Source organism: uncultured Cardiobacterium sp. (genome assembly GCF_938028825.1).
In the GTDB taxonomy this organism is placed as follows: Bacteria; Pseudomonadota; Gammaproteobacteria; order Cardiobacteriales; family Cardiobacteriaceae; genus Cardiobacterium.
Genome location: NZ_CALIZP010000063.1, coordinates 1 through 56,542 on the forward strand (window position 1 = coordinate 1; position 56,542 = coordinate 56,542).

54 protein-coding genes, 1 tRNA gene and 1 pseudogene (1 of these 56 cut by a window edge) are annotated in these 56,542 nt (G+C 62.2%); 37 read left to right on the forward strand and 19 right to left on the reverse strand.

Translation table 11 applies throughout. The features are described 5' to 3' along the window. A partial coding sequence (locus Q0562_RS09380) for an MFS transporter (RefSeq protein WP_298643727.1) occupies window positions 1–1,323 on the reverse strand: 1,323 nt, incomplete at its 3' end. Between the two features lie 164 nt (window positions 1,324–1,487). On the opposite strand from Q0562_RS09380, the gene Q0562_RS09385 reads away from it, so the two are divergent. The 4 genes and pseudogenes from Q0562_RS09385 to Q0562_RS13800 all read left to right on the forward strand — a co-directional run bounded on the left by Q0562_RS09385 (window position 1,488) and on the right by Q0562_RS13800 (window position 4,817). Further along, window positions 1,488–3,014 carry an inorganic phosphate transporter gene (locus tag Q0562_RS09385; protein ID WP_298643729.1) on the forward strand — a complete coding sequence of 509 codons (1,527 nt, stop codon included), beginning with the start codon at window positions 1,488–1,490 and terminating at the stop codon, window positions 3,012–3,014. A 59-nt stretch (window positions 3,015–3,073) separates the two neighbouring features. Then, a complete protein-coding gene (locus Q0562_RS09390) occupies window positions 3,074–3,274 on the forward strand; it encodes a hypothetical protein (protein ID WP_298643730.1) in 201 nt (66 codons plus the stop codon). Window positions 3,275–3,282: 8 nt separating this feature from the next. After that, window positions 3,283–4,059 (forward strand): hypothetical protein, encoded by a 777-nt coding sequence (locus Q0562_RS09395; protein WP_298643732.1) that lies wholly within the window; start codon window positions 3,283–3,285, stop codon window positions 4,057–4,059. Between the two features lie 6 nt (window positions 4,060–4,065). Further along, window positions 4,066–4,817 (forward strand): annotated as a pseudogene (locus Q0562_RS13800) (DUF4336 domain-containing protein). Window positions 4,818–5,157: 340 nt separating this feature from the next. Here the strand turns inward: Q0562_RS13800 and Q0562_RS09410 are convergent. The 3 genes from Q0562_RS09410 to Q0562_RS09420 form a co-directional block, all read right to left on the reverse strand. Further along, window positions 5,158–5,244: transfer RNA gene (locus Q0562_RS09410), tRNA-Leu, on the reverse strand. A gap of 46 nt (window positions 5,245–5,290) precedes the next feature. Continuing rightward, entirely contained in the window at window positions 5,291–6,022 is a 732-nt protein-coding gene (locus Q0562_RS09415; protein ID WP_298643736.1) for a nitroreductase family protein, read from the reverse strand. 8 nt (window positions 6,023–6,030) lie between these two features. Then, the gene (locus Q0562_RS09420) at window positions 6,031–7,260 is read right to left on the reverse strand and encodes a uracil-xanthine permease family protein (RefSeq protein WP_298643738.1); all 1,230 of its coding nucleotides are present in this window, start codon (window positions 7,258–7,260) and stop codon (window positions 6,031–6,033) included. Between the two features lie 580 nt (window positions 7,261–7,840). On the opposite strand from Q0562_RS09420, the gene Q0562_RS09425 reads away from it, so the two are divergent. Further along, window positions 7,841–8,896, forward strand: a complete 1,056-nt coding sequence (locus Q0562_RS09425; protein WP_298643740.1) for an NAD(P)-dependent alcohol dehydrogenase — start codon at window positions 7,841–7,843, stop codon at window positions 8,894–8,896. A 70-nt stretch (window positions 8,897–8,966) separates the two neighbouring features. Further along, entirely contained in the window at window positions 8,967–9,881 is a 915-nt protein-coding gene (locus tag Q0562_RS09430; RefSeq protein WP_298643742.1) for a GTP-binding protein, read from the forward strand. A gap of 47 nt (window positions 9,882–9,928) precedes the next feature. Here Q0562_RS09430 and Q0562_RS09435 read toward each other — a convergent pair whose 3' ends face one another. Together Q0562_RS09435 and Q0562_RS09440 are read right to left on the reverse strand one after the other, a co-directional pair. Then, window positions 9,929–10,498: a DUF2726 domain-containing protein gene (locus Q0562_RS09435; protein ID WP_298643744.1), complete on the reverse strand. Its 570-nt coding sequence runs from the start codon at window positions 10,496–10,498 to the stop codon at window positions 9,929–9,931. 33 nt (window positions 10,499–10,531) lie between these two features. Beyond that, complete coding sequence (locus tag Q0562_RS09440) at window positions 10,532–11,194, reverse strand: heme exporter protein CcmB (RefSeq protein WP_298643746.1); 663 nt, start codon at window positions 11,192–11,194, stop codon at window positions 10,532–10,534. Window positions 11,195–11,383: 189 nt separating this feature from the next. Between Q0562_RS09440 and Q0562_RS09445 the strand changes: the two genes are divergently transcribed. The 7 genes from Q0562_RS09445 (at window position 11,384) to Q0562_RS09475 (ending at window position 16,521) form a co-directional block, all read left to right on the forward strand. After that, window positions 11,384–12,619 carry a PIN domain-containing protein gene (locus Q0562_RS09445; protein ID WP_298643748.1) on the forward strand — a complete coding sequence of 412 codons (1,236 nt, stop codon included), beginning with the start codon at window positions 11,384–11,386 and terminating at the stop codon, window positions 12,617–12,619. A gap of 308 nt (window positions 12,620–12,927) precedes the next feature. Next, window positions 12,928–13,707 carry a transferrin-binding protein-like solute binding protein gene (locus Q0562_RS09450; protein WP_298643750.1) on the forward strand — a complete coding sequence of 260 codons (780 nt, stop codon included), beginning with the start codon at window positions 12,928–12,930 and terminating at the stop codon, window positions 13,705–13,707. 117 nt (window positions 13,708–13,824) lie between these two features. Then, a complete protein-coding gene (locus Q0562_RS09455) occupies window positions 13,825–14,640 on the forward strand; it encodes a Cof-type HAD-IIB family hydrolase (protein ID WP_298643752.1) in 816 nt (271 codons plus the stop codon). Further along, entirely contained in the window at window positions 14,637–15,428 is a 792-nt protein-coding gene (locus Q0562_RS09460) for a Cof-type HAD-IIB family hydrolase (RefSeq protein ID WP_298643754.1), read from the forward strand. The genes Q0562_RS09455 and Q0562_RS09460 overlap by 4 nt, the downstream gene beginning before the upstream one ends. After that, window positions 15,425–15,892: a nitrous oxide reductase accessory protein NosL gene (locus Q0562_RS09465; RefSeq protein WP_298643756.1), complete on the forward strand. Its 468-nt coding sequence runs from the start codon at window positions 15,425–15,427 to the stop codon at window positions 15,890–15,892. The genes Q0562_RS09460 and Q0562_RS09465 overlap by 4 nt, the downstream gene beginning before the upstream one ends. An 8-nt stretch (window positions 15,893–15,900) precedes the next feature. Beyond that, a complete protein-coding gene (locus tag Q0562_RS09470) occupies window positions 15,901–16,074 on the forward strand; it encodes a type II toxin-antitoxin system HicA family toxin (RefSeq protein WP_298643758.1) in 174 nt (57 codons plus the stop codon). Between the two features lie 33 nt (window positions 16,075–16,107). Then, the gene (locus Q0562_RS09475) at window positions 16,108–16,521 is read left to right on the forward strand and encodes a hypothetical protein (protein ID WP_298643759.1); all 414 of its coding nucleotides are present in this window, start codon (window positions 16,108–16,110) and stop codon (window positions 16,519–16,521) included. 35 nt (window positions 16,522–16,556) lie between these two features. Here Q0562_RS09475 and Q0562_RS09480 read toward each other — a convergent pair whose 3' ends face one another. Next, a complete protein-coding gene (locus Q0562_RS09480; RefSeq protein ID WP_298643761.1) occupies window positions 16,557–17,282 on the reverse strand; it encodes a tetratricopeptide repeat protein in 726 nt (241 codons plus the stop codon). A gap of 158 nt (window positions 17,283–17,440) precedes the next feature. Here Q0562_RS09480 and dsbD point away from each other — a divergent pair, with 158 nt between their 5' ends. The 8 genes from dsbD to Q0562_RS09520 all read left to right on the forward strand — a co-directional run bounded on the left by dsbD (window position 17,441) and on the right by Q0562_RS09520 (window position 24,566). Then, the gene (gene dsbD, locus Q0562_RS09485; RefSeq protein WP_298643763.1) at window positions 17,441–19,489 is read left to right on the forward strand and encodes a protein-disulfide reductase DsbD; all 2,049 of its coding nucleotides are present in this window, start codon (window positions 17,441–17,443) and stop codon (window positions 19,487–19,489) included. Between the two features lie 165 nt (window positions 19,490–19,654). After that, window positions 19,655–20,110 carry a type II 3-dehydroquinate dehydratase gene (gene aroQ, locus Q0562_RS09490; RefSeq protein WP_298643765.1) on the forward strand — a complete coding sequence of 152 codons (456 nt, stop codon included), beginning with the start codon at window positions 19,655–19,657 and terminating at the stop codon, window positions 20,108–20,110. 2 nt (window positions 20,111–20,112) lie between these two features. Beyond that, on the forward strand, window positions 20,113–20,574 hold the full coding sequence (gene accB / locus Q0562_RS09495; protein WP_298643767.1) for an acetyl-CoA carboxylase biotin carboxyl carrier protein: 462 nt from the start codon (window positions 20,113–20,115) through the stop codon (window positions 20,572–20,574). Window positions 20,575–20,592: 18 nt separating this feature from the next. Further along, window positions 20,593–21,936 (forward strand): acetyl-CoA carboxylase biotin carboxylase subunit, encoded by a 1,344-nt coding sequence (accC, locus tag Q0562_RS09500; protein WP_298643769.1) that lies wholly within the window; start codon window positions 20,593–20,595, stop codon window positions 21,934–21,936. A gap of 54 nt (window positions 21,937–21,990) precedes the next feature. Further along, entirely contained in the window at window positions 21,991–22,872 is an 882-nt protein-coding gene (gene prmA, locus Q0562_RS09505; protein ID WP_298643771.1) for a 50S ribosomal protein L11 methyltransferase, read from the forward strand. Beyond that, window positions 22,873–23,823 carry a tRNA dihydrouridine synthase DusB gene (dusB, locus tag Q0562_RS09510; RefSeq protein WP_298643773.1) on the forward strand — a complete coding sequence of 317 codons (951 nt, stop codon included), beginning with the start codon at window positions 22,873–22,875 and terminating at the stop codon, window positions 23,821–23,823. 56 nt (window positions 23,824–23,879) lie between these two features. Continuing rightward, entirely contained in the window at window positions 23,880–24,140 is a 261-nt protein-coding gene (locus Q0562_RS09515; protein WP_298643775.1) for a helix-turn-helix domain-containing protein, read from the forward strand. Between the two features lie 12 nt (window positions 24,141–24,152). After that, the gene (locus Q0562_RS09520; RefSeq protein ID WP_298643777.1) at window positions 24,153–24,566 is read left to right on the forward strand and encodes a hypothetical protein; all 414 of its coding nucleotides are present in this window, start codon (window positions 24,153–24,155) and stop codon (window positions 24,564–24,566) included. Between the two features lie 297 nt (window positions 24,567–24,863). On the opposite strand, the gene Q0562_RS09525 is transcribed toward Q0562_RS09520, so the two are convergent. Beyond that, entirely contained in the window at window positions 24,864–26,843 is a 1,980-nt protein-coding gene (locus Q0562_RS09525) for a hypothetical protein (protein WP_298643778.1), read from the reverse strand. Window positions 26,844–26,948: 105 nt separating this feature from the next. Between Q0562_RS09525 and Q0562_RS09530 the strand changes: the two genes are divergently transcribed. The 6 genes from Q0562_RS09530 (at window position 26,949) to Q0562_RS09555 (ending at window position 31,361) form a co-directional block, all read left to right on the forward strand. Beyond that, window positions 26,949–27,413, forward strand: coding sequence for a hypothetical protein (locus Q0562_RS09530; RefSeq protein ID WP_298643780.1), 465 nt, complete (start codon window positions 26,949–26,951; stop codon window positions 27,411–27,413). Then, on the forward strand, window positions 27,410–27,568 hold the full coding sequence (locus Q0562_RS09535) for a hypothetical protein (RefSeq protein ID WP_298643782.1): 159 nt from the start codon (window positions 27,410–27,412) through the stop codon (window positions 27,566–27,568). Before Q0562_RS09530 ends, Q0562_RS09535 begins: the two co-directional genes overlap by 4 nt. Beyond that, entirely contained in the window at window positions 27,565–28,482 is a 918-nt protein-coding gene (gene hemF, locus Q0562_RS09540; protein WP_298643784.1) for an oxygen-dependent coproporphyrinogen oxidase, read from the forward strand. Before Q0562_RS09535 ends, hemF begins: the two co-directional genes overlap by 4 nt. A 32-nt stretch (window positions 28,483–28,514) precedes the next feature. Then, on the forward strand, window positions 28,515–29,480 hold the full coding sequence (locus tag Q0562_RS09545) for a membrane dipeptidase (RefSeq protein WP_298643786.1): 966 nt from the start codon (window positions 28,515–28,517) through the stop codon (window positions 29,478–29,480). A gap of 89 nt (window positions 29,481–29,569) precedes the next feature. Further along, window positions 29,570–30,679 (forward strand): aspartate-semialdehyde dehydrogenase, encoded by a 1,110-nt coding sequence (asd, locus tag Q0562_RS09550; protein ID WP_298643788.1) that lies wholly within the window; start codon window positions 29,570–29,572, stop codon window positions 30,677–30,679. 175 nt (window positions 30,680–30,854) lie between these two features. Further along, window positions 30,855–31,361 carry a dihydrofolate reductase gene (locus Q0562_RS09555; RefSeq protein WP_298643789.1) on the forward strand — a complete coding sequence of 169 codons (507 nt, stop codon included), beginning with the start codon at window positions 30,855–30,857 and terminating at the stop codon, window positions 31,359–31,361. A 64-nt stretch (window positions 31,362–31,425) separates the two neighbouring features. Here the strand turns inward: Q0562_RS09555 and gyrB are convergent, their stop codons facing one another. The 4 genes from gyrB to Q0562_RS09575 form a co-directional block, all read right to left on the reverse strand. Further along, entirely contained in the window at window positions 31,426–33,828 is a 2,403-nt protein-coding gene (gene gyrB, locus Q0562_RS09560; protein WP_298643790.1) for a DNA topoisomerase (ATP-hydrolyzing) subunit B, read from the reverse strand. A gap of 98 nt (window positions 33,829–33,926) precedes the next feature. Continuing rightward, a complete protein-coding gene (locus Q0562_RS09565) occupies window positions 33,927–35,144 on the reverse strand; it encodes an aromatic amino acid transport family protein (RefSeq protein ID WP_298643791.1) in 1,218 nt (405 codons plus the stop codon). Continuing rightward, entirely contained in the window at window positions 35,141–35,419 is a 279-nt protein-coding gene (locus Q0562_RS09570) for a hypothetical protein (protein WP_298643792.1), read from the reverse strand. The genes Q0562_RS09565 and Q0562_RS09570 overlap by 4 nt, the downstream gene beginning before the upstream one ends. After that, a complete protein-coding gene (locus Q0562_RS09575; protein ID WP_298643794.1) occupies window positions 35,383–40,527 on the reverse strand; it encodes a hypothetical protein in 5,145 nt (1,714 codons plus the stop codon). The genes Q0562_RS09570 and Q0562_RS09575 overlap by 37 nt, the downstream gene beginning before the upstream one ends. A 110-nt stretch (window positions 40,528–40,637) precedes the next feature. On the opposite strand from Q0562_RS09575, the gene Q0562_RS09580 reads away from it, so the two are divergent. From Q0562_RS09580 to Q0562_RS09600, 5 genes are all read left to right on the forward strand, one after another. Next, entirely contained in the window at window positions 40,638–41,009 is a 372-nt protein-coding gene (locus tag Q0562_RS09580; protein WP_298643796.1) for a DUF6394 family protein, read from the forward strand. Window positions 41,010–41,015: 6 nt separating this feature from the next. Further along, entirely contained in the window at window positions 41,016–42,716 is a 1,701-nt protein-coding gene (locus Q0562_RS09585) for an NAD-binding protein (RefSeq protein ID WP_298643797.1), read from the forward strand. Further along, window positions 42,713–43,465, forward strand: coding sequence for an alpha/beta fold hydrolase (locus Q0562_RS09590; RefSeq protein WP_298643800.1), 753 nt, complete (start codon window positions 42,713–42,715; stop codon window positions 43,463–43,465). The genes Q0562_RS09585 and Q0562_RS09590 overlap by 4 nt, the downstream gene beginning before the upstream one ends. 18 nt (window positions 43,466–43,483) lie before the next feature. Continuing rightward, window positions 43,484–44,296 carry a DNA ligase gene (locus Q0562_RS09595; RefSeq protein ID WP_298643802.1) on the forward strand — a complete coding sequence of 271 codons (813 nt, stop codon included), beginning with the start codon at window positions 43,484–43,486 and terminating at the stop codon, window positions 44,294–44,296. Window positions 44,297–44,616: 320 nt separating this feature from the next. Beyond that, complete coding sequence (locus Q0562_RS09600; RefSeq protein WP_298643825.1) at window positions 44,617–45,939, forward strand: MFS transporter; 1,323 nt, start codon at window positions 44,617–44,619, stop codon at window positions 45,937–45,939. A gap of 173 nt (window positions 45,940–46,112) precedes the next feature. On the opposite strand, the gene Q0562_RS09605 is transcribed toward Q0562_RS09600, so the two are convergent. The 4 genes from Q0562_RS09605 to Q0562_RS09620 all read right to left on the reverse strand — a co-directional run bounded on the left by Q0562_RS09605 (window position 46,113) and on the right by Q0562_RS09620 (window position 48,907). Continuing rightward, window positions 46,113–46,973 (reverse strand): hypothetical protein, encoded by an 861-nt coding sequence (locus tag Q0562_RS09605; protein ID WP_298643827.1) that lies wholly within the window; start codon window positions 46,971–46,973, stop codon window positions 46,113–46,115. 14 nt (window positions 46,974–46,987) lie between these two features. Continuing rightward, complete coding sequence (locus tag Q0562_RS09610; protein WP_298643829.1) at window positions 46,988–47,716, reverse strand: hypothetical protein; 729 nt, start codon at window positions 47,714–47,716, stop codon at window positions 46,988–46,990. A gap of 41 nt (window positions 47,717–47,757) precedes the next feature. Further along, window positions 47,758–48,270: an O-acetyl-ADP-ribose deacetylase gene (locus tag Q0562_RS09615; RefSeq protein WP_298643831.1), complete on the reverse strand. Its 513-nt coding sequence runs from the start codon at window positions 48,268–48,270 to the stop codon at window positions 47,758–47,760. 295 nt (window positions 48,271–48,565) lie between these two features. After that, window positions 48,566–48,907 carry a cupin domain-containing protein gene (locus Q0562_RS09620; RefSeq protein WP_298643833.1) on the reverse strand — a complete coding sequence of 114 codons (342 nt, stop codon included), beginning with the start codon at window positions 48,905–48,907 and terminating at the stop codon, window positions 48,566–48,568. Window positions 48,908–49,121: 214 nt separating this feature from the next. On the opposite strand from Q0562_RS09620, the gene Q0562_RS09625 reads away from it, so the two are divergent. Genes Q0562_RS09625 through Q0562_RS09635 form a run of 3 tightly spaced genes read left to right on the forward strand, consistent with a single transcriptional unit; the run spans window position 49,122 to window position 52,308 of the window. Continuing rightward, window positions 49,122–50,972 carry a potassium/proton antiporter gene (locus Q0562_RS09625; protein WP_298643835.1) on the forward strand — a complete coding sequence of 617 codons (1,851 nt, stop codon included), beginning with the start codon at window positions 49,122–49,124 and terminating at the stop codon, window positions 50,970–50,972. Continuing rightward, window positions 50,969–51,334: a hypothetical protein gene (locus Q0562_RS09630; protein WP_298643837.1), complete on the forward strand. Its 366-nt coding sequence runs from the start codon at window positions 50,969–50,971 to the stop codon at window positions 51,332–51,334. Before Q0562_RS09625 ends, Q0562_RS09630 begins: the two co-directional genes overlap by 4 nt. Window positions 51,335–51,360: 26 nt before the next feature. Beyond that, window positions 51,361–52,308 (forward strand): DMT family transporter, encoded by a 948-nt coding sequence (locus Q0562_RS09635; RefSeq protein WP_298643839.1) that lies wholly within the window; start codon window positions 51,361–51,363, stop codon window positions 52,306–52,308. Between the two features lie 133 nt (window positions 52,309–52,441). On the opposite strand, the gene lpxK is transcribed toward Q0562_RS09635, so the two are convergent. Both lpxK and Q0562_RS09645 read right to left on the reverse strand, forming a co-directional pair. After that, complete coding sequence (gene lpxK, locus Q0562_RS09640; RefSeq protein ID WP_298643841.1) at window positions 52,442–53,476, reverse strand: tetraacyldisaccharide 4'-kinase; 1,035 nt, start codon at window positions 53,474–53,476, stop codon at window positions 52,442–52,444. Window positions 53,477–53,649: 173 nt separating this feature from the next. Beyond that, on the reverse strand, window positions 53,650–54,132 hold the full coding sequence (locus Q0562_RS09645; RefSeq protein ID WP_298643843.1) for a c-type cytochrome: 483 nt from the start codon (window positions 54,130–54,132) through the stop codon (window positions 53,650–53,652). Between the two features lie 159 nt (window positions 54,133–54,291). On the opposite strand from Q0562_RS09645, the gene Q0562_RS09650 reads away from it, so the two are divergent. Then, the gene (locus tag Q0562_RS09650; protein ID WP_298643845.1) at window positions 54,292–55,230 is read left to right on the forward strand and encodes an RluA family pseudouridine synthase; all 939 of its coding nucleotides are present in this window, start codon (window positions 54,292–54,294) and stop codon (window positions 55,228–55,230) included. Further along, complete coding sequence (sppA, locus tag Q0562_RS09655) at window positions 55,227–56,183, forward strand: signal peptide peptidase SppA (RefSeq protein WP_298643847.1); 957 nt, start codon at window positions 55,227–55,229, stop codon at window positions 56,181–56,183. The genes Q0562_RS09650 and sppA overlap by 4 nt, the downstream gene beginning before the upstream one ends. On the opposite strand, the gene Q0562_RS09660 is transcribed toward sppA, so the two are convergent. Then, window positions 56,121–56,542, reverse strand: the 3' portion of a protein-coding gene (locus tag Q0562_RS09660; RefSeq protein ID WP_298643849.1) for a nucleoside triphosphate pyrophosphatase. Its footprint extends 175 nt past the window's final position; only the last 422 of its 597 coding nucleotides appear in the window; its start codon lies beyond the right edge, outside the window — the gene reads right to left on this strand; its stop codon occupies window positions 56,121–56,123. The two genes, sppA and Q0562_RS09660, sit on opposite strands and share 63 nt — an antisense overlap.

Here is a 56,542-nt window from a genome sequence, read left to right on the forward strand (position 1 = left end):
GGAGGCGAAGGTGATAAGGCCGACGGCGGCGAAGGTGTAGCGGAAGGCGGTGTAGAGGTCGCCGTGGCTGACGGCGGGCAGGCTCGCGGTTTTGAGCAGCAGCGCGCCGATGGCGATGCCGAAGCCGGTCGCCAGTTGCTGGTTGACGGCGAGCAGGCTGTTGCCCGCGCTGTTCTGGTCGGGGCGCAGGTCGGCGATAACGAGGGTGTTCATGGCGGTGAATTGCAGCGAATTGCCGAAGCCGGTAATGAAGAGCAGCACGACCCACACCCAGGCCGGGGTGCCGGGCGGCGGCAGGGCGACCGCCATCATCATCAGGCCGAGCAGTTGCGTGTTGGTAATGGTGATGCGGCGGTAGCCGTAGCGGGCGATAACGGCTTTGGTGAAGGGTTTGGCGATGATGGTGCCGACGACAGTGGGCACCATCATCCAGCCCGCACTGCTGGCATCGTAACCGAGGGCGAGCTGGTAGAAGAGCGGCAGCAGGAAGGGCATGGCGCCGATGCCGAGGCGGCTGACGAGGTTGCCCGCGAGGCCGATGCGGAAGGTGCGGACGAGGATGAGGCTGACGGGGAAGAGCGGGTAGTCGCAGCGGCGGCTGTGGCGCAGATAGGTGAGTCCGCCTGCCAGCGCCAGCAGGATGAGCGCGGCAGCGGCAAGCAGTTCGCCGTGTGGCGCGATTTCCAGCGCCAGGGTCAGGGCGGTCGCCATGCCCGCAATCAGCAGGAAACCAATGGTGTCGAAGCGGGTGGTTTTGCCGTACACGTCGGGCATGATGGGGATGGCAAAGAGGATGGCGAGGATGCCGAAGGGGATGTTGATGAGGAAGATCCAGTGCCAGCTGGCGTATTGCACGAGGTAGCCGCCGACAAGCGGGCCGATGATGGGGCCGATGAGCGCCGGGGTGACGGCGTAGTTGATGGCGGTAATCAGCCGCTCTTTTTCATAGACTTTGAGAATGGCGAGACGCGGCACGGGCATGATGATGGCACCGCCCATGCCCTGGATGATGCGCGCGCCAACGAGCATCGGCAGGCTGGTGGAGACGGCGCAGAGCAGCGAGCCAAGCATGAAGACGACAAGGGCGATGATGAAGGTCTTTTTCGTGCCGAAGCGGTCAGCGAGATAGCCGCTGGCGGGAATGAGCAGGGCGACGGTAAGGGCGTAGGAGATGACCGCCGACTGCATGTTGAGCGGCGACACGCCGAGAGCGGCGGCAATCGTCGGCAGGGCGGTGTTGAGGATGGTGGCATCAAGCATCTGCATGAAGATGGAAATGGCCATCAGGAGCGGCAGCCAGCGGGAGGGGGTGGGAGTGGTCATAAATAGTGTGAATGTGGTGTTTGCCCGCATTGTAGCAGCATGGCATGAGCAGGGCTGGCGGCGCATTTTCCTTTTGCCGTCTGGGCAAATGTTCTAAAATTGCGCCCGCTTACGAGGACGTCATCATTGCGTCATGTGGGCTTTCCTCATTTCCGGACTTCTTTATGCAAAAACCGACAACCGCCGAGAATCCCGCCAAGTGCGGCAGCTTCGGCCTGAGCCAGTTTTTGGTTGCCGTGACCCTCGCCACGGTAGCTTATTTTGTCTATTGGGGGCTGGGTTACACCGGCTTCAACTATCCCTTCCTCTTCCTCCTCGCCTGCGCCTTCGGGCTGTTCATGGCCTTCAATATCGGCGGCAACGATGTTGCCAATTCCTTCGGTACTTCCGTCGGTGCGGGCACTCTCTCCATCACCCAGGCACTGATTGTCGCCATCGTCTTCGAGGTTAGCGGCGCGCTGATTGCCGGGCGCGAAGTCACCGACACCATCAGCGCCGGCATCGTTGACCTCTCCGCCGTGGACATCCAGCCGCTGCAATTCATCTATATCATGATGAGCGCGCTGATTGCCGCCGCGCTGTGGCTGCTGTTCGCCTCCTGCAAGGGGCTGCCCGTCTCCACCACCCACTCCATCATCGGCGGCATCGTCGGCGCTTCCATCGCCCTCGGCATCACCCTGCATAGCGACCACACCTTCTCGCTGGTGTACTGGCACAAAATCTGGCACATCGTCGCCTCCTGGGTCATCTCGCCGGTACTCGGCGGCGTCATGTCGTGGCTCGTGTACGGGCAAATCAAGAAACACGTCCTCATGCACGGCTCGGTCGCCGACCACGTCACCTACTCGCGCCGCATGAAAAGCCTGCGCCCGCGTGTGCACAAGCACCTGACAAAACGCCTGACCCAGTTCCAGAGCATGATGCTGGTCAACCCCGACGACGGCGCGCACGCCCCCGGCACCGAAGCGGAGAAAGTCCTCGCCCGCCGCGCCCTGCGCCTGTGGATACCGCTGATTGCCACCTTTGGCGCGCTGATGGTCTCCGCTATGCTGCTGCTGAAAGGGCTGAAAAACCTCAACCTCGGCCTGAGCGACGGGCAATACAGCCTCATCATCGGCATCATCTGCGCGGCGGTGTGGTTCACCGTGCGCCGCTACGCCCGCCGCTTCCGCAGCGGCGAAGTCAGCCGCGCCACCTACATCCTCTTTAGCTGGATGCAGGTCGTGACCGCTTCCGGCTTCGCCTTCAGCCACGGCTCGAACGACATCGCCAACGCCATCGGCCCCTTTGCCGCCATCATTGACGTCCTGAAAAACCGGGGCATCAACGACGGCGCCGTGCCGGTGCCGACCGTTGCCATGATCGCCTTCGGCGTCGCCCTCGTCGCCGGACTGTGGTTCATCGGCCGCGAAGTCATCGCCACCGTCGGCACCCACCTGGCCGAAATGAGCCCGGCAGCGGGCTTTACCGCCGAACTCGCCGCCGCGATGGTCGTCATGCTCGCCTCCTCGCTCGGCCTGCCCGTCTCCAGCACCCACATCCTCGTCGGTGCCATCCTCGGCATCGGCCTGGTCAACAGAAACGCCAACTGGCGCCTGATGAAACCCATCGCGCTGGCCTGGCTGATTACCGTCCCCGCCGCCGGCATCTGCGCCGCCATCGCCTTCTTCTGCTTCAACAGCTTCTTTTGAACTTTGAACAATGCCCCGCCCAGGCGGGGTTTTCATTTCATTGCCTCCCGCAGAAACCCATGTCAGACCAAACCCGGACAACCCTCCACACCATCCGCAAACTGAAACACACCGCAAACGATCGCGAACGCCTGCAAGGCTGGCGGCAAATCAGCAGCGCGCAAGGACTCAGCGGCGAATACGCCCTCGCCGTACGCTTAAACGGCAAAGCCTACACCGAAGAAGAAGCCGACATGGTCGCGGCACTGTTCGGCCGCTGAAGCCGCCCATGCCGTCTTACCACAACGCACCGCTACCCGCAGCGCCTGCGGACGATGACATGCGCCGGGCGCGGCTCACCGCCTTCCTCACCACTTGGGACAACACCCCCAGCCTGCGCCGGTGGCAGGGGCGATCCCTGCAACACAGCCGCTCGCTGGAATGGTTCGGCGCCGCACAATACCTGCACTACGAACAGCTCCAACCGCTTTTCTGCCCTGACGCCGCCGATACCGTCCGCCTCACTGCGCAACTGCTCGGCGAGGCGCTGGTCGCCCATCTCGATTTCGCCTGGTGCCGCAGCACAGTCTTCCCCGAAGAACCCCTGCAAATCCGCCACCGCGAACGCGACCTCCTACTGCATCTGCCCGCACTCGTCGCCAACGTTCTGAGCCGGCCGCAAGACGCCGCTGACGCACTGGAAACCCAATTCCTGGCGCTGCTCACCGACTGGCTGGTGTGGTATCAGGAATATCACTGGCTGAGCGCGCTCACCCTGCCTGACTGGGAAGAGGCCGCCTATACCGCGCGTTTCGGCGTTTGCCCGCCGCCAACCCTGCGCCGCCGCCTGCGCCTGCTGCTCGAATACGATGAAGAACACATCATCCGCCATTTTGGCAGCAGCATGCTGCTGCCGCCCCTTGCCATCCTCGAACAGCACGACTGGAACACCCTGGCAAGCGCCGTTTTCACGCTCGAACAGCACAACAGCCGAGAGCACGGCAGCGCCTGGCGCGAACAAGCCGCACAAAGCGCACAAGCGCGCGGCGACAACATCAATAGCTGACGCCCCATGACCGCCCCGCTTTACCTCTACCAACCGCTCAACATCCTCAAACCCCGGGGCGACAACATCTGGATTGCCGACGGCGGCATCATCCGCATGGCCTTCCCGCTCGGAATCACCATCCCGTTCAGCACGCGCATGACCATCGTGCGCCTCGCCGACGGCGGCCTGTGGTGTCACTCGCCCATCGCCCCGACCCGGCACTGCTGGCAGAAATCGACGCCCTCGGCCCGGTACGCCACCTCATCTCGCCGAACCGCATCCACTACGCGCACATCCCCGCCTGGCAGCAGCACTACCCGCAGGCAAAAGCCTGGGCCAGCGCCGGCGTGCGCGAGCGGGCGGCGTCGCAGCACATCACCGTCACCTTTGCCGCCAACCTCGGCGAAAACGCCCCGCCGGACTGGACGGACGACATCGCGTAACTGCCCTTCCCCGGCAGCCGCGTGATGACCGAAACCGTCTTCTACCACCATGCCAGCCGCACACTCATCCTCACCGACCTCATCGAAAACTTCGAGACCGGCAAATTCCCCGGCCGCTTTTGGGCGGGCGTGATGAAACTGAGCGGTATCGCCGACCCGGACGGCAAAACCCCGCCCGACTGGCGCGCTACCTTCAAAGACAAAACCGCCGCCCGTGCCGCACTGGCGCGCATCCTCGCCTGGCAGCCGCAGCGCATCATCCTCGCCCACGGCCGCTGCTACGCGGAAAACGGTACCGCCGAACTGCGTCGCGCCTTCCGCTGGCTGGATTGAGGACAACAGGTGATTACCGGCCTGTTTGATAGTCGTTTCAAACAGGAATGAGACGAGGCGGCGGGCCGAAGACCGTACAGATAGTGCGGCGCGGGTTTCCCATAAAAATAGCGCAGCAATCTCTATGGGCGCCCGGTCAGGCGTGCCAACGCCGTATCATTTCTATTTGAAACGACTATGAATGTGACCGTAGCGGGTAGCCTTCCCACTTCTCGGGGAGGCGATGAAAGATGAAAAAAGCGCAAATGCTGGTGGGATTTGAGGCTTACCGCCCAATTTGTCCCATCATCATTTGCGCTTCTAAAAACTTGTTAGAAAACAGCTTGCAATATAACGTTATTGGTGCCCGGAGCCGGGGTCGAACCGGCACGGTATCGCTACCGAGGGATTTTAAGTCCCTTGCGTCTACCAATTTCGCCATCCGGGCAACGCGGGCGGCATCATAGCGGCTGCCTGCGGGATGTCAAGCGGCGTCAGTCGGTGCGTTCGCGGTACACTTCGGCGAACGGCAGGCGCCGGCGGTCGCCCCAAATGCCGTGTCCTTCTTTGCGGATACCGCAGGCGACGATCATGTTGATTTCCGCACCGCGCGGCAGGCCGAGGATTTTCTTGACGCGGCCGCTGTCCAGCCCTTCCAGCGGGCAGGTGTCGTAGCCCGCTTCGCTCATCGCCAGCATGAAGGTCTGCGCGGCGAGACCGCAGCTTTTGTGGACGACCACACGCATATCTGCCCCGCTGCAATCGCGGTACATCGGGCGGAAGAGCGCCACCGTGCCGAACAGCATTTTGCGCAGCAGCCCCAGCAGGCCGAAGCCGCGCGCGTAGAGGAACGGCAGGAATTTGCCGTAGTAACCGGCGCTGGCTTTCAGCCGTTTCTCCAGTTTGTCCGGCGGGCTGTGGCGGCGCAGGTTTTCCGCATCCAGTGCCAGCATCGCCTGGGTACGCTGACGGTACAAATCCTGACGGCAGACGAAAACCACCATCTGCGTCGCCGTCGTTGCTGCCTGCTGGCTGAGGCAGGCGGTGGCAAGCGCTTGCAGCGTCGCCTTGCCGGTGATGTGGTGAAATTCATAGAGTTGCAGATTGGAACTGCTGGGTGCGAGTTGCGCCTGTTCGAGGCAGTGGCGGACGACGGCGCTGTCCGGCGGCTTGTCCACGTCGAAATGGCGCACCGCGCGGCGGTGATGGAGTAAATCCAGCAACATAAAGACTCCTAATTGGTGTTGCCGTCATCTGCCGGTTGCGGCAGGACGAGATTCAGAACAATGGCGATGATGGCCGCAAGGCCGATGCCTTCCAGATGCACCGGGCCGAGATCCACGGACAAATGCCCCAACCCGGCGACCAGCGTGACCGCAATGATGATGACGCTGCGCTCACTGCGGACGTTGGCGTCCGGCGCGAGCAGCGAGCGCGCACCCATCGCCGCAATCGAGCCGAAGAGCAGCAGCATGATGCCGCCCATAATCGGCGTCGGCATATGGCGCAGCAGCGCTTCCAGCTTGCCGGAAAAGGCGAGGACGATGGCGGTGAGCGCCGCATACATCATGATGCGCGGCGACTTCGCGCCGGTGATGGACACCGCACCCGTCACTTCCGAATACGTCGTCACCGGCGGTCCGCCGAGCAGCCCGGCGATGGCGACCGCGATGCCGTCGCCCGCCAGCGTCCTGTGCAGGCCGGGCTTTTGCAAAAACGGCTTGTCGCACACCTGACTGATGACGGCAATATCGCCGATATGCTCAATGGCGGGCGCGAGCGCGACCGGCAGCAGGAACAAAATCGCGTTGATATTGAAAGCAGGCGGCGTGACAGGCGGCAGTTGCAGCCAGGCGGCATCCTGCACGGCGGTGAAATTCGTCAGCCCCAGCGCGGCGGCGCAGATGTACCCGGCCACAATCCCGGCAAGCACCGCCAGCAATTTCGCCAACCCGCGCGCATAAAGCGTCACCACAATCGTCACCAAGAGCGACACCGCCGCAACCGCGAGCGACGCCCCTTTGGCAAACAGCACCGTGCCGCCGTCGCCGGACAGCCCCATCGCCATATTGGCGGCAGCGGGCGCGAGCGACAGGCCGATGACCATAATCACCGGCGCGACCACAATCGGCGGAAACAGGCGGTCAATAAAGTCCGTCCCCAAAAAGCGCACCAGCAGCGCCAGCAGCACATAGACCAGGGCAACCGCCATCACCGCGCCCTGCGTCGCCGCCAGTCCCCACTGCCCGATGGCGAGCGACAGCGGCGCGATAAAGGCAAACGAAGAGCCCAAAAAAATCGGCACCTGCCGACCTGTAAAAAACTGAAAACACAGCGTGCCAATCCCGGCGGACAACAGCGCCACCGCCGGACTGATGCCGGTGAGCAGCGGCACCAGCACCAGCGCGCCGAAGGCGACGAACAGCATTTGCACGCCGACCAGCAGTTCTTTGATATGTTGCATAAAGCCCCCTTAAGAAAAGCGGCGGCATTATACGCCCGCGCTGCCGGCATCGAACCGGTCGCCCTCCCCTACCCCACTGCGGCCTGCCCTGCCCGTCCGCTGACAGTGGCCGTCAATATGCGCGTGCCGACGGTAATGGCCGTTCGTGGTCAATCTGCACGCCTGCCGCAGAGATGCCGGTTGCCGATAGAGAAATGATAGAAAAGCGCCAAGTGCGTGATGGCCACTGCCCGCTTGTAATCGCCCCGGTTTAATATAGATGTTGCTTATTAAAAAGCGGTCAAAAGATTCGTGCTGCCCGAATAAGTCATTATACCCCGTCAAGCGGCAATAAAAAGCCATCCGTTTGCAACGGATTGATAACCCGATAAATTCAGGTATCGCCAATCCCGTTTTCCTTATTGGCAACCGGTCGGAATCCGGCTTGCATATTGATTATGCCGGATATACCATATATCCGGAAACTACCAAAAAGTTAAAATTGTATTTTAGAGGATTTCCGGGAAAAGCACTGATATGCCATCAGTACGACGGAAAAATTTTTGCCGAGCATATTCGGCGTTAGTAATGGGAGACTGACATGAAAGGCTTTGCAATGCTCAAACTGGGTGAAACCGGCTGGATTGAAAAAGAAACGCCGCGCTGTGGACCAATGGACGCGATTTGTAAACCGCTTGCCCTGGCACCGTGCACATCCGATGTCCATACCGTATGGGAAGGCGCATTGGGGGATCGCCACAACATGATATTGGGACATGAAGGCTGCGGCGAAATCGTCGAAGTCGGCTCGCTGGTCAAGGATTTCAAACCCGGCGACAAAGTATTGGTTCCCGCCATTACGCCGGACTGGAATTCCCTGGAAGCACAAGGCGGCTATTCCATGCACTCGGGCGGCATGCTTGCCGGATGGAAATTCTCGAATTTCAAGGACGGCGTATTCGGTGAATATTTCCATGTCAATGACGCGGACGGCAATCTGGCACGCATTCCGGAAGAAGTCAAAATCGAACATGCACCGATGCTCTCCGATATGGTGCCGACCGGTTTCCACGGTGTCGAACTCGCCGATGTGCAATTCGGCGATTCCGTGCTGGTCATCGGCATCGGCCCGGTCGGGCTCATGTCCGTCGCCGGTTGCGCCCTGCGCGGTGCGGCGCGCATCTATGCCGTCGGCACCCGCCCCGCCTGTGTTGATGCGGCCAAATTCTACGGTGCGACCGACATCATCAGCTACAAGGACGGCACCATCCACGACCAGATTCTTGACCTCACCCACGGCCACGGTGTCGATAAAATCGTCATTGCCGGCGGCACTGTCGATACCTTCGACGAAGCCGTGAAAGCGCTCAAACCGGGCGGCAAAATCGGCAACGTCAATTACCTCGGCTCCGGCGTTTCCATCAAGATTCCCCGCGTGGAATGGGGCGTCGGCATGGGGCATAAGCAAATCAACGGCGGTCTGATGCCGGGCGGGCGGCTGCGCATGGAAAAACTGAGCAGCCTTGTTTCTGTCAGCAGACTCGATCTGTCCCGCCTGATTACCCATACCTTCAAGGGATTTGAAAATGTCGAAAAGGCTCTCTATCTGATGAAAGAAAAGCCCGCCGACCTCATCAAGCCGGTCGTCGTAATCTGACCATCCCGCACAGCCCCGGGCGCAATATCCCGGGGCTTGTTGTCATTAGCCGCCATTATTAAAACCCGCCATGCAAATATTCGTCGTCTCCGGTTTCCTCGGCGCAGGCAAAACCACCTTCATCGGCACCCTGGCGCAAAAAACAGGACATGAATTGGTAATTATGGAAAATGAATATGGGGAAACGGGTATTGATGGCAATCTCCTGCAAAAAGACCGGCTGAATATCTGGGAATTGACCGAGGGCTGCATCTGCTGCTCGCTCAAATCCGATTTTGCCTCTTCCATCCTGACTATTGCCAATACACTCAATCCCGCCTGTCTCGTTGTCGAGCCGACCGGGGTGGGACTGCTCAGTGCCGTCATGCGCAATATCGGGAAAATCACTTATGAACGGATTCGACTGCTGGCCCCCCTGACCATCGTGGACGCGCATTCTGTGGATCACTATCTGCGCGTATTCAAGGATATTTATACCGACCAGATAACATTCGCGTCGCGCCTGTTGCTGACGAAAACGGAACACCTGCCGGACAGGGAAATAAAGCGCATCGCCGATACCCTGCGCGCGCTCAATCCGGAGGCGGAAATCCTGACCACGCCCTACCAACACGAGCCGGATGCGTGGTGGCAACGGCTTCTGCAACAACCGCACCATGAAAAAGCCGCTCCCGCCTATCTCGCCATGCCGCATGAACCCGATCTGGAAAACGCGGGGTTTACCGGCATAGAAATCCCCAGCGTGCAGGATCTGCTCGAATTGCTGGTCGCCCTGTTGCGCGGCTATTTCGGCACGGTTTATCGCGCGAAAGGCTATGCCTCCGTCGGCGGCTGCTGGACGCGCTTCGATGTTGTGGACAGGCAGTACAGCGTGACGCAGTGCGCGCCGATGCCCGAGGCCAAAGTCATCGTCATCGGTCGGCATTTGCACAAAGACGCCCTGGCGGCCGCATTCCACGGCCAAAGTCTCCGGGCCGGGAACTGAATTCTTCTCGCGGGCATCTGCACCGCCCGATGCAGCGGGAGCTCAGCTCAGGCGCGCCGCCGCGCAAGACAGGCGGTCAGCCGTTTGTGCACGAGGGCGCGGATAAGCCCGAGGTCGTCATCCGGTGCGGGGATGCGGATGAGCGGAATATCCGCCGCCCGCAGGGCGGTATCCTTGATTTTGTCGTTGATGCGGGCGATTTCGCGGCTGAGGCCGTGGCCGCTGCCGTCGATTTCGATGACGACGAGCGGGCGCAACTCGCGATCGATAACGAGCAGGTCCACCCGTTTGCTGTTCACCGCCCAGTAGGCGCGACGGTCTTTGCTTTGCAGGATTTCGCCGAGACTGACTTGCAGGAGGACGTGCTCGCCTTGCCCGCGTTTTTGCACGATGCCGAGCGCGGTTTGGTAGGCGGTTTTTTCGAGATTGTTGCCAAGCGGTTTGGCCCGGAAGGATGCGCCGCGCATCGCTTTCAGATGTTCGCGGGCGCGTTGCAGGATGGGATTGGCTTTGCCCGCAGCGGCGCGTCCCCGCCCGCCCCGCCGGTACATACGGATCAGGCCGATGATGAGGAAATAGAACAGCGCCAGCAGGATGAGGGGGAGATATTTGTGCATACGGTTTCCGGCGGAGACGGTCAGGCCGCTTGCTTACGGCAGAGGCTGCGCTTTGAGGGCGAGGGTGGCAAAGGGGATGATGGTGATGCAGGCAAAAAGGCCGAAGGCGCCGAGCAGGGCGTAATGACCGCCGATGGCGAGGCCGAGCAGGTCATCGTGCCCGGCGGTAACGCCGATGATGAGCACGGGAATATAAAGCGGCACGACGATGAGGAAGCGCAGGAAGGTGCCGTGCGTGTGCGCCAGCGTCAGCACCGCGCCGAGTGCACCGATGAGCAGGAGCGGCAGGCTGCCGAGCGCCAGCAGCGCGGCTGTGGCAGGCAGATGGGCGGCGGGGATGTGCAGCATCAGCGCGAGCAGCGGCAGGATGGCAAGCAGCGGCAGGGTGAAACGCAGCCAGGCGGCGGCGAGCTTGGCGGGCAGCAGCAGCCACAGGTCGGGCAGGTGGAGGCAATCCTGGCTGAGGGTGCCGTCGGCGTAATCGGCGGCGAAGAGTTGCTCACCGGCGAGCAGCGCCGCGAGCAGCAGCGCGATCCACAGCGCGGCGGGGGCGGTGCGAATGAGAGTGTCGTTGTCCGCGCCGGTCGCGAGCGGGAAGAGGATGATGGTGAGGGTGTAGAAAAGAAGCGGTTGCAGGATGGTCTGCGGGTTGCGCAGGCCGGTGTGCAGTTCGCGGCGGATGAGGATGACAAGCATGGGCGGGCGGTGATGACGGGGCGCGCAAGCATATACCCGCCGCGCGCTGCGTGCATATGCTTTTTGCCGCCGCATGGCACCGTCAAGCGGACGGTATGATGTTTTCTTCCCGATAGCGCAAGCGGCGTCGCCCCGCTTGTGCCGTTACAATAATTCGCCCGTCCGGACTTCCCGCAAATAAGGCCCGCAATGAAGCACATCCTCATCGATTTTGAAAACACCCAGCCCGACGCAGCCCAGCTGCGCGCGCTCAACCCTGACGACAGCCACATCTGGCTCTTCCTCGGCAAAAACCAGCAAAAGACCCTGCCCATCGAACTCTGCGAAGCCCTGTGCCGCTTCGGGCGGCACGTCCACTTCATCCGCATCGCCAAAACCGGCAAAAACGCGCTCGACTTTTACCTCGCCTACTACCTCGGACAAATCACCACCGAGGATAACGACGCCCTCATCTGCATCCTCTCGCGTGACACCGGCTTCGACGTGCTGGTCGAACACCTCGAAAACGAACACCTCTGCCGGGGCATCATCCGCCTCGCCGCACTTGAAGACGCCGCCGAACTGCCCGGCACCGCGCCCACCGCGCAGCTGACCGCCGAAAAAGCGCCACCTGTGGCAAGTGTAACCCCGCCCACCGCCGAAAAAGCATCACCTGCGGCGAGTGCAACCCCGCCCAGCGCCGAAGAAGCACCACCTGCGGCGAGTGTAGCCCTGCATAGCGCCGAAGTCATAACCGCAGCAGAACAGCCGCCTGCCGCCGCTCCGCAAGACGACGCCGCCCGCATCATCCTCGACGTCTGCAAAAAAGCGCAAGCGCACCTGATGCACGCCGACTACCGCCCGCGCCAGCGCAAAAACCTCGAAACCCGCTTGGCCAACCACCTGCGCGACACCCTCTCCGCTTACGACACAGAGACGGCCCGCACTCTCATCAGTCAGGCAGTGGACAAACTCATCCGCAAAACCCTCATCAGCGTTGGCACAGATGGCCTGCTGACCTACCACCTGAGCGAGCGCGAACTGCAACAACGCCTCATCGCCCGCATTCAGGCGGCGAAAACCAAAACCGTGGATGCCCTGAAAAACACCATCCGCCTATATGCGGGCAGCCTCTACCTCGGTCACAGCGACAGCGACATCGAAGCCTGTATCCGCTACTGCGAACAGCACAACATCCTGCGCCGCACGGATAACCACAAAATCCAGTACCCGCCTTACCCTGCCGACAACGGCCAGCTGCAACAACAGGCGTCCTATTTCCTCAGCAAATTCAAACAGAACAAACCCGCCAAGCGCAGCAGTCTTATTTCTACCATTCAGCAAATGCTGAAAACCGACACGGCTCAGACTGACGCCCTCATCCACCACCTCGTGGCGCAGAAAAAACTGCGTATCAACGACAACGGCGCCCTCACCTGGCTGTAAACCGGCCACACCATCCTCCCCTACCCCACCCCTGCGTTTTGCTATCAGGCAGCAGCAGCGCGATCCACAGCGCGGCGGGGGCGGTGCGCAGCAGGGTGTCGTGTTGTCCGCGCCGGTTGCGAGCGGGAAGAGGATGATGGTGAAGGTGTAGATTTGCCGCCGGTTTGTGGTCGCGTCATCGTCGCTGCCAATGAAAAACCAATCCGGTCACCAACACTGTATCCGCCGGCTTTGGAGTGACCCGGTTTCGCGGCATAATGCCGCTGCGGCTTCTGTCGCGCCACCCATCAATATCAAGGAATTAACGAATGAAATTGCAATCCCTCGGACTGAGTATCGCCACCGCCCTCTTGCTGGCAGCTTGCGGCGGCGGCAGCGACAACAACACCCCGGCTGATCCGCAAAAACCGGGCAACAACACGCCCACCAACCCGCAGCAGCCGGGCAACAACAATGTCAGCAGCACCTATAAAGGCAATGCTTTCGTGGTGCCGGTCGGGCAAATGCCTGCCAGCCTCGCCGATGCCAGCGCGATTGGCAGCGACGATCTTGCCGTCCTGAACGTCAATGGCAAACAGATTACCCTGTACTACCCCAACATCCGCCTCGGCGAGATGATTTCCGTGAGAAATACCTGGATGGACGGGCAAAGCTATCGGATCTTCATCTTCAGTGGCTATAAGTACGCCAACAGTAAATTCGGCTATCTCAACGATGGCAACAATCACTACGCCTTCAGCCAGGGTGCTTACACCGGCAATATGCCGACCAGTGGCGTCGTTAGCTATTCCGGCAGAGCCGCCCTTGGGCGCGCAGCCGTTGGCAACACCGCCGTTTCCAACTTCACGGCGGATTTCGGGCAAAAAACGCTCACCGGCAGAATCACGCCGACTGTATACAGCGATGTGGACTTCCAGCCGGTCAATATCAACGCCACCATCAACGGCAACGCATTCAGTACGGCGGATAACGCCACCGTCAGAAGCACCGGGCACTTCTACGGCGACAATGCCCGCGAAGTGGGCGGTATCTTCTACGACAGCGGTCAATCGCTGGTGGGCAGCTTCGGCGCCATCCGCAGCAATTAACCGCTCATCGCACAACGACAAAAAGGGCTGCATTGCAGCCCTTTTTTATTGGCGGCGGCCGCCCTACCCTACCCCCGCGTTTTGCTATGATGACGCGGCTTTTTTGAGGAGATCGATATGTTCAAGCCGCAGATAGTCTTTTTCGACATCGACGATACCCTGTTCCGCAAGTGGAAAAATTTCCTGCCCGATTCCGTCCTGCCCGCCTGGCAGGCCTTGCATGAAGCAGGGGTGATGGTGGCGATTGCGACAGGACGCAGCCCCTGTGCCATTCCCGCCAAGGTGCAGGCGGTGATGGAGACGGTTGGCCTTGACGTGCTGGTGTCGATTAACGGCCAGTTCAACCGTTTCCGTGGCAAGACCATTACCTCGCATCCTATTGACCCCACCGATATCGCCGAGGTCATTCGCGTCTGCCGCGCTCACGACTGGGATTACGGCTGCACCTCGGAAGAGAAAATGGCGCTCTCCTCCGATCGCCAGCGCGTGCACGATTCGCTCTACGGCACGGTGCCGTATGAAACCGATCCCGACTACTGGCAGCGCCACCCCGTTTATCAGATGAACGTCTTCATCACCGCCGAAGAGGAAGCGGCATTTGCCGCGAGCGGCGTGTTGCAGCGCGGCTACCAGATGATCCGCTGGCACCCGCTCGGCGTCGATTTGCTGCATGCGGATGGCAGCAAGGCGCGCGGCATCCGCGAAGCCTGCGCGGTGCTTGATATACCGCTGGCGCAGGTGATGGCCTTCGGCGACGAACTCAACGACCTCGACATGTTCAAAACCGTCGGCTTCGGCGTGGCGATGGGCGACGGGCGCAAAGAATTGAAGGCACTGGCCAAATACGTGACCACCACAGTTGAGGAACACGGCGTTTATAACGCGCTGGTACACCTCGGCGTAATCGACCGCAAACCGTGGGGTAGCGCATGACGCCCAAAATCGTCTTCTTCGACATCGACGAAACCCTCTACCACAAGGCGACCGGCTACCTGCCCGACTCCGCCGCCCGCGCCATCCGCGCCCTGAAAGCGCGCGGCATCATCCCCGCCATCGCCACCGGCCGCTCGCTTGCCGCCCTGCCGGACAAAGTGCGCACGCTGGCAAAGGCCGAAGGCATCGAGCTTTTCGTCACCATCAACGGCCAGTACAACGAATTTCGCGGCGAACCCGTCGCCTGCAACCCAATGAGTCTCGCCGAAATCGAGCGCTTCATCGCCCTCTTCCGCCGCCACGGCTGGGATTACACCTTCGTCGGCGCGGAACAAATGGCGTCATCGAGCAGCAACCCGCGTGTCGCTGAAGCCTTGGCAGGCATCGGACCCTACACCGTTGATCCCGACTACTACCGGCACCGCCCCGTGTACCAGTTCCTGCTCTACATCGACCCCGGCGAAGAAGCCGCGCTGAACGGCAGCGGCGAACTGGGGCGCGACTACCACGCCATGCGCTGGCATCCGTTTTCCGTTGACCTCCTGCACGCCGACGGCAGCAAGGCGCGCGGCATCCGCAGCGTCTGCGCGGCGCTCGGCGTGCCGCTTGCAGAAACCATGGCCTTCGGCGACGGCCTGAACGACGTGGAAATGTTCAAAACCGTCGGCTTCGGCGTGGCAATGGGCGACGCTGTGCCCGAACTGCGCACCCTCGCCCGGATGCAAACCGGCACCGTCGAAGCAGACGGCATCTACAACGCCCTGAAAACCCTGGAAATCATCCCATGAAACAGCTACTCGCCCTCACCCTTGCCGCCTGCCTGCTCACCGCCTGCGGCGACGACAAACCCGCCGTCAAACTCGAAGCGGAGGCGACCATCCCCGCCGACGCACGCGACTACTTCAACCAGATGGGGCTGCACGACACGCGCGGCAGCAAAGGCCAGGTGCGCCTCAACACCAGCGGCGGTACCGTGTGGTTCGACAGCGCCCGCACCCTGCTCACCTACCTGCGCCTGCCGGAAACCGCCAACGAACCGCTCACCGCCTACATCAGCACCTTCGAGCCGCCCGCCCACTGGCTGCCGGTGGAAGACGCCTGGTTCGTGCAGACCCCGCAATCCGCCGAACTCATCGGCAAAGAAGACTACTTCCCCTTCCCCAGCGAAGAAGCGGCACAAGCCTTCGCCAACGTCCACCAGGGCAAAGTGCTGCGCGCAAAAGACATCAGCGACGCGGATTTGGGGCTGTGAATGCGTCCATGAAACAGAGCGAATTTGTGCGCTGGTTGCGTGCACAAGGTGTCCGCATTGAGCCGGGCGGCAAACATTTGAAGCTGTACTACAACGGCAAACGCAGCCATATGCCCAATCACCCCAATCAGGAACTGGCCGGCGGCACCATGCGGGAAATCAAAAAACAGCTTGGCTTATAAACCGCTTACCCACCGGTAAAAATGGAGAAACCCATGCAATACGCCGTTCATATCGAACAAGAAGGTCCGCATTACATCGCCACCTTCCTTGACAGCGCCCTGACGGGCGTCACCCAGGGCGAAAGCCTCGCAGAAGCACTGGACATGGCGGAAGACATGCTGCTCTGCAATATCGAAGACTTTTTCGACATGGATGAAGCCGTGCCGGATGCTGTCGCACGAGGTGATTACTATGTTCGCCTGCCGCTGCTCGTGCGCATGAAAGTGCTGCTGCACAACGAAATGCTCAAACAGCACATCAGCCAGGCCCAACTCGCCCGCCTGCTCGATACCACACCGCAGGAAGTCCGCCGCCTCCTGCGAGTGCGGCACAACACCCAACCGGCGGCACTGGAACAGGCACTGGCAGCACTCAATATCCATGTCGAACTGGCGATAACGGCCTGAACCGGCAAAAACCCCGCTCACGCGGGGGTTTCCTTTTATAAGGCGGGATGCTTCGCCCGCTGCTGACGGATATATTCCAGCTCATGCCGCGCCCGCCCGTCCTGCGGGTTTTCCTGCAACAGGCGCTGGTAAATCGCCTCCGCATCCTGCCAGCGGCCGCGCTCCGTCAGGGTAAACGCCAGCCCGCGCGCTGCGGCGGCGCAGACAGATTGCCGCTCCTGCGGGTCTTCCATCAGCTTGCACACATCCGCCGCCTTCCCGAAATCGGCGGCGGCCGCCTGCCAGTCCTTCTTGCGGTTGAAATAAAAGCCGCGCTCATTGAGCGCCAGGGCATTGGCGGGCGAAAGGCGCAGCAGCGCGTCCAGATCCCGCTTGCCCGCTGCCAGATCGCCCAGTTCGTTATGGGCATAGGCGCGCAGATAAAAAAGCTCGGCCCAGCGGCCGTCCACAACCACCGCTTCCTTCTGCGCATTCGCCGCTTCCAGCACATACAGCAGCGCTTCCGGATTGCCTTTCGCGGCAAACACCTGCCGTTTTTCGCCGGCAAAGCGCTGCTCGAAAAGGCGAACCGCCTCGTCCAGCAGCGGCACGGCCTCGCCCGGCCTGCCTGCAAACAGGGCCTCCGCCGCCTGCGCGTGCAGACGTACCGCATCCGGCGGGAATGCCGGCGCAGACGGCGCGGCGCATACCACCCCCGCCACGAACAGCCAGACAGACAAGAAAAAACGCATAGAACCTCCGTACGCAAAAGCGCGCATCATAGCAGCCGCTGCGCATCGGGACCTGACCGGCGGCGCATCGACAAGCCATCCCGCGTCGCAACCCTTTGCTGCGCCGTCTTTATCCCGCCGTTTTGCCACGGTGCGGGCGGATTTTTCCGCTACAATCGCGCCGTTTTTTGCTGACTGAGGAAGCCCCCATGACCCGATTGCTGTGGTTTTTCACCGCCCTGTTCCCGCTCTTCGCCCATGCTGCCGAGCCGCTGCCTGCCGAAGAAGTCTTCAAGCCGGTCATCCGCCAGCTGGATGACGGCGACGGCTACCTCACCAAAATCACCATCGACTTCCCGCAAGGCTATTACCTCTATGCCGACAAAACCACGCTGCAAGGCGCGGACGGCATGGAAGAGCGCAGCCCGGCGGAGGCGAAGGATGATCCCTATCTGGGGCAGGTGATGGTCTGGCACACGCCGCCGACCATCACCTTGCGCCACCGCGACGCCGCACACACTTTCACCCTGACCACCCAGGGCTGTCAGGAAAACGTCCTCTGCTACCCGCCGACGACATGGACGCTGCACGCCGAACCCGCCGCCACCGCCAGGCCGCAGCTCTTCAAGGCGGCAAACCGCGACGTCTTGCCGGAAGAAGAAGCCTTCACCGTGAGCGCGACGGAAACAGACGGCGAACTCGCCCTGCATTACCGCATGCCGGACGGCTACTATCTCTACCGCCACAGCCTGCGCGCCGCAGTGGACGGCAAACCGCTTGACCTGCCGCTGCCGGCGGGCGAGGTGCATCAGGACGAATTCCTCGGCGAACAGCAGATTTATCGGGGCGCACTCAACCTCAGCCTGCCGCGCCCGGCGGCGGGCGGCACCCTGACCCTGCACCTGCAAGGCTGCGCCGAAGGTCGCATCTGCTACCCGCCGATGACGCGCGATTTCCCGCTCACCGCCGCGCCGCAGGCGGTAAAAACCCCGGCACAAGCGGTTGCCGCCGCACCGCCTGATGCCACGACAAGCACCATTGACCGCCTCATCCGCCGCCTGAACGACAACTTCCTCATCTCCCTGCCGCTCGTCCTCCTCCTCGGCATCGGTGTCAGCTTCACCGCCTGCGTCTATCCGCTGGTGCCCATCGTCACCAGCCTCGTTGTCGGGCCCAACACCGGCAGCGGCCGCGCCTACCGCCTCATCACCGTCTATGTGCTGGCGATGGGCGCAGCGATGGGGCTGCTCGGTGCCGTCTTCGGCATCTTCCAGATCAATCTGCAAGTCATCCTGCAAAAACCGTGGATTACCGCCCTCGTCGCGCTGCTCTTCGCCGGGCTCTCGCTGTCGCTTTTCGACGTCTATACCCTGCAAACCCCGCGCTGGCTGCAAAAACCGGTGGACAAGCTCAACCGCCGCCAACAGGGCGGCTCCTACGGCGGCGCGGCGGTGATGGGCGCGCTGTCCGTGCTCGTCGTCAGCCCCTGCGCTACCCCCGTTTTGACCGCACTCCTGCTCTTCACCACCCAGACCGGCCCGCTCAAAGGCGCGACCGCCCTCTTCGTCTTCGGCCTCGGCACCGGCCTGCCGCTCTTGCTCTTCGCCGGTGCCTTCCGCCGCTTCATGCCAAAGGCGGGCGCATGGATGGACAACGTCAAAAAAGCCTTCGCCTTCGCCCTGCTTGCCATCGGCGTGTGGCTCGTCGCCCGCATCCTGCCGCCCGCCTGGGCGCTCACCGCTTGGGCGCTGTACGCCATGTTCGCCGCTGCCTACCTCTATGGCGACAGCAAAACCCGCCGCTTCCTCGCCGGCAGCGCCTTCATCGCCGCCCTCGCCCTCGGCATGCAGAGTGCCAACCTGCACCTCGGCGCGCCCGCCGCGACTGCGCCGCAAGCGCACAACGCCTTCCGCACCGTGGACAGCGTCGCCGCGCTCGAAGCCGCCATTGCCACCAGCGACCGCCCCGTGCTGCTCGACTTCTACGCCGACTGGTGCGTCGCCTGCAAAAAATGGGAAGCCCAAATCTGGAACAACCCCGACTTCGCCGCGCCGCTTGCGCCCTACACCCTGCTGAAAATCGACGTGACCGACTTCACCGCCGAACACAAGGCGATGTTCAACGCGCTCAACCTCGTCGGCCCGCCCGCCGTGCTCTACTACCTACCGCACGGCAAACTGCACGCCCCCGCCGAAACTCTCATCGGCGAAATGACGCCCGACGCCTTCGCCGCCAAACTGCGAAGCTGGGCGGAATAACCTCCCGGCACCTGCCTGCACGGCCTTGCCGCAGGCAGGCAAAACACTGTACGGGTTTCCCGGTGAAGCCGCTATAATGCGCGCCTCTAACGCCCCCGCGCGGCCTAACCCACAGACCGTACCGCGCGGCACCGCGACCATCCCACCCTGAGAACCCAATACCCTATGGCGCTAATATTTGTCATTAACGGCCCCAACCTGAACCTGCTCGGCAGCCGCGAGCCAAAACACTACGGCAACGACACCCTGGACAGCATCGAAACCCGCCTGAAAAGCATGGCGCAAGACCTCGGTCACCAGCTCGAACACATCCAGCACAACCACGAAGGCACCCTCATCGACCTCATCCACGAAGCGGGCAGACACGAAGTCGATTTCATCATCATCAACCCCGCCGCCTACACCCACACCAGCGTCGCCCTGCGCGACGCGCTGGCTGCCGTCGCCATCCCCTTCATCGAAGTGCACCTCTCGAACATCTACCGGCGCGAAGCCTTCCGCCGCCACTCCTATTTCAGCGACCTCGCCCTCGGCGTCATCAGCGGCCTCGGCGCGACCGGCTACGAACTGGCGCTCACCGCCGCCCACCACTACCTCACCAAACCCAGACAAGAGACCTGACCATGGACATCCGCAAGATCAAGAAACTCATCGAAATGCTCGAAGCGAGCGGCATCGCCGAACTCGAAATCACCGAAGGCGAAGAATCCGTGCGCATCAACCGCTACGGGCAAATGCCGCCGATGATGCCGCCTGCGCCGTATCCCATGCCCTACCCGGCCGCACCGCAGGCGCCCGCCGCCCCCGCACCTGCCGCCGAAGCCGCCCCCGCTGGCAAACCCGCGCCGGACGGCAAACTCATCCGCTCGCCGATGGTCGGCACCTTCTACAACGCCCCCGCGCCCGATGCCGACCCCTTCATCAAACTCGGCGACGACATCAAGGCGGGCGACACCGTCTGCATCATCGAAGCCATGAAAATGTTCAACCGCATCGAAGCCGACTTTGGCGGCAAAGTCGTGGAAATCCTCGTCGAAAACGGGCAACCGGTCGAATACGACGAACCCCTCTTCGTCGTCAAATAAGCTCCGGGGGAAACCGCCATGTTCCAGAAAGTGCTGATTGCCAACCGGGGGGAAATCGCGCTGCGTATCCTGCGCGCCTGCCGCGAAATGGGCATCGAAACCGTCGCCGTGCACTCCAAAGCCGACGCCGACCTCAAACACGTCGTCCTCGCCGACGAATCCGTGTGCATCGGCCCGGCGCCTTCGTCCGAAAGCTACCTCAATATGCCCGCCATCATCGCCGCCGCCGAAGTCACGAACGCCGACGCCATCCACCCCGGCTACGGCTTCCTCTCGGAAAATGCCGACTTCGCTGAGCGTGTCGAACAATCCGGCTTCACCTTCATCGGGCCGCGCGCAGAAACCATCCGCATGATGGGCGACAAAGTCGAAGCCATCAAAGCGATGAAAGCCGCCGGTATCCCCTGTGTGCCCGGCTCGGACGGCCCGCTCGGCACCGATCCGGACGAGATCCGCGCGACCGCCGAACGCATCGGCTACCCCGTCATCATCAAGGCGGCGGGTGGCGGCGGCGGACGCGGCATGCGCGTCGTCAAAAACGCCGCCGAAGTCGTCGATGCCGTGCGCCTCACCAAAACCGAAGCGCGCCAGGCCTTCGGCAACGACATGGTGTACATGGAAAAATTCCTCGAAACCCCGCGCCACATCGAAATCCAGGTGCTGTCCGACAAACACGGCAACGCCATCCATCTCGGCGAACGCGACTGCTCCCTGCAACGCCGCCACCAGAAAGTCATGGAAGAAGCGCCCGCTCCCGGCATCACCGCCGAACAGCGCGCAAAAATCGGCGGCATCTGCGTCGAAGCCTGCAAACGCATCGGCTACCACGGTGCCGGCACCTTCGAATTCCTCTACCAGAACGGCGAGTTCTACTTCATCGAAATGAACACCCGCGTCCAGGTCGAACACCCCGTCACCGAAATGATCACCGGCGTGGACATCGTGCGCGAACAAATCCGCATCGCCGCCGGGCTGCCGCTCTCCTACACCCAGGACGACATCCACATCCGGGGACACGCCATCGAGTGCCGCATCAACGCCGAAAACGCCAAGACCTTCATCCCCTCGCCGGGCAAAGTCAGCGAATTCCACGCACCGGGCGGCCTGGGCGTGCGTGTCGAATCCCACCTCTACGACGGCTACACCGTGCCGCCGCACTACGACTCCATGATCGGCAAACTCATCACTTGGGGCGATGACCGCATGACCGCCATCGCCCGCGCCAAAATGGCCCTGCGCGAACTCGTCATTGAAGGCATCAACACCAACATCGAACTGCATCAGGACCTGCTGGACGACCCCGTCGTCAACCACGGCGGCATGGACATCCACTACCTTGAACACAAACTCGGCCTCGCCTGACAACATAACGCCCCCGCTTGCGGGGGCAAAACATATCCACTCCCGGAAACCCGCATGACCCCCCAAACCTGGCTGGAACTCACCCTCACCGCCCACAGCGACGCCGAAGCCGAGCAGCTCGAAGCCGCGCTGGAAGCAAGCGGCGCCATCGCCGTCACCTACACCGCCTCCGGCGACGAAGAAATCTTCGAACCGCCCGTCGGTACCACCCCGCTGTGGCAGACCACGCGCGTGACCGGCCTCTACCCGCTAGACAGCGACCGTGACGCCATCCTCACCGTTCTGCGCGCCGCCCTCGGCGACGACTACCCCATCGCCGCACACCTCCTGCACGACAACGACTGGGTGCGCGCCTGGCTCGACCACTTCCAGCCCATCCCCTTCGGCAACGGCTTTTGGGTCGCCGCGACCGAACACACCATCCCCGACGCAAACGCCACCGTGCTGCGCCTGGACCCCGGCCTCGCCTTCGGCACCGGCACCCACCCCTCCACCGCCATGTGCCTCAACTGGCTGGTGCATCACGACCTGCGCGGCAAAACCGCCTACGACTACGGCTGCGGCAGCGGCATCCTCGGCATCGCCGCCGCCCTGCTGGGGGCCACACACATCTGGCAGACCGACATCGACCCGCAGGCACTCACCGCCAGCCACGACAACGCCGCCAAAAACGGCGTCGCCAACCGCATCACCCTCTGCACCAACCCCGATGACGCGCCGCAAGTCGATCTCATCATCGCCAACATCCTCCTCGAACCGCTCTGCGCCCTGCGCCCGCAATTCGAAAAACACCTGCACGACGGCAGCCGCCTCATCTTCGCCGGCCTGCTCAAACGCCAGGAAGCGCGCATCCGCGCCGCCTACGCCGACGCCTACCACATCCGCCGCGCCGACGAACGCGACGGCTGGATACTGCTCGCACTGCAACGCAAATAAATGCTCACCCTCGGCCGCTTCACCTACCCCCGCCCCGTCATCACCCTCGCGCCGATGGCGGGCGTCAGCGACCTGCCCTTCCGCCGCCTCTGCCAGGCGAACGGTGCCGATTACAGCACCGCCGAAATGGTCAGCGCCAAGCCCGACCTCTTGCACACCGGCCTCGCGCAGAACCGCCTGCAATTCGACCCCGACCCGCGCTACCCGAAAATCGTCCAGCTCGTCGGCGGCGACCCGGCACTGATGGCGGAAGCGGCGCTCGTCATGCAGGCCAAAGGCGCGGACATCATCGACATCAACCTCGGCTGCCCGGCGAAAACCGTCGCCCGCCAGCAGGCAGGCTCGGCACTGCTCGCTGATCTCGGCCAAGTCGCAAAAATTCTCACCGCTGTCAGCCGCGCCGTATCCATCCCCGTCACCGTCAAAACCCGCCTCGGTTACCACGACGACCAGCCGACCCTGTTTGAACTCGCCGCCATCGCGGAAGACAACGGCATCGCCGCCCTTGCCGTGCATGGCCGCAGCCGCGCGCAGAAATACAACGGCACCGCCGACCATGCCGCCATCGGTGCGCTTAAAAACCGTACCTGCCTGCCCGTCATCGCCAACGGCGACATCACGGACGCCGCGCAAGCAAAAACCCTCATTGACCGCTACGGCTTCGATGGTCTCATGATCGGCCGCGCCGCCCTCGGCGATCCGTGGCTCTTCGCCCGCTGCCAAGCGGCGGTGAACGGCATCCCCGCGCCCGCTGCCGACAAGAATGCGCAAATCCGCACCCACCTGCACGACCTGCACCGGCACTACGGCGCGCAAGCGACGCGCATCGCGCGCAAACACCTGCACGCCTACCTGCGAGATCATCCTGCCTATGCCGCGTTGCGCGACGCCATCAACAGCGCTGCCGACCTCACCGCCCAACTCGCCGTCCTCGCCGGCGCCGCGATATAGCAAGCGCCCAACCCCCGCTATATACTGCGCGCCCAACACGCACCGCGACCCGCCCCATGAAAACAACGACCATCCGTGCCGCCATCGAGCACAGCATCGAGCAGTATTACGCCATGCTCGAAACAGACGAACATCCCCATGCCGCCGCCGGCCTTTATCACCTCATCATCCACGAAGCCGAACACGCCGTCATCAGCCACATCATGCTGCGCTGCGCCCACAACCAGAGTCACGCCGCGAAAATCCTCGGCATCACGCGCAACACCCTGAAAAAAAAGCTCGACGAACACCACATCCCCTATCCCAAACTCAAATAAACAAGGCAACCGATGAACCTCAACACCTACAACCTGCCCGACAGCTACCGCACCTACATGGCAGCGCGCGATCCGGCCGTTGATGCCTACTACACCTTCCGCGAGCGCAAGCGGCCGCTGAAAGACACCAAAACCTACTGCCTGTGGTCGCAGCGCACCCTCGAAGAAAAACAGCCCGTCATCCGCACCCCCTACTACCAGGACTACTGGGCACAAAAACTGATGGCGAGACGCCGCGAAACGCGCGAAGCCTTCGCCTTCGGCCACGCCGCCGACGGCGACGGCGTCCTCTTCTTCCACCCCGAAGACCACGGCATCTGGGAAATTGAGCCGAACGGCAACGCCCGCCTGCTCGCCGCCACTTTTGCCGATTTCCTCGAACGCGCCGCCTTCGACCGCAACATCGATCTGCGCAACTTCTTCTGAAACCGCCTGCGCAGACGGCAAAATGCCCCGCTTGCCGGACGCAAGACGGCTTTAACCCATCAAGCAGGCACACAGCCTGCTTTTTGCGTTTCGGGCACGCGCAACCGCCAACGCGTTTTTGATTTAGAGACGTTGCAGGCAACGTCTCTACAAAAACCGGTGTTTGCCACAGGCCGCCGCAGCGATATTGATGGCAGGCTGAAGCCCGCCCTACGAACCCTGGTTTATTTCTTGGGACAGGCAGTGTCGCTACGGAATCCGGTAACTACGCCGCCTGGCGGGCCCGGCGCGTCGCTGTCAATTTCCTTCTTCTTCCGTCTCCGGCGGCAGGCCGAACAGTTCGCGGTAGTAGTCGTCAGCCGTCGCGCCGCCGTCCAGCACGATACCGCTGCCGTGTTGCAGGTAGTCATCCGCCGCGCGGCGGGTTTGTGCGCCGAAGCGGCCGTCCACGTCGAGCCGGTAGCCCTGTTGTGCCAGGAATTGCTGTATCCGCCGCGCTTTTTCCCGCGCATCCGGTACGGCCGCCGATGCCGTCGCCGTCTGCGGCCGCACTGCCACTGCCGCCTCCGTCCCTGCCGCTTCCTGTTCCGCCGCCGCAGGCGGTTCCGGTGGCAGGCGGAAGAGGTTTTCGCAGATCCGCGTCGGCAGGTAGGGGCAGATGTCTTCGCTCATGGTGCGGCGGATGTGATTCAGCCAGACGCCGCCGCTGCGCGGCACGAGGTCGTGTGCGGCCAGTGCGCCGTAGAGGGCGGCGATGATGGCGAGGTTGCGCGCCGTGCGCAGCAGGCGGCGCATGATGATGCCGTCGCGCAGTTCCTGCCAGTATTCGCGCGGCACTTTGTTGCGCCGCCACAGGGTGAGCAGGGTGCTGCCCAGCCGGGCGATGCCGAGCGGGACGACCACCATCAGGGCGACGCGCACGGCGGTGTCGAAGGGGATAAAGAGGGGGCGGGCGGCAAAATAGCTTTCCATATTGGCTTCGGCGTAGAGGGTCGCGTAGAACAGGGTCGGCGCGGCGATGCCCCACCAGAGGCCTTTGGAATGGGTCGGCGAGACTTTGTCGAGGATGCGGATCAGGTAGGCGGCGAGTTCTTCCGCCATTTCCGTGCTGATGAAGCCCTGGCAGGCTTTTTCTATCGCCGCCGCCAGCGTCGCGGCCGAGTGGCCGGGATTTTTTGCCATGTCGCGCAGGACGCTGTTCAGCACCGGCTGCCCGGCATGGCGGTAGAAGAAGGCGACGGCTTTGCTGCGCCTGACGATGCCGCTTCGCGGCACGGCGTCCGCCAGCCAGTCCAGTTCCAGGGCAAAAAGGTCGTCGAAGAAGGGGGGGCGCACGTAGGGATAGGGCGGGTTGGCGAAGGCGTAGCAGGTGTAGGTCTTGCCTTTCAGCAGGGCGCGGTTCAGCACGAAATCGAGGCGCAGCGCGATGCTTCTGCCCGAGTAGGCGAAGAGGTGGCTGCTGATGCCGTTCGGGCAATGGCTGGTGAGGGACAGCGGGATTTTCCGGCGGCAAAATTCCGGCCCTTCTTCCATGAGCAGCGCATCCAGCGCGTCGCGGGCGAAATGGGTCGTGGTGCCGACGGCATGGCCCGGCGTTGCCCGCGCCGCCACATGCCGCGTCAGCATGAAGAAGCCGTGTCCGCCGCAGTGTTCGCAATGCACCGCGCCCGCGCCGACACAGTCGGCACAGGTTGTCTGCCCGCTGCCGCCACAGGTTTCGCAGACGTGCTGCACCGTGCGGCTGCCGCTGTATTGGCCGTCGCGGTATTCGGACACCTGTTCGCTGTGCTGCCCCGCGCCGCCGCAGGTGGTGCAGGTTTGCCGGCCGACGCCGCCGCAACGGGGGCAGGTCGTCTTGCCCTGCCCCCGGCACAGCGGGCAATCTTCCTGCACGGACAGCGGCGCGAAGCGGTGAAAGACGCTCTCCTGCATCGACTGCGCCAGCCCCTGCCGCCCCGCCTCGCTGAGGCCGTTGATAAACGGCTGGCGCAGCGCGGTGTCCGTCTGCGCCTGGTGCAGCAGCGCCGCCGTTTCCCGCTCGAACAGCGCCGCATCGTTGCCGCAGTGCCGTGCCGCCGCCTCGCCGCCGGCGATGCGCCTGTCTTCACAGAAACCGCCGAACTGCCACACCACGTTCAGCTCGACGGCAAAGGCTTCGGCTTCATGCGCCACCGCCTGCACTTCCTGCGCATCCACCCGGTTGCCGTGCGCCAGATTCCTGAGCTGGCGCAGCAGTGTGGCGGCCAAATCCTCCGAGTCGTAACCCTCAATCAACATGCAGCAAATCCCTGAAAAACAGGGCGGCAAGTATATAGCCGAAGTCCCGCCGCCGGATAACGGCGGCAGGCGTATAATCCCGCGCCATCCCCACCGGCAGACGCCATGCAACACAAACACTTTCTCCTCAATCTCGTCATCGCCGCCGCCGCGCTGACGGGTGCCTCCCTCGGCGGCGAGTTTTACCTCAGCACTCTGCTGCTGCTTTACCCCGTCTATCTCCTTGCCTTCGCCATCTACCTCGCCATCCGCTACCGCCGCGCGCCGTATCCCAAAACCCTGCTGCATTACCCGCTGGTGAGCCTGCTGCTCTACCTGCTGACGCTCGCCTTTGCCTGGCGCACCTATCACGCCATCGACCGTCTCGCCGCCGCGCGCATCGGTGAATTCCCCGTCTGTCCCGTCGGCGAAACCTGCGCGCCGCAGGTCATCCACTACCGCCATTACCTCGACAAGCACTACATCTACGAACGCAACAGCAACTGCGTCACCCTGCGCAGCCCCGCCTACGCCTTTGTGAAAAGTGAAACCCGCCACTGCCGCAACGCGGCAAAAGGAAATACCCCATGAACGGCATCACCGACCTCAGTCAATATCTCACCGGTGCCGGCAGCCACCTGAAACGCCTCGTCACCCGCCACCGCACCCTGCCCGTCGCCGGACTGGGTGCCGCCGGGCTGCTCTTCATCGCCTTCGCCGTCAAACTGTGGATGACCCAACCATGACCCCCACCGCCACCGACATCAGCGCCTTCGCCGCCTATCTTGACGACCTGCAACAGCGCATCACCGCCGCGCTGACCGCGACAGACGGCGGCGCTTTCCGCCGCGACGCCTGGCAGCGCGACGAGCCCCGCCTGCGCGGGAGCGGCCTCACCATGGTGCTGCAAGAGGGCGGCGTCTTCGAGCAGGCGGGCGTCAACGTCTCGCACATCGCGGGCGAACGCCTGCCGCCTGCGGCGAGCGAAAAGCGTCCCGAACTCGCCGCCTGCGCCTATACCGCGCACGGCCTGTCGCTGGTCATCCACCCGCGCAACCCCTACGTGCCGACCAGCCACGCCAACATCCGCCTCTTCACCGCGCACGACGGCGGGCGCATCCGCGCCTGGTGGTTCGGCGGCGGCATCGACCTCACCCCGTACTACCCGTTCGACGACGACTGCCGCGCCTGGCACCGCGCCGCCTTTGCCGCCTGCGCCCCGTTTGGCGCCGAGCTCTACCCGCGTTACAAAGCCTGGTGCGACCGCTACTTCTACCTGCCGCATCGCGGCGAAACGCGCGGCATCGGCGGCCTCTTTTTCGATGACTACCAGCCCGCCGACTTTGCGGCAGGTGCCGCCTTCACCCGCGCCGTCGGCACAAGCTGGCTCGCCGCCTACCTGCCCATCGTCGAAAAACGCAAAAACACCGCCTACGGCGAGCGCGAACGCGCCTTCCAGCTCTACCGGCGCGGCCGCTACATCGAATTCAACCTGCTCTACGACCGGGGCACCCACTTCGGCCTGCAAAGCGGCGGGCGCACCGAATCCATCCTGATGAGCCTGCCGCCGCTGGCGCGCTTCGCCTACGACTACCGCCCGGCAGCCGGCAGCATGGAAGCCCGCCTTGCCGACTACCTCAAGCCGCGCGAATGGCTGTAAATTTGCCACCAGACCCAACCCCGGAGCCCACCATGAACCACGACTGGTACGCCGACGCCCACAGTTGCCTGCCGCTGCACGGCGACACCGACATCAACCAGCTCCGCCTGCACTACGACGCCGGCGTGCGCTACCTCTCCGTCAACGTCGGCATGGACATGAACCCGCTCGCGCAAATCATGACCACCATCGCCGGCTACCGCCGCCAGATTGCCGCCGCCGACTGGCTCGAACTCGCCGACACCGCCGCCGACATCGAACGCATCGCCGCCGGCGGCAAACTCGCCCTCAGCTTCGACCTCGAAGGCGCACTGCCGCTGCTCGAAACCCCCGACATGGTCGCCCTCTACCACCGCCTCGGCGTGCGGCAAATCCACCTCGCCTACAACCGCAGCAACAGCGTCGCGGGCGGCGCGCACGACGAAGGCGGCCTCACCCCGCTCGGCGAGCGCATGGTGGACGCCATCCACGCCGCCGGCATCCTCATGGACCTCAGCCACAGCAACGAACAAACCGCGCTCGAGATCTGCGCGTACAGCGGAGAGCGCCCCGTGCTGTACAGCCACGCCAACCCGCGCGCCCTCGTGCCGCACAGGCGCAACATCACCGACCGCGCCATCCGTGCCGTCGCCGCCACCGGCGGTCTCGTCGCCCTGAACGGCGTCGGCAGTTTCCTCGGTGACCCCGGCCTCCAACCCGCCTCGCTCATCGCGCACATCGACTACATCGCCCAACTCGTCGGCGTGGCACACACCGCCATCGGTCTGGATTACTGCTACGACGACGGTGTGCCGGACATCCCCGCCGACGTGAACCGCCAGTACTGGTGGCCGCCCGCCGCAGGTTACGACCCGCAAAAAGGCCTCAGCGGCAAATACCTCAGCCCCGCCGCGCTCGATGCCGTCCGCGACGGTCTCGCCCAACGCGGCTACCGCGACGACGACATCCGCGCCATCATGCGCGACAACCTGCTCGCCCTCATCAAGCGGGTGTGGTAACGGCGGCGGCAATCCCCGCTTGCCTGCCCACATTAAAAGGTGTTAAATCACCCGCCCCCCATTTACCCATTCATCAAGAGGAACAGCACATGAAAAAACTCGGCATCGTCGGCTGGCGCGGCATGGTCGGCTCCGTACTCGTTGAACGGATGCAGGCAGAAGGTGACTTCGCGCACGTCGAAACCACCCTGTTTTCCACCTCGCAGGCAGGCACCGCCGCCTCCGCCTTTGCCGGCAGCGGCAAAACCCTGCACGACGCGCACGACCTCGACGCACTCGCGGCGATGGACATCATCCTCACCTGCCAGGGCGGCGATTACAGCAAAGCCATCCACCCGCAACTGCGCGCACGCGGCTGGGACGGCTACTGGATTGACGCCGCCTCCGCGCTGCGCATGGATGATCGCGCCGTCATCATCCTTGATCCGGTCAACCGCCGCGTCATTGACGCCGCCATCCGCGACGGCAAAAAAGACTTCATCGGCGGCAACTGCACCGTCTCCCTGATGCTGATGGCACTCGGCGGCCTCTTTGAAAACGACCTCGTCGCATGGGCAACCAGCATGACCTATCAGGCGGCCTCCGGCGCGGGCGCGAAAAACATGCGCGAACTGCTCGAAGGCATGGGCTACCTGCACGCCCAAGTAGCGGACGAACTCGCCGACGCGCACAGCGCCATCCTCGACATCGACCGCAAAGTCAGCGCCGCCCTGCGCAGCGACGACTACCCCAAAGCCAACTTTGGCGTGCCGCTCGCCGGCAGCCTCATTCCCTGGATTGACGCCGACCTCGGCAACGGCCAATCCAAAGAAGAATGGAAAGGCGGGGTGGAAAGCAACAAAATCCTGGGCCGCAGCGCCAACCCCATTCCGGTGGACGGCCTCTGCATCCGCGTCGGCGCGATGCGCTGCCACAGCCAGGCGTTGACCCTGAAACTGAAAAAAGACCTGCCGCTTGCCGAAATCGAACAACTGCTCGCCAAACACAACGACTGGGTGAAAGTCATCCCCAACGAAAAAGAAGCGAGCATGCACGAACTGACGCCTGCCAAAGTCAGCGGCACCCTGAACGTGCCGGTCGGCCGCCTGCGCAAACTGGCGATGGGCGGCGAATACCTGAGCGCCTTCACCGTCGGCGACCAGCTGCTGTGGGGCGCGGCGGAACCGCTGCGCCGCATGCTGCGCATCCTCGTGGACTGATGGCACGCCACAAAAAAACGGCGGACAACCGCCGTTTTTTTATAGCCGTTTCCTTCGTACACGACAAACAGCCCCTCCCCGTCGGGGGCGTTATCATACCAGACCGAAGAATAACCGGCCTGCGGACGCCGTTTTATTTCCGGGGACTGGTATTAACATTCATGAACGCTTTCCCATGCCTGAAATCATCCTGATCGTCGCGCAAAGCACCAACCGCGCTATTGGCCGTAATAATCAAATGCCGTGGCATCTGCCACGCGACCTGCAACATTTCAAGCGGCATACCCTCGGCCACCCCGTCATCATGGGGCGCAAAACCTATGAAAGCATTGGCCGCGCCCTGCCCGGGCGGCAGAATCTCGTCATCAGCCGCAATGCCGCCTATTCCCTGCAAGATGCGACGGTTTGTCCGCATCTTCCCGGTGCCCTTGATGCTGCAAAAGGGGATACGGTTTACATTATCGGCGGCAGCGCGCTTTATCACAGCGCCCTTCCCGTCGCCAATACATTGCTGGTAACGCATGTCCATACCACGATTGCCGATGCGGACCGCTTTTTCCCGCCTATTGATCCCGCTATCTGGCAGGAAACCGCGCGCGAAGAATACCCTGCCGACGCACGCAATCCATATGATCTGACTTTCTGCCGCTATGAGAGGGTCGTGCCGCTGCATTCCGCATAGCACCGGGAATAGCGGGATGGCGGATGGCAAGAGGAATTTTCAGGTAAAGGGCAGAAACTTTGCCTCAGATGTCGATATTGGCGCTGTTGGCGTTGTCTTCGATGAAGGCGCGGCGGGGTTCGACTTCTTCGCCCATCAGGGTGGTGAAGATTTCATCCGCCAGACGCGCGTCTTTGAGCTGGACTTGCAGCATGCGGCGCACGGCGGGGTCGAGCGTGGTTTCCCACAGTTGGTCGGGGTTCATTTCACCGAGGCCTTTGTAGCGCTGGATTTCGTAGGCGCGTTTGCCTTCGGCGAGCAGGGCGGTGATGACCTGGTGGAAGTGTTCGACTTCGATGCGTTCTTTGCTGTTGGTGAAGTAGGCGCCTTCGCCGAGCATGCCGCGCACTTTTTGCCCGAAGCTGTTGATGCGGCGGTACTCGTTGCTGTCGGCAAAGTGCGGGTCGATGTAGTTGTGGTGCTGGTTGGCGTGTTGTTCGATGCGGATGTCAATGCGCGGGTTGTCGCCCGGCAGGTAGTCGGCGGTGAGGGTAACGCCGGCCTCAGCGAAGCGGGCAAGTTGCTGGCGGTAAGCGGCAAGCCATGTCTGCATGGCGTCTGCGTCGGCGAAGGTGGCGCGGCTGAGTTCGGGCGCTTCGACGAGGGCGCGCAGGACGCGGTTGTCGTAGCGGTGTGAGAGGCGTTTGATCAGGCCGTCAATCACGGCGTGTTCGCGCGCGAGTGCTTCGAAGGCGCTTTTGTTGATGGCGGGGGCGTCGGCGGCGAGGTGCAGGCTGGCGTCATCCAGTGCCTGGGTGAGCAGCAGTTCGTTCAGTTCGTGGTCGTCTTTGAGGTATTGTTTGTTGCGGCCTTTGCTGGCGCGGTAGAGCGGCGGCTGGGCGATGTAGATGTGGCCGCGTTCGACGAGTTCGGGCATTTGCCGGTAGAAGAAGGTGAGGAGCAGGGTGCGGATGTGCGCGCCGTCCACGTCGGCATCGGTCATGATGATGATGCGGTGGTAGCGCAGTTTGGCGGCGTCGAAGTCGTCTTTGCCGATGCCGGTGCCGAGCGCGGTGATCAGGGTGCCGATTTCCGCCGAGCCGAGCATTTTGTCGAAGCGGGCTTTTTCGACGTTGAGGATTTTGCCTTTGAGCGGCAGGATAGCCTGGAATTTGCGGTTGCGCCCCTGTTTGGCCGAACCGCCTGCGGAGTCCCCTTCCACGATGAAGATTTCGGAGAGGGCAGGATCTTTTTCCTGGCAGTCGGCGAGTTTGCCGGGCAGGCCTGCGATGTCGAGCACGTCTTTGCGCCGCGTCATTTCGCGGGCTTTGCGCGCGGCTTCGCGGGCGCGGGCGGCATCAACGATTTTGCCGGCGATGATTTTGGCTTCTTGCGGGTTTTCCAGCAGGTATTCTTTGAGTTTTTCGCCGAGGACGCTTTCCACCGCGCTTTTGACTTCGCTCGATACGAGTTTGTCTTTGGTCTGCGAGCTGAATTTGGGGTCGTGCACTTTCACGGAGACGATGGCGGTCAGTCCTTCGCGCGCGTCGTCGCCGCTGGTCGCGATTTTTGCTTTTTTCAGAAGGCCTTCCTCTTCCATGTAGGCGTTCAGGGTGCGGGTCATTGCTGCGCGGAAGCCGGCCAGGTGGGTGCCGCCGTCGCGCTGCGGGATGTTGTTGGTGAAGCAGTAAACGTTTTCCTGGTAGCTGTCGTTCCATTGCAGGGAGATTTCGACGTACACGCCGTCTTTTTCGGCGCTGCAATAGAAGATGGTGGGGTGGATGGGGGTTTTGTTGCGGTTGAGGTATTCGGTGAAGGCGCGCACGCCGCCTTCGTATTCGTAGGTCTGGGTTTTGTTGGTGCGTTCGTCGCTCAGGGTGATGCGCACGCCCGCGTTCAGGAAGGAGAGTTCTTGCAGGCGTTTGGCGAGGGTGTCGTAGTCGTAAACGACGTTGCCGAAGGTGTCGGAGCTCGCAAGGAAGTTGATTTCGGTGCCGCTCTCTGCCGTATCGCCGATGACGGCAAGCGGCGCGTCCGGTTCGCCGTGGTGGTAGTGCTGCTGGTGGATGTGGCCGTCGCGGCGGATGGTCATGGTCAGGCGTTCGGAGAGGGCGTTGACCACGGAGACGCCGACGCCGTGCAGGCCGCCGGAGACTTTGTAGCTGTTGTCATCGAATTTGCCGCCCGCGTGCAGCACGGTCATGATGACTTCGGCGGCGCTGCGGCCTTCTTCGGGGTGGATGTCCACCGGGATGCCGCGCCCGTTGTCGCGCACGGTGATGGATTCGTCCTGGTGGATGATGACGCCGATTTCGGTGCAGTAGCCGGCAAGGGCTTCGTCGATGGCGTTATCGACGACTTCAAAGACCATGTGGTGCAGGCCGCTGCCGTCGTCGGTGTTGCCGATGTACATGCCCGGGCGGGTGCGGACGGCTTCGAGGCCTTTCAAAACGCGGATGTTGGAGGAGTCGTATTTGTTTTCGGTCATGGTCGTTCCCGTGGGCTGTACAAAGGCGCGCATTCTAGCATAAACGGCGGTTTTACCGCCGTTTTCTGTTTGCAAGTAGGGGGATACTGCCCCGCGTTTCAGCCCTGATAAACGGGCAGTTTGTGCAGCATGTTGAGGAAGTGGAAGAGGGCGACGAGGACGCCGTAGAGGAAAACGGCGGCGAGCAGCGCCTGCCCGCCCGGCACGGTGTAGCCTGCCGTGCCGTGGCGCGCGCGCGTCTTCCACACCAGTGCGGCGGGCACCATGCACGTCCAGATGGTCGCCACCGCGCCCGCGTAACCAATCGCCATGACGAAGCCCATCGGCCAGAGCAGCGAGCAGAGAAGCGGCGGCAGGAAGGTGGCGAGCCAGGTTTTGCTGCGCCCTGCGCGGTCATTGCCGAAATGGAAACTGTCGGCGAGATAGTCGAAGACGCCGAGGCCGACGCCGATGAAGGAAGAGACGACCGCACCGAGGGCGAAGGCATCGATGGCGGTTTTCAGATAGCGGCTGTGCAGGATGTCGCCGAGTCTGGCGGTGAGCACATTGACGCTGTCGTCGGCGGCGGCAATCGGCGCCAGCTCGCCGCGCGGCAGGTTGCCGAAAATGGAGAGCGTCCACAGCAGGTAAATGCCCATCGCCAGCAGCGTGCCATACAGAATCGCGCGCGCCGCCTTCTTCTCTTCGCCGTAATAGGCACGCATCGAGGTGACGGAATGGTGGTAGCCGAAGGAAGTCAGGCAGACGGGCAGGAAGGCGAGCACATAGCGGGCATAACCACCGCTGCCGCCGTCGCGGTTAAGCAGCGTATCGAGGCGCACCCCGCTGACCAGGCCGTAAATGCTGAACAAAAACGTCGCGACCATGAAGACGATGAGCAGCACTGAAATGCGGTCCACGGCACGGGTCGAGTGCCAGACAAACGCACCACCGATGACGCAGGCAAGGATGGAGGCGGCGGTAGTACCGAGCGACCCGCCGCTGATGCCGTGCAGCATCAGCCCCATCGTGGTGATGTAGGCATAAAGGAGAATGCCGCCGACGAAATACACGGCGAGGTTGTTGATGACATTGACCGGCGCGCCAAGCACATCGCGGGTGACGGTATTGAACGACGCGCGCAGATCATAGCGCTGGTAGGCTTCGAGCAAGAGCCAGCCGGAGAGCGTCATCATCAGCATGGTGAGGACGATGGCGGCAGTCGCCCACAGCGACCAGGCACCGGCACCGGCAAGCGGCAGAGCGAGCATCCCCGCGCCGACACAGACCCCGGTGATGATGCAGGCCCCGCCGAGGAGGGAAGGTTGTTTGTTCATGAGGTTTCCTGTTGATAAAGAGGGGACGGGGATAATGCCGCGTTGACCGGGGTTGCGCAAGGCGGGGCAGCATTCACGCCGTCACGGACAAAGGTGTTGATGTATTTACCGACGCCGTCCAGCCAGTCCATGAACATTTGCTGGCGCACTTTTTTGTTCGCCTTCATGTTTTGCAGGTCCGGGATGCGCTTTTCCGCTTCTTGGAAGTGCGCGGCCAGCGCTTTGCCCAGGTCCTGGATCATGGTCTGCGGCACGCCTTCGAGGATGTGCTGCACCCTCGCGTTGTACATTTTGAAGGCGTTGCGCACGGCTTTCGCGCCCGGGTCGGCGCGCAGGATGCGGTCGAGTTCGCCCTGCCGGTCACAAACCACAGGTCGCGAATGGTCGGGTCGGTGAAGGCCTGCATGATGCGTTTCGCCAGGCCTTCCTGCGTCGGCGGGTCGCTCACCAGTTGTGGCGGGATGCTGTACATCGCTTCGATTTGCGCCGCTTCGGGGGTGAGCAGGGCATCGTCCCAGATGACGAAGTTGTGGCTGCCTTCACCGGCGCGGCGGCTGTTGCCGTCAAGGTAGCGCAGGCCGGGGATGCCGTTGTCGTTCAGCGCCAGGCTGGCCTCGCGGTCGCTCCCGTAAATGTCGTCCAGGCTGTTGTAGATGTTGCTGCCGGTCGGATCGTCGCCGAGTATTTTGTCGGCCAGTTCCTGCCCGCTTGCCACGCCGTAGTCTTCCAATGCCCGTTGTGGTGCGTTTTCAAGGGTGCGGCGGATTTTTTCCTGCACATCCTGCGGCTGTTTGCTGTACGCGTCATCCCAGTCCAGCAGTTCTTCGTCTTCGGGGATTTCCGCGCTGTACAGCTGCCCCTGCCGCGTGTCCGCTTCGATGTCGCCGTTGGCGATCATCTGCGCGGCTTCGCGCGCGGTGTCGAGGTCAACCTCCATATGGCCGTCCCAGATGACGTCCATCTCGTCCTCTTCGGCTTCCGCGATCAGGGCTGCCAGATCGGTGCCGTCGGTGATGGCGTTGGCCGCCACTTCTTCCGCACCTTCCAGTTGCCAGCCGTGTTCGTCGCTTCGCCAGCCGTCGTTGGTGCGGATGAAGGGTTCGTCGCCGAAGCGGAAGTTTACAATCTCTTCACTGTTGGAAAGCCTGCGCCGGTATTCTTCGGAAACGTCCCGGTCGCCCGCGAAGTAGATACCCCAGCCGTAGGCCTGCGCGCCTTCGCCCGTGCCGATTCTGCCCAGGTCGAAGCCTTCGTTTTCGATGCCCCGATAGGGTGTACCGTGCCAGGCGGTGCTGAAAAGCGCCTGCCCCGTCTTGGTTTCGGCTTCCGTCTGTGCCGCCTGTTGTTGCAGCTTGACAACATCGGCATCGGTGAGTACAGTGTAGCCATAGTCCCTCGCTGACTTTTCATGGGTGTATTGGACACCGTTCGACGTAAGCAGCGGGGGACTTGTCGTATCCACATAACGCAGGCGGCCTTCTTTCGTCCATTTGGCAAAGGCGTGTTCGGCGTTGTTCTTGCCGTAGATACTCGCCACTTTGTTCACCATGTAGTAGCGCATTTTGTGGTTCAGGTGGATGGCGGCAACAACGGGCGCGCCGTCGCTGTCCGTGAGTTCCGTCACTGCCACAAAGCCGCCGCCTTTTTCGGTATCGAACACCATCACCGGTTTTTGCAAGGCCTGCGGAATCTGCGCCAGCAGTTCCGGGGTGAGTTCGTGCGTGTTGTCGCCGCGCTGCCCCTGCTCGCTTTTCGGGCGCAGCAGGGAAAAGAGTTTGCGTGTATCGACAATGCGCAGCGGTAATGCGTACGCCCCCAGTGCCTGATAGACCGGCGGGGTTGTGCCGAAGTCGATGGGTTCGCCGCCGATGTTTTTTGCGCCGTCCCAAATGGCACGCGCAATGTTCAGGATGCGGTTGCTGGCAAGGCGCAGGGTGCGCTGCTGTCTTGCGTCCGGGGTTTGGTCGCCCGTTTCCGGTGCGGTGCTGTGGTAGATGTTGGCGTCCGCCGGATTGAAGGCGCCGCCGTTGCCGGTGGCGGATTTGATTTGCGCAGGGTCGGTGACGATGACTTCATCGTTGATGCTCTGTTTGGCATCGCGGGTGCCGCTGTCCACCACGTTGTCGGCCAGTACGCCGTCGTAGCCGTTTTCCCAGGCATGGTCGGCGAGTTCTTCGATATCGTACAGGGTTGCGCCGTTCACTTCGATTTCGTCGAAAGCACCGCGCCCCGCGTAGTCCACATTCAAGGTGTTGCGCGCGTTGACGAAGAGCGGCATGGCGTCCCGTCCGTATTTCTGCGCAAATGCCCGTGAGCGGGTCAGGAAGATGCGCGGCATGTTGAGCGGGGTGTCGAAGGTGTCAAACTGCGCGTTGGTGCCGTGATAGACCACCTGCGGCTCGCCCGTGCGTGGGTTCACTACCTTTGAGGCATTCTTGGGGTCGTTCTGCCAGTCACCAAACCATGCCTTGAACGACGGGGTGCGCACCTGCACCCATTGGCGGTAGTCGAGTTCCGTCTGCCCCGCTGCCTTGGCCTGTTTGTAGGCTGCTTCGCCGCCGTACTGTTGCGCGGTTGCGGCAAATTCCTGTTGCAGGGTTTGCTTCTCTTGCGTCAGGTCTTCGTTTGTTTTAATATTTGCCCTAGAAAGGTTTGCATCTGAACGCAATTGTGAGGGCAATTGTAGCCGGAAGGCGTTCTTGAATTGCAAACCTTTTTCTTTATCCCAATAGAACACCTTGCGTTTCAGGTCGTTCTCTATCTTGAATGCTTCCCGCCCGTACACACTGGTAACGTCTATCAGTTCCACACCCCGTTTCGTTACATTCAATGCCAGCGTCGCAATGACTGGCATCTGTGTCCCGTCAATAAAATCGGTTTCGATAAGTCCGGTTAGTGCGATATAGCTGTTGGGATTGGTCGAATTGGGTGAGGATTTCACGATGGCGATGGGTCGGTTTAATTGTTCCGGCAAACGCTTCAACGTTTCAGCATCCAGGTTATGCCCGTAATCTAACCCCAAGCGGCGATTCATTACTTTCTTGATAACCCTGCCGGCAATAAACATTCCCGTATCGGGCAAGCCTGCCAGTTGCAGCGCTTCAGGCGTCGTCCCGAGGCGCACGAACCCCGCGATGTTTTCCCCTGCCGCCACACGGTCAACCGCCCGTGCAAAGGCGGAATCTGCCGCTTCGTCAAGGTTGGGTGCGACGGAAAACAGCGGCATCCCTCCGCCCAATGTCTCGCGCATGGTGTCCGTCACGGTGAAGGAAAGCTGTTCCGCGCCCGTCTCTTCCTGCATGGCGTTTTCCAGCCGGATGCCTTTGTCGGCTTTGCGCAAGAGGGCTTTCAGCGCTTTGGGGACGACGCTGTCGTAAAACGCCTTCATCCCTTCGCCGCCCATTTTCAGCTCGTCGCCTTCGAGGCGGCGCACCCCGTCCGTCTCTTTCTGCGCCAGCAGTTTCCGTGCGGTTTCTTCACCGATGATGTCGTCCAGCTCTTGCGGCGCGGCTTCATGCTCGATGGGCGCGCCGTTGCCTTTGGGGTGGGCGGTCAGGTGCTTGCCGTCGTATTCGATGCTGGCAATCTTTGTTTCCAAGCCGTAGCGGTCGGCGCTTTGCTGGCCGTTGATAAAGGCCACCCGCTGGTAGCCGCCATTGACGGCTTCCATCAGTACGCGTTTCAGGGTCAGATCCACCCATTTGCCGGTTTTGTCCACAAACGGTGCGGCGGCATCCGTCTTGCCTTTGCGCCTGTCCTGCGCCCAGTCTGATTGCAGTTCCTCGACAAAAAGGGTTTGCCCGCCGTCAAAGTCGGTCAGGCGGATGTGCGCCAGCACGTTTTCATTGTTGTCCCAGTGCGGCGACTGGTATTGTTCGACTTTGCCACCATCCGTGGTCAGCAACAATTCGCGATAGTTCTGCCCTTTGCCGGCAAAGCTGTAGTCGCGGTAAACGGTGCTGCCCTCCGCCCGTTCCGTCAATTCCGGTTCGCGCAGGACGCTGCGGTAGTAGTCTTTTTCTTCCTCCGCCCGCCTTTCGAGTTCTTCCAGGGCGTCTTCACGGCTCCCGAAAGTTTGTCCGTCTTCGCCGACCCATTGTTCTGCCGTGCCTGTGGTGTAGGTGGCTCTTTCATCGCCGTCTGCATCGTACACGGTGATATTGCCGTCATCATCCTGTTCGTAGTATTCGCCCCATTCTTCATTTACTGCCGTTTCCGGCTCAACGGTGTCCCCGTATTCATCCTGCCAGACTTCCGTCTCTTCCCGTGTGACGGTGTAGGTGTCGCCATTTGCATTCCAGAAGGTCAATTCACCGTCGTCTTCATTCACCCCTGCCGCTTCGTCGTCTATCCAGTTTTCCTCTTCGTTATAGGCATCCCATGCCTCTTCCTCACTGTCATACACACGTTCATCCTCGCTGGTTGAGCGGAAGCTCCATTTTTGCCTGAGGCCTTCTTCTTCGATGACGACTTGCCCGCCGCGCAAGTAATCCTGCACCGCTTCGCGGCTGATTTTGCCGTCCTGTGCGTCCAGCCATTCGCGGATGCCCGTCCAGAAGATTTCGTCTTCTTTGACTTTCCCTTTGGATACCATGCCCGCCAGTTGTTCTTTCCACGCCTGCGCCGTGCCGTTTTTCATCTGCACGGTGTTGATTTCGCGGGCAAGGGCGGAATAGAAGCCTGATCCCGCGCTGGGCGCCGTCGAATACGCCGCAGCGTCCACCGGCGGCATGCGTTCCTGCCGCTGTACTGCGCGCTCTGCCGCCTGCGCGGGCGGGGTTTGTCGTGCCGCCACGCCTGCGCTTGCCCGCGCGTCGGCGAGGTCGTCCGCACCTTGCAAGGCAGTGATGTCGCGCAAGAGACCGATGGCGTCGGCGTCGCTGAGTTCTTCCTGGGTGATTTGCCGTTTCGTGATCCTGCCCAGTACACGGCGGATGACGTCCGCCATTTTCCCCAGTAATGCCTGCAATCTGGTTCTGCCCGTGGTCGGGGCGAAGCGTCCGTAGCGGGCTATCAGCGCGTCCGCGTTGCCTTGCTCGATGGCGGCAGACAGTTCGGCCAGCGCTTCTTCCATCGCCTGTTCCGGCGTAACACGCACGTCCTGCCCGCTGTTGAGATACGCCGCATTGCGCTCTGCCTGTATGGCTTCCGCAAGATGGCGCAGGGCGCTGTTCTGCCGCAGTTTGCTGAGGGTCGTCTGCCATTCTTTGCCACCCCACACCTGGCGGTAGTAGTCCGCGCCACGGTGGACAAATTCGTGCCACGCCATCCAGGCAATGCGCTGCTCGCGCGTCAGTACGGTCACGCCGTCTATCTCGAAGGCACGGATGAGGAAGAGTGAAAATCCCGGCCTGCAAAGCCACCCTCTGTTTGCCTCACGCAAACGGCTTTTCTTTGCCGGTTCAGGCGGTTTGTGCCAAGTATTGCCGCCTTTTGCCAACCACCCCGCCCGCCGCTAGAATACCGCCGCTTTCTTTATATTACGGAGTTCTCATGCGTAGCGAACGCGTCTGGTTCGGCTTTTTCGTCCTGCTGGCGCTGACCCTCAATTTCGGGTTCGTCTATGGCGACATCGCCAACCCCGAACACCACGACAAGCTCGAACTGTTCTTTGCCTTCATCATCAGCCTGGTTTGCACCATCATGAAATTCGGCGACCGCTCGCATCTCGGTTCGCTCATGCTCGCCGCCAGCCTTGTCGCCGATGTCCAGCTCTTCTGCGCCGTCTGCGCCTGGACCTTTTCCGTCTCGCTGCTCGAATCGAGCACGATGGCGACCATCGTCTCCTTCACCGCCGGGGCGCTCATTGCCAACATCGTCTCGGTGGTGCTGGTCGTCATCGAAGCCGCCACCCTGCGCCGCTGACGCGCAATGAATGAAGTCGTTTACCTCATCCTGCGGCAGATGCGCCGCCCGGCGCTGATCCTGCTTGTCGCCTACTCCGTCGCCATGCTCGGCATCTCGTTGATTCCAACGATAAACAGCGAGGGCGAGCCTTCGTATCTCACTCTCTTTCAGGCTTTTTACTGGGTCAGCTATACCGCGACCACCATCGGCTACGGCGAGCTGCCGCTGCCCTTTTCCGAATGGCAGCGGATGTGGGTGGCGCTCAGTATTTACTACACGGTGCCGGCGTGGTTCTACGCCATCGGGAAGGTCATCGCCCTGTTGCAGGACCCCACTTTCCAGCATGCCCTCAGCGAGAGCCGCTTCGCCCGCCAGGTCGCGAGACAGCGGCACAAATTCTGCATCGTCTGCGGCTTTGGCGAATCGGGGCAACGCCTCGTCCACCTGCTGCTGAACGCGGGCTACCAGTGCGTGGTTATCGACAAAGATCCGGTGCGTATCAGCCGCATGGCGCTCGACCCCGTCATGCACAGCGTCCTCGCCATCAGCGGCGACGCTTTCAGCGTGGACATCCTGCTCAAATCCGGGGTGCAATCGCCGTACTGCCGCGCCGTCATCGCCATTACCGATTCCGAGGCGGTGAACATCAAAGTCGCGCTCGCCGCCCGCCTGCTCACCACCGACCAGACACGGTTCCAGATTATCTGCCGCACCTACACCCGCGCCGGCAGCGCCAATGCCAAATCCTTCAATACCGACGCCGTCATCAATACCAACCAGATTTTTGCCCTGCGCCTGATTACCGCACTGCGCCGCCCGGCAATCGCCGAACTCGTCGCCCGCCTGCAAGGCCGCCCCGGCGAACGGCACGAATCGCCGCCGCAGCCACCCGTCGGCCACTGGATCATCTGCGGCAACGACGCCCTCGGCAAGACCCTGAAACGCTTCCTCGACTACGAAGGCGTGGACTGCACCATGATCGACCCCGCCCTGCAAAGCGCGCCGGGACAAGTGCGCGGCCTCGGCACCGAAGCCGTCACCCTGCGCGAAGCGCGCATTGACCGCGCCCACGCCATCGTCGCCGCCTACAAATCCGACTCCGACAACCTCTCCATCGCCGTTACCGCCAAGGCCATGCACCCCTCGCTCTTCGTCGTCGGCAAACAGAACCACAGCGCCGACCAGCGCCTCTTTGCCGTCGCCGGTTTCGACCGCGTCATGGCCGAAGCCGACCTCATTGTCAGCGAAGTCTTCCCGCGCATCGCCCAATCCCTGCTCAGCCGCTTCATGAAAGTCCTCTGGCACCAGGACGACGCCTGGGGCCAGCGCCTCCTGCAACGCATCACCCTGCTCACCGGCGAACACAACCCGCACCACTATGTCCTCAAAGTTGACGCCCGGCGCGCCCCCGCCGTCATGCGGGAAATCCGGAGCGGCCACCTGCTGCGCCTGCAAAGCCTGTGGATGCTGCCGAACGAACCGCAAACCGCCAACGACGCCATCCCGCTGCTGCTGCTGCGCAACCAGCAGGACATCATCCTGCCCAACGCCGCCACCTCGCTGCAAGCGGGCGACCAAGTGCTCATCCTCTACCACCGCGAAGAAACCGGCTGGCGGATGCAGCGCGCCGCGCGCGACGAACACGAGCTCTACTACGCCACGCACGGCCGCGACAAACCCATCTCCCACCTCATGAACTACCTGCTGAAAAAACTCGACCCATGATCTACTACCAAACCTACGGCCACAGTGCCTCCCAGGCCGTCGTCCTCCTGCACAGCGGCGGCATGGCCGGCGAAGAATGGCAGCCGCAAATCCCCGCCCTCGCACAGCGTTACCGCATTCTCGTGCCCGACCTGCCCGGGCACGGCAAAAGCCCGCTTGACAGCGAACGCCTCACCATCAGCCTCATGGCCGACGCCGTCCTCGAAATGCTTAATGCCGAAGGCATCCGCGAAGCCAACTTCTGCGGCTCCAGCATGGGCGGCGCCGTCGCCCTGTGGCTGACCCTGAAACACCCCGAACGCGTCAAACGCCTCGCCCTCTACCGCATCAGCTACCGCAGCAATACCGACATCCACGCACAAGTGAACAGCATGGCCGACCCCGGCTACTGGGAAAACTTCGGACTCGCCGCCTGGCTATCAAAGCTGCACAGTCCGCAAGGCGGGGCGGATGCGTGGAAACAAGTCATTGCCCGCGTCGGCGACGCCCTGCACGCCACCGGCAGCGAACACGCGCACCGCCTGCACGACCTTGCCGCCATCACCTGCCCCGTCCTCATCATTACCGGCGACCGCGACCCCATCGCCCCGCTGACGGACGCCTGCGAGATGTATCACACCATCCCCGATGCCGATTTGTGGATTATCCCGCACGCTGCGCATATCACCGCCAGCAACACTTGGCGCGCTCCGGCCTTTGCCGAAGAACTGCGCCGCTTTTACAGCAGAAGCGCCAAACACCAGCACTGAAAACGCACTTCCCGCACCATGCCCCGCCTCCCCGCCCTCTGCCTCGCCTGCCTCATGATGGCCGCCCGCGCCGCCGCGCCCGACCTCATCCTCGCCGGCGAATACAGCGGGCAGGACGTGCGCGGCTGGGCGATGAGCGAAAAACTCGACGGCGTGCGCGCCTATTGGGACGGACACCAACTCATCAGCCGCGCCGGCCACCCTTTCCACCCGCCTGACGGCTTCCTCGCCGACTACCCGCCCTGGCCGCTGGACGGCGAACTGTACAGCACGCGCGGCGATTTCGAGCGTATCTCCGCCGCCGTCCGCAGCGCTGACGCCGACTGGGCGGGCATCCACCTGCACGTCTTCGACGTGCCGCAGGCAGAAAGCACCCTCTACCGGCGCCTCGCCACCCTCGCCGCCTGGCTGCGGGATCACCCGCAAGCACGCATCCGCCTCATCCCGCAAATCCCCATCCGCGATACCGCCGAAGTCGATACCGCCCTGCACGCCATCGAAGCGGCAGGCGGCGAAGGCGTCATGCTGCGCGACCCCGCCCGCCCCTACCACGGCGGCCGCAGCCCGTATCTGCTCAAACACAAAAGCGCGCACGACGCCGAATGCACCGTTACCGCCCACCACCCCGGCACGGGCCGCAACGCCCATCGCCTCGGCGCGCTCACCTGCGAAAACGCCCACGGCAGCTTCCGCATCGGCTCCGGCTTCAGCGACGCCGAACGCGAACACCCGCCCGCCATCGGCAGCACCATCACCTACCGCTATCGGGGCTACACCAAAAAAGGCACGCCCCGCTTCGCCACCTACCTGCGCGCGCACAACGAGCCATGAACACCGCCTGCCGCCACCGCCTGCAATCCGTCATCTGCTGCGTCGCAGAGCACTAACGTGCCCTGCCCGCCCCTCCTGACAACCAGCCCATCGACCCACACTGACGCCACAGCCGCATGTGCGACACCTGCGCGCGCCGCACCAATTCTTGCGCTTGCCGGCTACCCGCCCCGTGCGCACAGCCTTCCGCCCTTCCCTGCTCCCTGGGCGACCGGCGGCACCTTGCTTCACCCCGTCTGCACCGCGTCCATGATACGCAGCCTGCGTTATAATACGCATGGCTTATCACTAAAAACCACATCAACCCTCAGGAGTTCCCCATGGATATTCTCACCCGCATGCACGCCTTGCCGCTGTCCCGCTTCCATTTCCACCTGCTCGGCCTTATCGGGCTGGGCTGGATGTTCGATGCGATGGATACCGGCATGGTGTCCTTCGTCCTTGTTACCCTCACCGGCGAGTGGCAGCTTGACAAGCAGCAATCCGGCTGGATCGTCAGCGTCGGCTTCATCGGCATGGCGCTTGGCGCAGTATTGAGCGGCTGGGCGGCCGACCGCTTCGGGCGGCGCAACGTCTTCGCCGCCACGATGGTGCTCTACGGCGCGGCGACGGGGCTTTGCGCGCTCGCGCCCAACCTGCCGTTTTTGCTCGTCAGCCGCTTCTGGGTCGGCTTCGGCCTCGGCGGACAGTTGCCGGTGGCGGTATCGCTGGTAAGTGAATATGCGCCGCCCCGCCTGCGCGGCCGTTTCATCGTCCTTCTGGAAAGCTTCTGGGGACTGGGCTGGCTCGTCGCCGCCCTCGTTTCCTACTACCTCATCCCGCAATACGGCTGGCGCAGCGCCTTCGCTATCGGTGCCGTGCCGCTGCTCTACGCCTTCGCCGTATGGAAACACCTGCCGGAATCCGTGCCTTACCTGCTCGCGGCAAACCGCCTTGATGACGCCCACGCCCTGCTCTGCCGCCTGGAACAGCAGGCGGGGCTCACGCCCGCCGCGACCGCCATCGCCCCGCCGGTGCCGGAAAAAACACGCAACCGCCTCATCGAACTGTGGCAGACGCCCTTTGCCAAACGTACCCTGATGCTGTGGCTCATCTGGTTCGGTATCGTCTTTTCCTACTACGGCATCTTCACCTGGCTGCCGAAACTGCTGGCAGAACAGGGCTTTGCCGTAGTCAAAACCTTCCGCTACATGCTGGGGATGATCCTCGCGCAACTGCCCGGCTACTTCGCCGCCGCCGTGCTGGTCGAAGTCATCGGGCGCAAGGCGACGCTGGCGGGCTTCCTCGCCGCCTGCGCCATCTGCGCCTACTGCTTCGGCCACAGCACGACCACGGAAGAAATCATGATTTGGGGCAGCCTGATGTCCTTCTTCAACCTCGGCGCCTGGGGCGTGCTCTACACCTACACGCCGGAACTCTACCCGGTGCGCTGCCGCGCCTTCGGCTCCGGCTGGGCGGGTGCTATCGGCCGCATCGGCGGCATCATCGCACCGCTGGTAGTGGCGGCGATGAGCGGCAGCAGTGCCGGCTTTGCGCGGATATTCGTGATGTTCGCCGCCGTGCTTGCGACGGTGGTCGTGGTCATCGTCGTCCTCGGCGAAGAAACCAAAGGACGGACGCTGGAAGAGATCAGTGCGGGGTAATCATGCCGGAGATAAAAACAGCACCATTTGGTGCTGTTTTTATCTTGAAATTATCCGCAGTAATCAAAGTCAGCAACTAATGTACCGTAGGGCGGGCTTTAGCCCGCCGCAGCGATATTGATGGTGGGCTAAAGCCCACCCTACGAACCCTGTTTTATTTCTTGGGATCGGTATTACGCATTCCGGACAACGATGTCGGCAACCCAACTGGCCAATTCCGGATATTCTGCGCCATCAATAACAAATTCTTGTCCCTGAGAAAGAATACGCAAAGCGACTTTATCTTCCGGTATGGTATCATCCAGAGTCCAGCGGGTGAGATCTCCGTGTGAACTCAATGCGTTTTTACCGTCTTTTGGATAGAACCAGCGGGGTAATAACCAATCTGAACGGGATTTACCGTCTTGTGTGAGTTGCAAGGCCGGAGAATAATACGGGAATATGCCGCCACCAAAGGGTGCCGAAGAGGAAAATGCCGATTTCTGCTTGGCAATATAGACAGTATTGTTTTTATGTTCGCCTTGTACAAAGTGAAAATGCGGATGTTCCTGCAACCAGGCATACGCCGCTTTGTTCCTGCCGTCATCTACGGGTAATACCTCTTCTATCTCCAGCCAGCCATAGAGCATATGCAGATCGGGAGCATCCGGTACATAACGCCACTTACCTTCGTATTCTTCCACTCTGCGGAACCAGCCGAAAAAGAGGAAAACATCATCCTTGCCGACCTTGCGGTTGGCTAGATAAGTTTGTGCTGCATTCACCTGACCAAAAGCAGGACGCCAACCGGCAGGACGTTTGGTAGGCGGGCGGTTCAAATCCGGATCGAGATGAACACGGTAGTCAATGGTTTTACCGGTCAGCTCGGCAACCATCTTGCCGACATCGACGCCTTCCAGCCATACATCGTCAAAAGTATATTTGCCTTTTTCTGCCGGAATCGGCAGAGACAGCATCCTGCCATCAGGCAGGATAGGGCTTGCGCCACCGCCATTACTGCTGTCAAAACCCTTGCGGGAAATGATAACTTTCATATTGTTACTCCTTCTTATGAACATTTTTTGCTTGAAGAAATGGTTGCGGTTTGGCGGGATGCCGGTTCGGCAGGCTCGCCCAGTTTTCCGCCCACGCTTATATCTTTTTCGTGCAAAACACGGTTAAAGAAATCGATGAAATCGCTTATAAACGGATTATTACTGTTGGAACGGTGCCCTTGTTTCCTTGGCGTAATCCTTTTTAATTCTGGAGGAAGTATAATTTCATACTGATCTCCCCGACCAAAATACCAGAATTTCCCGCCAAGCAAGACATTTTTTCCATCCAGTACATCGCGTTGGTACGCATCCTCTCCATGTCCTGACCAGGAAGGCAGACACTTATATCCGCCATTTTCATCGCTTATCCAGATACAATCTCCTGGTTCAAATTCATTATTGGGAATTTTGCCGCGCAGCATTGCATCGCTTTTACATAGTTCAGTATACTCATGCCAGGATAATTTTTTATCTACAACCATGCAGTACACAATACGGCCAGAGTCTTTACCACAGCCAAAACCCACAATAATATCTTCTTTTTTAGCTGCTGACCTAATCTTGGGCTTGCATATTGCCAGAGTGCATACACCGCAATAAGGATTGGGGGCTACCCCTTTGTCATAAGCCACTTTATAAGTAAACAATCTTCGGTTAGATGATTTTTCCAGATACATTTTTTTCTCCCGGTTTGGAACAATTAGCAATATTTTAAAGACAGGCTGTTTGTCATCATCCTGCATTATTAAAATACTATTGAGCAATTAAGCAAAAAACATGCCAATTACATGATGGCTCTATAAATCCCCGCATCCCCCTCACTGAAACAGCAGAAAATCACTTTTTCTATTTGCGGGCATTGCGGCAGGGTATCGCGTACGGTGTGCAGCGCGATTGTTGCCGCCGCTTTGCCGGGATAGCCGTACACGCCGGTGCTGATGCAGGGAAAGGCGATGCTGCGTACTTGGTGGGCGTCGGCGAGGCGCAGAGAATGGATGTAGGCGGCGGCGAGCAATGCCGCTTCGCCCCGCCCGCCGCCGTGCCAGACGGGGCCGACGGTGTGGATGATGTAGCGGGCGGGCAGGCGGTAAGCGGCGGTGATTTTGGCTTCGCCCGTCGCGCAGCCGCCCAGTTTGCGGCATTCGGCGAGCAGTTCCGGCCCGGCAGCGCGGTGGATGGCGCCGTCCACCCCGCCACCGCCGAGCAGGGTCGGATTGGCGGCATTAACGATGGCATCGACGGGCAGGGTGGTGATGTCGGCGACGGTGATGGTGATGTCGGCGTGGGTGGGTGTCATGGTTTTATCCTCTGTTTGCGGCCTGCATGATAGACGGGCAAGCGTCATTTACCGTCGCCTGGAAACGGCGGAACTTCCGCGCGCGCCAAAGTCCGTTTATTGCCGGCTCTATCCCCCTTCCGGGCCCTCACAAAAACGTTCGCGTTTTTGTGGGAAGCGGTCCTCCGCAAGCGAGGGACGGTTTTTCTTTATGCTACCGGCTTCATTCCGGGTTTCTTCTTTTGTCGTGCACGAAACGGCGGGCAAAAAAAGAAGGATAGTTGCCTATCCTTCTTTCGTTTATGGCTGCATGGTTTCAGCTTTCCGGGAAGATGACGCTCAGCAGCATTTTGAAGTTTTCTTTGCCATAGACGGCGTGGGGGTGATTGGCGGGCATCACGATGGATTCGCCGCTGTGCAGCAGGTAGGGCACGCCGTCGATGGTAAATTCGCCTTCGCCGTCAAGAACGGTAACGAGGGCATCGCCTTTGGATTCGTGCGTGCTGATGCCTTCGCCTTTGGCAAAGGCAAAGAGGGTTAGGCCGACACCCTTGTTTTGCACCAGGGTTTTGCTGACCACTTGTCCTGCGCTGTAATCGACGAGGGCGGCGAGGGTCAGCACTTCGGCTTTTGCGATGTTTTTGAGTATGTCGCTCATGGTTATCCTCCGTTGTATGTGGCACCGGTTGCCACGCCGCAATGATAACCCTTGTCAATCGGGATTGCAGTACGCGGCGGCAGGCGGCAAGCGCGGCAACACCGGCATGAATGTGTCGCCGGGCGGGCGCTTTCCCCCGCAAGCGGGAGTGTTTCCTTTTACAATAGCCGCCCGTTTCCCCCGTTTTTTCCGTAGCCAGAGAGGAGTGCCGCGTATGGAAAGCATGAACCTGTATTTCCTGATTTTTGCCTTTTTGTTTTTTATCAGTGTGATAGCCACCCGCCTCTCGGCGCATATGGGGATGCCGCTCTTGCTGGTCTTCCTCGGCGTCGGCATGCTCGCGGGCGAACAGGGCATCGGCGGCATTCAGTTCGGCAATTTCCTCGTGGCGAATCTCATCGGCCAGCTCGCGCTCGCCATCATCCTGCTCGACGGTGGTTTGCGTACCAGTGTTGCCAGTTTCCGCATTTCGCTCAAACCCGCCATCGTTCTGGCGAGCTGGGGCGTTATCGGCACGGTGCTGGTACTGGGGCTGTTCATCACCTTCTTCCTGAAAGTGAGCTGGCAGATGGGTTTCCTGATGGCGGCGATTGTCGGCTCGACGGACGCGGCAGCGGTGTTCTCGCTCCTGCGCAGCAGCGGTGTGCGCCTCAATTCGCGGGTGATTTCCACGCTGGAGCTGGAAAGCGGCGCGAACGACCCAACCGCCATCTTCCTCGTGACCGCGATGATTTCCCTCTTTGACACGACGCAGCAGGCGAGTGTGTGGTCCTTCCTGCTGATCCTCTTCCAGCAGATGGCGCTCGGCCTGCTCTTCGGCGTGCTGGCCGGACGCGGCCTCGCCTGGCTGCTGCACCGCATCCCGCTCGCCGAAGGGCTCTACGCCCTGCTCGTCGCCTCAGGCGGGCTGATGCTCTTTGCCTTCACCAACCTTTTTGGCGGCAGCGGCTTCCTCGCCGTCTATGTCGCCGGCATCCTCATCGGCAACTCGCGCAACCCCGCCAACGAACACATCTTCAACGTCATGGACGGCTTCGCCTGGCTGGCGCAGGCGTCGCTGTTCCTCATGCTGGGGCTGCTCGTTACCCCCAGCCGCCTGCTGGAAACCGGCTTTTCCGCGCTCATCATCGCCGGCTTCCTCATCCTCGCCGCCCGCCCGTTTGCCGTGGTTACCGGTCTTGTCTGGTTCCCTTCATACAGCAAGCGTGAAACCGCCTACATCAGCTGGGTCGGGCTGCGCGGCGCGGTGCCGATTACCCTCGCCATGATGCCGCTGATGGCGGGCGTGCCGGAAGCGCGCTTCATCTTCGACATCATCTGCGCCGTGGTCATCCTCTCGCTGCTCATCCAGGGTACGACCATCGGCTACATGGCGCGCAAGCTGAAAGTCGTGTTGCCGCCGCAACCCGAACCGCTGGACAGCAAGGAAATCTGGCTCACCGACAAGCTCACCATGCAGCTGCAATCCTTCAAGGTGGCTGAACATTCCAAGGCCGAGCGCAGCCACCCCTACGCGCTGACCCGCCTGAAACAATTCGCCAACGCCCGCCTCTTCGCGCTTATCCGCGACAACGCCATCATGAAAGTCGGCATGAACACGCAGATGAAAAAAGGCGACATCGCCTGGTACGTCTTCCCCGAAGACCGGGGCAGCGAATTTGCCGAACAGTTCTCCGGACACCAGCAAAGCGCGGACGAACAGGCGTTTTACGGGGAAATCGAAGTCAAGCCCTACGTGCGCATGGGCGAACTGGCGACGGCGCACGGCATCGACATCGGCGAAGGCAACGACAACCGCACCCTGGGGGAACTCTTCCGCGAGCGCTTCGGCGATGTGCCGGTTGCGGGCGACCGCCTCGATCTGAACGGCTGCGAAATCACCATCAAGGAACTCGACGAACGCGGCTACATGAAATGGCTGGCGGTGAAAATGCCGCCAAAACCGGAAGAACCGCCGCAAGCGGAAGAACCACCGCAAGCGGCAACAGACAAAGCCGCCGCGCCTGCCGGGGAAAATGCAGGGAGAAGCTGTGGCGCAGGAACAGGCGGCGGGATAGCGTCATGACGGCAACAGCAGACCCGCGTCAAAACCCAACCCTGGCGATATACATCCTCTTCCCCGCCGACGGCGTCATGTCGCTCACCGGCATCATCATGGCCTGCGCCATGCGGCGCGAGACGGCAGGCACGATGTACGGCACGCATCTGCGCTATCTCATCGCCACCTTCTGGGGCATGATTTCCGGCACATTCCCCGGCATCGTCCCGGTGCTGCCGGTACTGCAAGATGTCAATACGCAGGGCGCGGACGATGCAGCCTTCAACTTGCTGCTTGCCGCCTTCATCACCTGGGGGCTTACCGCCCTGTGGTGGCCCATTCGCCTGATTTACGGCCTGATCCGCCTGTGCAAGGCGCAGGCGGTATAGTCAAGGCAACTCAAAATCCCTGCACCATGAACAACATCTCTTCTTCCGCCCCGGCTTGGGGCGTTCACCTGCGCCTGCTCGGCATGGTCATGTTCTGGGGCGCGTCGTACTCCTGGGCGAAAACCGTGGTCGCCACGGTGCCGCCCGTTACCGCCGCCACCATCCGCTTCTTCCTCGCCGCGCTGGCGCTCTTCATCTGGCTGCACCACCTGCGCCGCACCCGCCTGCTGCTAGCGCTCACCGCGCGGCAATGGGCGGGGCTGACGCTTGCCGCCATCAGCGGCATCGTGCTCTACACCATGTGCTTCATGTTCGCGCTGCGCTACATCGATGCCGGACGGGCGGCGGTCCTGTTCGCCCTCAGCCCGGTGCTGACCCTGCTCCTCGCCGCCTGGCTCTTCCGCGAAAAGCTCAACCTGCTGATTGTGGCGGGCATACTGCTCGCGGTTACGGGCTCGGCCATCGTCATCGCGCGCGGCAACCCGCTGGCGCTGCTGCACGGCCACATCGGCACCGGCGAATGGCTGATTTTCATCAGTATTTTCCTGTGGACGGGTTACACCCTGATCGGGCGCAAGATGCTCTCCGGCATGGACGCGCTGACGACCACAGTCATTACCCTCTTCCTCGGCGCGTTGCTGCTCCTGCCGCTCAGCCTCGCGCTGGACGGCACGGCGGGCTGGGCGGCGCTGCTGCACGCCACCCCGGCAACCTGGGGCGCGTTGCTGGCGCTGACCTTCGGCTCGACCGTGCTCGCCTATGCCTGGTATTTCGACGGCATCCGCGCGCTCGGCGCAGGCAACGCGGCAGGCTATCTCACCCTGGAACCCGTCTTCGGCGTCCTCTTCGCCGCGCTGTGGCTGGGCGAGCATCTGCACCTGTCGCTCATCGGCGGCGGCGCGGTGGCCGTCGGCGGCATGGTGCTGACCTACATCGGCCGCAGGCGCTGTCGCCCGTCTGCTCCATCAGGCTGATGCCGTAACGCAACAGCCCGCAGGCGATGCCCCACACGACCATCGCGATGAGGGCGTCTGGCAGGCGCCGGGTGACGGGGCGGCGGAACAGCAGCAGGAGCAGGTGCGCGCCAAAGCCTCTGCCCCCTGCCCGTCATGCAGGCGGAGAGTAATCCGGTGCCGCTGCGCCTTCCGGCTGCGTGGCAAGCCCCAGACGGCGCAAAAGCAGCGGCAGCAGTGCGGACGGCAGCTCGGCATGATAATCGGCGACGCAGGTGCGCGCTTTGAGCGCCTCCGGCCAGGCGGCGGTTTTCACCGCGTCCTTGCCGCTGATGATGAGACTGCCGCCCACGGCAAAATCGGCGGCAGCGGCAGGCAGGGCGGCGTGATCGGGCAGACTGCGGCAGGCGGCAAGGGTTGCGCCCTGTGCGCGCAGGCCGGCAAAAAAACGTTCCGGACGGGCGATGGCGGTCAGCGCGTACAGCGGTGGTTCAAGCGCCGTCAGCGGACGCAGCCCGCCGCCGCCGAGCGGACGCACACCGCCGCTGCGGTAATGCAGCGGGTAGCTGTGCGGATGCGGATAGCGCGCGGGATCGGCACTTAGCACGCAGTCGGCACGCGCCAGACGGGCGGGCGGTTCGCGCAGCGGTCCGGCAGGCAGCGGCAAACTGTTGCCGAGACCGAGGTCGGCGGCGATGACGACGATTTCCACGTCGCGGGCGAGGGCGTAGTGTTGCAAGCCGTCATCGGCGATGAGCAGGCGGGTTGCGGGGTAGTCGCGGAGGAGTTTCTGCGCGGCGGCGGCGCGTTTTTTGCCGACGACGACGGGGGCGCCGGTCGTTTGCCACAACAGCAGCGGCTCGTCGCCGACCACGGCGGCATCGGGACAGGCGGCGACATCGGTAACTGTTCGCGCACTGCCGCCGTAGCCCCGGCTGATGATGCCGACGGGGATGCCGCGCGCGTGCAAGGCACGGGTGAGCGCCAGCACCAGCGGCGTTTTGCCGCTGCCGCCGACGGTGAGGTTGCCGACAATGACCACGGGTACGGGCATACGCCGGCTTGGCAGGATGCCGCAGCGGTAAAGCGCGCGGCGGGCGGCGCTGATGGCGGCGAAGAGGGCGGCAAGCGGTGTGAGCAGGAGGCTGATGGCGTTGCGGCTGCGCCAGAAGCGGGGGATGTCGCGCATGAGTGGGTTCCTGTGGTGGGTGGGATGTGCAAAAGGGCGGAAATCCGCCCTTTTCTCATTGTGGTTCAAGACCATTCGTTTTTTGCGGCGCGTTCGCGCGCCGGCGGGTATGCAAAGCCCGGTTGCCGGGCGCGCTTCATTTTTATACTGCGGGTATATAGGGTCTGTTGACACTAGTGCGCGACGCCGGCCTTGTCCAGCATGAAGACGACCATGTCGTGAAATTGTTCGTCGCTGATGGCGGAGCCGCCTTTGGCCGGCATGCCGCCGATGCCCTGAATGCCGCTTTTGACCAGGGCATCGAGGCCGCCTGCCTTGTCGAGGTGTGCCTGCCAGGCGGCGGTATCGCCCAGTTTCGGCGCGTTCAAGAGGCCGCTGCCGTGGCAGGCGGCGCAGATTTTGTCGTACTCGGCCCGGGTGTCGAAGGCGGCAGGGGCACCGGCGGCGCCCGCCAACCCGCTGTCGTCGGCAGTGGTGATGGCACCGACGGTCAGCACGCCGACGGGGGCGAGGCGCGCCGCTTGCAGGTTTTTGTTGATGGCGGGCGGCGTGCTGCCGCCGCCCCAGATGACCAGCGGCAGGATGAAGAAGGCGGGCATGAAGAGCGCTAGGATGACCATGATAAATTTGGTCTGTTGCGGGATGTTTTGCGTCATGATGGGTTCCTTGTCGTGTGTTTTTTGCTGCTGCGGCAAGCCGCGCCATCTTTATTTTATAGAAGCGCCGTATGCCGCCGCATGCGTTTATCTGTATGTTTGTTACGGTTTTTTCGCTTGTCGCCTATACTTCGCGCTTTTTCTGCGAGGGGGTTTGTGATGGCAGACGCGTCAAAGGTGCATTTTGTAACGGTATCGGCGGCGGATAGCGGCCAGCGGCTCGATAATTTTCTGCGCAGGCTGTATCCGGCGCTGCCAAAGAGCCGCATTTACCAGATGCTGCGCCGGGGCGAGGTGCGTCTGAACGGTGGGCGGATCAAGCCGGAGGCGCGCATCGGCGCGGGCGATACACTGCGTCTGCCGCCGGTTGCCGCCGGGCAGCGCGCCGCGCAGACGGTGCCGGGGTTCTGGTGCGAGCGGGTGCAGGCGGCGGTGCTGTTTGAGGATGAGGATTTTCTGGTGGTGAACAAACCCGCCGGATTGCCGGTGCATGGCGGCAGCGGGCAGGATTTCGGCCTGATTGATGCGGTGCGGCAGCTGTGGGGCGCAGGTTATGCCGAACTGGCGCACCGCCTCGACCGCGACACATCCGGCGTGCTGGTGCTGGGCAAGCACCGGCAGGCGCTGGCGGGCTTTCAGGCGCTGATGCAGGCGGGCGGCGTGGAGAAGCGCTATTGCTGTCTGGTGGATGGCGTCTGGGACGACCAGGTGCGCGAGGTGCGGCTGCGCATGGCGAAGGGGCAGTTGCGCGGCGGCGAGCGCATGGTGGTCAGCACGGAACATGGGCAGGAGGCGCGCACGCTGTTCCGCATCGGGCGGCGTTTTGCCGGGGCGACGCTCCTGGAAGCGCGCCTGGATACCGGGCGCACGCATCAGATCCGCGTCGCGGTGCAGTCGCGCGGGCACGGTATCGCCGGCGACGACAAATACGGCAAGCGCGAGTTCAACCGCACCATCCGCCGCCTCGGTTTCAAGGGGATGTTTCTGCACGCGGCCTCCATCCGTTTCGTTTATGATGACTGCCCCATTGCGGTCAGCGCGCCGCTGCCTGCGGCGGCCGCCCGCCTGTTATCCACTCTTGATAAGGAATCTGTATGAATTTTGATGAAGAACGCGCCCTTGCCATCGTCGCCCACGAGGCCATCGTCGAGACCCGCCGCCGCCGCCGCTGGCAAATCTTTTTCCGCTTCTTCTGGATGGGGTATTTCCTCCTGATGCTGCTGATTCTCCTCAGCCTGGGCGGGGGCGACCGCGACAACGCGGCGAGCGGCCCCGGCGTCAGGCACATCGCCGTGGTGCCGATTCAGGGACTGATTGCCGCCGACAGCGACGCCAACGCCGATGACACCATCCGCAGTCTGGAAAAAGCCTTCAAGAACCCGCACACCGAGGCCGTCTTCCTTGACATCAACTCCGGCGGCGGCTCACCCGTGCAATCCGGCGAGATTTACCGCGCGGTGAAGCGCCTCAAAGGAGAACGCAAACTGCCCGTCTATGCCGTGATTGCCGATGCCGGTGCCTCAGGCGCGTACTTTATCGCCGCTTCAGCGGATGAAATCTACGCCGACCCAGCCAGCATCGTCGGCTCCATCGGCGTCATCAGCCAAAACTTCGGCTATCGCGAACTACTCGGCAAGCTCGGCCTCGACCCGCGCACCTTCACCGCCGGGGAACACAAAAACTTCCTCGCCGGCGACCAGCCGCTCAAGCCCGAAGAAGTCGCGCATATGCAGGGACTCCTAGATAACATTCACCAACAATTCATCAAGGCGGTGCGCGACGGACGCGGCAGCCGCCTGAAAGAAACGCCGGAAATGTTCAGCGGCCTTTTCTGGACGGGCGAACAGGCATTGCCGCTCGGCCTCATTGACGCCCTCGGCGACAAAAACACCCTGCGCGACGCCAAATACAAAGACCTGAAAATGATCGAATACAAGCGTGACCGCAACGCCTTCGAGCGCCTGATGCGCGACGTGGGCAGCGAAACCTCAGCCGGCCTGCGCCGCGCGCTCGATTTCAGCGAGCAGGTCAACCCCATGCAGCTCAAATAACCCGCGCAGCGCAATCAGCGGCAAACCAACCAGGGCATTCGGATCACGCCCCAGCAACGCGTCGAAAAGCAGAATGCCCAACCCTTCCGACTTGAAACTGCCCGCGCAGTCAAGCGGCGATTCCAGCGCCACATACGCGCGCACCGCCGCCTCGCTGAGCGGGCGGAACTGCACCTCGAAACGCTCCACCACGCTGTGCACCACCGCGCCCCGGCGCAGGCACAGCCCCGTCAAAAACAGCACGCGCCGCCCGCTGAAACGCAACAGCTGCGCCACCGCGCGCTCGACCGTGTGCGGCTTGCCGAGAATATCGCCGTCCAGCGTCGCCACCTGATCCGAACCAATCACAAACGTCCCCG

Coding starts and splice junctions, on each gene's coding strand:
- Q0562_RS09385 (WP_298643729.1), top strand. CDS start 1,488: ATGCAAAAACCGACAACCGCCGAGAATCCCGCCAAGTGCGGCAGCTTC.
- Q0562_RS09390 (WP_298643730.1), top strand. CDS start 3,074: ATGTCAGACCAAACCCGGACAACCCTCCACACCATCCGCAAACTGAAA.
- Q0562_RS09395 (WP_298643732.1), top strand. CDS start 3,283: ATGCCGTCTTACCACAACGCACCGCTACCCGCAGCGCCTGCGGACGAT.
- Q0562_RS09415 (WP_298643736.1), bottom strand. CDS start 6,022: ATGTTGCTGGATTTACTCCATCACCGCCGCGCGGTGCGCCATTTCGAC.
- Q0562_RS09420 (WP_298643738.1), bottom strand. CDS start 7,260: ATGCAACATATCAAAGAACTGCTGGTCGGCGTGCAAATGCTGTTCGTC.
- Q0562_RS09425 (WP_298643740.1), top strand. CDS start 7,841: ATGAAAGGCTTTGCAATGCTCAAACTGGGTGAAACCGGCTGGATTGAA.
- Q0562_RS09430 (WP_298643742.1), top strand. CDS start 8,967: ATGCAAATATTCGTCGTCTCCGGTTTCCTCGGCGCAGGCAAAACCACC.
- Q0562_RS09435 (WP_298643744.1), bottom strand. CDS start 10,498: ATGCACAAATATCTCCCCCTCATCCTGCTGGCGCTGTTCTATTTCCTC.
- Q0562_RS09440 (WP_298643746.1), bottom strand. CDS start 11,194: ATGCTTGTCATCCTCATCCGCCGCGAACTGCACACCGGCCTGCGCAAC.
- Q0562_RS09445 (WP_298643748.1), top strand. CDS start 11,384: ATGAAGCACATCCTCATCGATTTTGAAAACACCCAGCCCGACGCAGCC.
- Q0562_RS09450 (WP_298643750.1), top strand. CDS start 12,928: ATGAAATTGCAATCCCTCGGACTGAGTATCGCCACCGCCCTCTTGCTG.
- Q0562_RS09455 (WP_298643752.1), top strand. CDS start 13,825: ATGTTCAAGCCGCAGATAGTCTTTTTCGACATCGACGATACCCTGTTC.
- Q0562_RS09460 (WP_298643754.1), top strand. CDS start 14,637: ATGACGCCCAAAATCGTCTTCTTCGACATCGACGAAACCCTCTACCAC.
- Q0562_RS09465 (WP_298643756.1), top strand. CDS start 15,425: ATGAAACAGCTACTCGCCCTCACCCTTGCCGCCTGCCTGCTCACCGCC.
- Q0562_RS09470 (WP_298643758.1), top strand. CDS start 15,901: ATGAAACAGAGCGAATTTGTGCGCTGGTTGCGTGCACAAGGTGTCCGC.
- Q0562_RS09475 (WP_298643759.1), top strand. CDS start 16,108: ATGCAATACGCCGTTCATATCGAACAAGAAGGTCCGCATTACATCGCC.
- Q0562_RS09480 (WP_298643761.1), bottom strand. CDS start 17,282: ATGATGCGCGCTTTTGCGTACGGAGGTTCTATGCGTTTTTTCTTGTCT.
- dsbD (WP_298643763.1), top strand. CDS start 17,441: ATGACCCGATTGCTGTGGTTTTTCACCGCCCTGTTCCCGCTCTTCGCC.
- aroQ (WP_298643765.1), top strand. CDS start 19,655: ATGGCGCTAATATTTGTCATTAACGGCCCCAACCTGAACCTGCTCGGC.
- accB (WP_298643767.1), top strand. CDS start 20,113: ATGGACATCCGCAAGATCAAGAAACTCATCGAAATGCTCGAAGCGAGC.
- accC (WP_298643769.1), top strand. CDS start 20,593: ATGTTCCAGAAAGTGCTGATTGCCAACCGGGGGGAAATCGCGCTGCGT.
- prmA (WP_298643771.1), top strand. CDS start 21,991: ATGACCCCCCAAACCTGGCTGGAACTCACCCTCACCGCCCACAGCGAC.
- dusB (WP_298643773.1), top strand. CDS start 22,873: ATGCTCACCCTCGGCCGCTTCACCTACCCCCGCCCCGTCATCACCCTC.
- Q0562_RS09515 (WP_298643775.1), top strand. CDS start 23,880: ATGAAAACAACGACCATCCGTGCCGCCATCGAGCACAGCATCGAGCAG.
- Q0562_RS09520 (WP_298643777.1), top strand. CDS start 24,153: ATGAACCTCAACACCTACAACCTGCCCGACAGCTACCGCACCTACATG.
- Q0562_RS09525 (WP_298643778.1), bottom strand. CDS start 26,843: ATGTTGATTGAGGGTTACGACTCGGAGGATTTGGCCGCCACACTGCTG.
- Q0562_RS09530 (WP_298643780.1), top strand. CDS start 26,949: ATGCAACACAAACACTTTCTCCTCAATCTCGTCATCGCCGCCGCCGCG.
- Q0562_RS09535 (WP_298643782.1), top strand. CDS start 27,410: ATGAACGGCATCACCGACCTCAGTCAATATCTCACCGGTGCCGGCAGC.
- hemF (WP_298643784.1), top strand. CDS start 27,565: ATGACCCCCACCGCCACCGACATCAGCGCCTTCGCCGCCTATCTTGAC.
- Q0562_RS09545 (WP_298643786.1), top strand. CDS start 28,515: ATGAACCACGACTGGTACGCCGACGCCCACAGTTGCCTGCCGCTGCAC.
- asd (WP_298643788.1), top strand. CDS start 29,570: ATGAAAAAACTCGGCATCGTCGGCTGGCGCGGCATGGTCGGCTCCGTA.
- Q0562_RS09555 (WP_298643789.1), top strand. CDS start 30,855: ATGCCTGAAATCATCCTGATCGTCGCGCAAAGCACCAACCGCGCTATT.
- gyrB (WP_298643790.1), bottom strand. CDS start 33,828: ATGACCGAAAACAAATACGACTCCTCCAACATCCGCGTTTTGAAAGGC.
- Q0562_RS09565 (WP_298643791.1), bottom strand. CDS start 35,144: ATGAACAAACAACCTTCCCTCCTCGGCGGGGCCTGCATCATCACCGGG.
- Q0562_RS09580 (WP_298643796.1), top strand. CDS start 40,638: ATGCGTAGCGAACGCGTCTGGTTCGGCTTTTTCGTCCTGCTGGCGCTG.
- Q0562_RS09585 (WP_298643797.1), top strand. CDS start 41,016: ATGAATGAAGTCGTTTACCTCATCCTGCGGCAGATGCGCCGCCCGGCG.
- Q0562_RS09590 (WP_298643800.1), top strand. CDS start 42,713: ATGATCTACTACCAAACCTACGGCCACAGTGCCTCCCAGGCCGTCGTC.
- Q0562_RS09595 (WP_298643802.1), top strand. CDS start 43,484: ATGCCCCGCCTCCCCGCCCTCTGCCTCGCCTGCCTCATGATGGCCGCC.
- Q0562_RS09600 (WP_298643825.1), top strand. CDS start 44,617: ATGGATATTCTCACCCGCATGCACGCCTTGCCGCTGTCCCGCTTCCAT.
- Q0562_RS09605 (WP_298643827.1), bottom strand. CDS start 46,973: ATGAAAGTTATCATTTCCCGCAAGGGTTTTGACAGCAGTAATGGCGGT.
- Q0562_RS09610 (WP_298643829.1), bottom strand. CDS start 47,716: ATGCAGGATGATGACAAACAGCCTGTCTTTAAAATATTGCTAATTGTT.
- Q0562_RS09615 (WP_298643831.1), bottom strand. CDS start 48,270: ATGACACCCACCCACGCCGACATCACCATCACCGTCGCCGACATCACC.
- Q0562_RS09620 (WP_298643833.1), bottom strand. CDS start 48,907: ATGAGCGACATACTCAAAAACATCGCAAAAGCCGAAGTGCTGACCCTC.
- Q0562_RS09625 (WP_298643835.1), top strand. CDS start 49,122: ATGGAAAGCATGAACCTGTATTTCCTGATTTTTGCCTTTTTGTTTTTT.
- Q0562_RS09630 (WP_298643837.1), top strand. CDS start 50,969: ATGACGGCAACAGCAGACCCGCGTCAAAACCCAACCCTGGCGATATAC.
- Q0562_RS09635 (WP_298643839.1), top strand. CDS start 51,361: ATGAACAACATCTCTTCTTCCGCCCCGGCTTGGGGCGTTCACCTGCGC.
- lpxK (WP_298643841.1), bottom strand. CDS start 53,476: ATGCGCGACATCCCCCGCTTCTGGCGCAGCCGCAACGCCATCAGCCTC.
- Q0562_RS09645 (WP_298643843.1), bottom strand. CDS start 54,132: ATGACGCAAAACATCCCGCAACAGACCAAATTTATCATGGTCATCCTA.
- Q0562_RS09650 (WP_298643845.1), top strand. CDS start 54,292: ATGGCAGACGCGTCAAAGGTGCATTTTGTAACGGTATCGGCGGCGGAT.
- sppA (WP_298643847.1), top strand. CDS start 55,227: ATGAATTTTGATGAAGAACGCGCCCTTGCCATCGTCGCCCACGAGGCC.